This is a genomic window from Pseudomonas sp. P4_B4 (assembly GCF_056402255.1).
The window spans coordinates 1-41553 of record NZ_JBFUHS010000054.1; the positions used below are offsets into that span (position 1 = coordinate 1).

Sequence of the window (41553 nt, forward strand, 5' to 3'; positions counted from 1 at the left end):
GCCACGCGGTGGCGCGGACATCAAGGTCGAAGGGGATTTGACGATCAAGAAGGACTATTACCCTTGGGTCGATGAGGAGTTTTTAGGTCCGTATAAAAAAACGGTTAACTTAACTAGTGAAGGTCATATTTATCTTAAGTATCAGGCCCTGCAAGCCCGGCAGGTGTATTTCGAGCCCGTCTTGCATCCTGACTTTGTAGTTTATTCGGCCGGGCCAAAGGTAAAGAAAGAAGGCAACCACACTGTCATCACTTATCCCGATGGCAGTGTCGAACCAGATGGCCGCTGGGGACCGAATTTCCGCAAATTGCAAGCGATTCGCCTGGCAGCGGAGAGCAAACAGTGAGCTTCATTTTTCCTGCCCTGCACACCCCCTTCGAACTGGCACGCAACCGGGTGTTCCTCGATTTGCAAAGTCGTCTCGGCGACACCTTGCGGGTGACGCAACAGGCCGATGGCGGTGCCGAAGCGTTGCAACGCTTCGACGCCGTGGCCGACCCGGAAGCCTGCTACGAAAGAGCCCACTGTTGAGCCCGTCCAACGCCGTCAAGGATCCGACCATGATCAAGAAAATGACCATCGCCATACTCAATCTGTGCGTCAGCCTCAGTGGTTGCGCCAAGGATCAGAGCTTGGCGCCACCGCCAGGCAGCGCTACGTAATGCGTTACAACAACGTCAGGCTCCATAGCTACGACGGCTATCGTTCACCGGTAGCTATGGAGAAACTGGCTGCATGAAAACCGTAACTGGTGTCCAAAATTAGTTGACCAGTTCAGCTTGCCAGCGAAGGCGTCGCGTCAGTCAACTTAAACGTTGAATGACACACCGTCATCGCGAGCAAGCTCGCTCCCACAGGGGTACGCGTTTCTACATCACTCTCACATGCTTCTCACGGTATTATTGGCTGACCACAATCTTCCCGATCATCTGTGGATGCAGCGCACAAAAATACTCAAACTCCCCCGGAGTGTTGAACACCCAGGAATAACTGTCTCCGGTATCCAGCGCCCCGGAGCGAAACAGCTTGTGGGTTTCCGCCACCGTGTGCGGGATCTCGTCATCGTTTACCCACGTGACTTTGGTGCCCAAGGCCACGGTCAGATCCTTGGGCCCGAACATGAATTCCTTGATATCGATTTTTACCTCATTAGCCCATACAGGCATCGACAACATCAGGCAGACAGCGGCCAATAATCGCGTTTTCATCCCAGTCCCCTCCGTCAAACCAGTGTCGAATCGATCAGCGCCAGTGGATGATCACCCTGGGTCGCTCGCACTTCGGTGACCCCCAAATAATTGCGCAGTTGATCAGCCGCCACGGTCATCGGCCCCGGCGTCGGCGCCGCGCCCGGTGCGGGTTGTGGATAAGCCGTGCCGCGCGCGGTGTGGAAGGTGATATTGCCTTCGACTTTCTGGATGACCTGATGGATGTGCCCGTTCAACACCGTTACCGAACCGTACTTGCGCAGCATGGCAATCGCCTGATCGCCATCTTCGGTACCCCAGCCCCACGGCTGATAAACCGTCCACAACGGAATATGGGTAAACACCACGATGGGCGTGCTGCTGCTCACGGCTCGCAAGTCATCGGCCAGCCACGCCAGTTGATCGGCACCAAGGGTTGCTTCATGGCCGGCCTGGAAGTTGAAGACATTCACCAGCGCAATGAAATGCACACCGTGGTCATCGAAGCTGTACCAGCCATTGCCTTTGGTGCCCTTGCCGTAACGTTCCAGATAGAGCTTGCCGCCGCCTTCGTCGAGGGTGTCGTGCTCGCCCGGCACGTAGTGCACGGGGGACGGCAAGCCTTTGAGCAACTGGTCAGCGGTGTCGAACTCCTCGGCTTTGGACAGGTGGGTAATATCGCCGGTATGCAGGATCAACGACGGCCGTTTCGGCAGGGCAACGACCTTGTCGATAGCCACCTGCAAGGTCTTCAACGGTTCAGGATTGGCCTCCTTGTTGAAACCGATGTGCGAGTCGCTGATCTGCACAAACTGGAACGTGCTGGCGAGTGCCTTGGGGTCGGTGACGTTACCCGCCTGATCCAGAGCGAAGGCCCGGGGAATACCGCCACTCAAGGCCCAGATCACGCCAGCCCCGGCCCATGCAGAGCACTTGAGCAGCGTTCGACGGTCAGGGTTCAACGGGCCGTCGGTACGTCGTTGGTGTTTTGAATGAATGTCCATCGGTAATCCCTCGCTGGAGAACTACAGTGATGTAGCTGACACGAGGTAAAAACCTGGCGGGACAGGTCTTTATTCCCTGTCGAAAATATATTTTTTCCTCGGGAATAAAACGCAACGCTTCACAGTTATAGGGATGGGACAGTGCGGAAACCACTATGACGCGATTTGAGGAACTGTTTGCGCCCCACCTGGACGCCGCCTACAACCTCGCGCGCTGGCTCACCGGCAACGAGAGCGCCGCGCGCGATGTCGTGCAGGAAAGCGCCCTGCGGGCGTTCAGATTTTCGCAGCGCTTCGCCGACGGCAACGCCAAGGCCTGGTTCCTGACCATCGTGCGCAACGAAAGCTACACCTGGCTCAAGGCTTCGGCCGGACGCCATTGGGTCGCCATCGGCGATGAACTCGCCGAAGACGACAAGGCGCTCAGCCACAGCCAGACCCCGGAACTGCTGGCCATCCACAGCGAAAATGCGGCGCTGATCCAGCAAGCCCTGTGCGCCCTGCCGCCGGCGTTTCGCGAGGTGATCGTGCTCAAGGAACTCGAAGACATGCCCTACAAGGACATCGCCCTGGTGGTCGACATCCCCATCGGTACCGTCATGTCGAGGCTGGCCAGGGCTCGCGCCATGCTCACGCTCGAACTACTGAAGTTGTACGATCATGAATGAACTCGACTGCACGGTTTGCCAGACGCTGATACATGGCTATCTGGACAAGGAACTCGATTCGGCGACGGCTGCGAATGTGTCCGGGCATCTGGCCGAGTGCGTCGCGTGCGCGCGATTGCATGATCAGACGAAGCTGCTGATGGCCGGTGTGAAGCAACGAGCGCCGTATTACGCAGCGCCGGCGTCATTGACTTCCCGGGTGTTCGCCCCTGAACCCCCATCGGTTGGCGTCGTCGAGCGTTGGCGCAAATGGTTCGCACCAGTTTTTTCAGCGACGGCGCTGGCCTTGGCGGTGGTGCTGTATGTGGCGACGCCGGGCAGCGAACAGCCATTGATGGACGAGGCGGTCTCCAGCCATGTGCGTTCGCTGATGGGCGAGCATTTGAACGATGTGGTGTCGTCCGACCGCCATACCGTGAAGCCCTGGTTCACCGGCAAACTCGACTTCTCGCCGCCGGTCTTCGATTACTCGGCACAGGGGTTTCCGCTGCTGGGAGGGCGGCTGGACTATCTGCAACATCAGACCACGGCGGCCCTGAGTTACGGGCGGGCCATGCACATCATCAATGTTTTTATCTTGCCCACGCCTGAGACGGACAAGCCACGGCAAAGCCTGACGATCCGAGGTTTCAACGTGGTGTCCTGGCAAGAAAACCACATGCGCTTTGTGCTGGTGTCCGACCTGGAGAAAAGTGAGCTGGAGGCGTTCAGCCAGTTACTCAAGCCATAGCATTTTTTCACCGAAGCAAGAGCAAAAAAACCTCAAGCATGCCGCTTGCGATACTCCCCCGGCGCAATGCCGAAGCGTGATTTGAACGCGGTGGAAAAGTAACTCGAATCGGAAAACCCCCACGAATACCCCAGCACCGACAACTTCTGCTCCTTGCCTGACCGGCGCAGGGATTCGGCGCACAGGTCCAGGCGACGGTTCTTGATGTAGCGCGCCACCACCAATCCCTTCTTGGCAAACATCCGGTACAGGCCCCGGGTGGACATGCCGACTTCCCGCGCCAGCCATTCCGGGCACAGGTCTTCGGAGCGAATGTTGTCGTCGATGCAGGTGAGCGTCTTGCGGAAGCTCCGCTCGTGGGAGTCGCTGCTGTCGTCGGTCTGGCTGATAGCCGGACGCAGCAGGCTGACAATCGCCTCCAGGGTCGCTTCGCTTTCCTGGCGGGTCAGGTGCTGCTGGCGGGTGGCATCGAGGATCAGCCGGTGCGAGAGCATCGCAATGGGCGAGGTCGCGGCAATCCGGTGGCCGCACTTGACCTGATTGAAGCGCAGGGTTTGCTCGACCAGTTGATACGGCAGGATCAGCGACAACTGCCGGGAGTTTTCGCCGTAGGTGAAGTCGCTGGGGCGCGCGGCATCGATCAGCGTGATGTCGCCGGGGGACAGCAAGACCTTGTCGTCGCCCTGGGCCATGCCCGCCGTACCGTCGAGCTGGAACACCGCAAAATACTTGCCGCCCTCGCCCGCCGCGACTTCCTGGGGCGTACGGTACAAACGAGCCTGGCACGCGTCGACGAAACTGAGTTTGAGCGCATCGCTCTGGTACTCGCGGATGCGCCCGGCAAATTCGCTGCCCAGGGGTTGTGCGTTGAAGGCGCCACAGATCTGGTTGATCTGATGGATCCACTGGTCGAACCCATCGTGGCGCTGTGCTGTTGTAGGAATCATGTCAGGCCTCACGCAGGCTTATTTTTATTGTCTACGTCAATCCACACGACATCGGATGCTTCGAGTCTCCTGAACCGCACCACTCCCTGAACAATGACGTGCTATTTCAGTCCGCCAAAACGCCGATAGAAGCTTTCACCCACATCCGGCAACGGGCCGTCGGCCGTTTCCAGTGCGGCGTTCAGCCATTCCTCGGCCTTGGCGTAGATCAAACGGTAAATGTTGCGGCACAACTGGCGGGCGGCGCGGCCTTCCCAATCGCCGGGCAGCAACTCGTCGGGCAGTTGCGGGTCGCGCAGCAGCAGCTTGCGGTACTCGTGAATCAACAACACCCGCGCCAGGAAGCAGTCGGCCGGTTGCAGGTTTTCCTGCTCGCGCAGGGCTTGCCATAGCGGTCGGAACAACTGGATGAACTCGCTGTAGTGCGCCGCCAGCTCCTCGATGTTCCAGCTCTCGCGCACTTGCAGGCGCAGCGCCTTGGAGGCCAGTACGTCCTGGGCGGTGGTTTCGAAGACGATGGTGTCTTCCTGGACGCCGAGGTCGAGCAGGGTCGCGTTGACGTCGGAACGGTCGCTGCGCGGACAGGCCAGCACCACCGGCGAAATCGCGCCGAAGCCTTGCCACTCCAGCTCCTCGCGCACCTGTTTGCGTTTGTCCTGGGTCAGTTGCGAGAGCATCACCAGGCACCAGGAGCCATCCCAGGCCGGCATCGTGGTGCTGTAGACCCGCTTGAAGGCCTTGTCGAAACGGCGGCGACCGGTGCCAGTCAGGCTGTAATAGCTACGACGACCGACCTTCTCGGCGGTCAGCCAGCCTTCCTTGGTCAGGCGAAAAATCGAGGTGCGGATCAGCCGCTCGTTGATGCCGATGGGTTCGAGCAACTGAATCAGGCTGCCCAGCCAGACGGTGCCGCCATGGGGTTCGATGGCATCCCCGTACAACGTGATGATCAAGGAACTGGCGCGGATCGGCGTCTGCTCCTGGAAGCGGGTAATCAGATGGTTCAAGGGAGTCAGGGACGACATGGGCGTTCCGTGCGAAAAAAGAAAAGGAATATACCGAAAGCCAACTGGTTAAGCCCAATCCCTTGTAGGAGCGAGCCTGCTCGCGATGGTGTGTCAGTCGAAACCAAGGTAGCTGACACACCTTCGCCAGCAGGCTGGCTCCTACAGGGGCAAGCGTTCACAAACCGCTGCCTTTGGGTCGTAGACCGCTGTCACTGATCCGCGGGCGATCCGGCTCCGGTTCGCTCAGCGGTTCGCAGACCTGCATCTGCGTCAGGCAACGCTGGGCCAGTTGCTGATACTCCCGGGTGCCGGCCTGTTTCCACGCCACTTCCTGATCGCTGAGGCTGCGCTTGACGCTGGCCGGTGCGCCCATGACCAGCGACTGCTCCGGGCATTCGAAACCGGCCTTGACGAACGCCGCCGCCGAAACGAATGAACGCGGGCCGATCCGGGCGTTGTCCATCACCACCGCATTCATGCCCACCAGCGCATCGGCGCCGATCCGGCAACCGTGCAGCACCGCGCCGTGGCCGATGTGGCCGTTGCGCTCGACCACGGTGTCGCTGTCGGGGAAACCATGCATCACGCAGGTGTCCTGCAGGTTGGCGCCCTCCTCCAGCACGATCCGCCCGAAATCCCCGCGCAGGCTGGCCAGCGGACCGATATAGCAATGGGGGCCGATGATCACGTCACCGATCAATACGGCAGACGGGTGCACATAAGCGCTCGGGTCAACCACCGGAGTCAGGCCATCAAGGCTGTAGCAGGTCATGGAAGCTTCCTTCACAAAGCGATGCAATTAATGACTCATTTTGTATCACATCACTTTTAACAGCACAAAGACTAAAAACCGTATCACTTGAAATGCACCTTTCCGACGAATGCCAGCACGCCTCAAAAATCGCCATAAAACCCAATGTTTTCTGGGCAAAACCTGCTATCACCCCCCCTTCACAAGAAAACCAAAAAATCCAAACCAACACCAATAAGACACATTAAATCTATTTTCGTATTGCATTTACGTATCACGTTATAGCTATACTTGGGCAAAACCGGCCCCTGCGGCCGATCCAATAACGAGCCGGCACCACGCCGAGCGTGCACCGTGAGAGCATCCGCCATGCCTCTGACCCTTGCCGTCGAATTGATCGAGCCTGGCGTCCGCCTTATTACCCTGCAGCGCCCGCAAGCCCTGAACGCCTTGACCACCGAGTTACTGGGCGAACTGGCCGCTGAACTGAACATCGCGCAAGCCGACCCCGACACCCGCGCCGTGGTCCTCACCGGCAGCCGCAAGGCCTTCGCCGCCGGCGCCGACATCAAGGAAATGGCCGAACGCAACCTGGTCGGCATCCTCGACGACCCGCGCCAGGCCTCGTGGCAAACCATCACCCGCTTCAGCAAACCGCTGATCGCCGCGGTCAACGGCTTCGCCCTCGGTGGTGGCTGCGAACTGGCGATGCACGCCGACATCATCATTGCCGGCGAAGACGCCCGCTTCGGCCAGCCGGAAATCAACCTCGGGATCATGCCCGGGGCCGGTGGCACCCAACGCCTGCTACGCGCCATCGGCAAATCCATGGCCATGCAAATGGTGCTGACCGGTGAGCCGATCGACGCCCGTCAGGCCCAGCGCGCCGGCCTGGTCAGTGAAGTCACCCAACCGGAATTCACCGTCGAGCGCGCCCTGCACATCGCCCGCAGCATTGCGGCCAAGGCACCGCTGGCGGTGCGCCTGGCCAAGGAAGCGCTGCTCAAGGCCATGGACACCGACCTGGCCAGCGGCCTGCGCTTCGAGCGTCACGCCTTCACCGTGCTGGCCGGCACCCGCGACCGCGATGAGGGCATTGCAGCCTTCCAGGAAAAGCGCAGCCCGACGTTCACCGGGCAATAAAGCGGCCACTGACATCCGAATTCGAACGACTGCCAAGAGAACGCCAAGACCATGAACTTCGAACACATCCTGTTTTCCATCGACGCCGGCGTCGCCCTGCTCAGCCTCAATCGGCCGGACCAGCTCAACAGCTTCAACACCCAGATGCATGGCGAAGTGAAAGAAGCACTCAAGCTAGTGCGGCAGAACCCGGACGTGCGCGTTTTACTGCTGACCGGTGAAGGCCGCGGCTTCTGCGCAGGGCAAGACCTGAGCGACCGCAATGTCGCGCCGGGCAGCGCCGTGCCGGACCTGGGCGAGTCCATCGAGAAGTTCTACAACCCGCTGATCCGCCAATTACGCGACCTGCCGCTGCCGGTGATCTGCGCGGTCAATGGCGTCGCCGCTGGCGCTGGCGCCAACATTCCGCTGGCCTGCGATCTGGTACTGGCGGCGCGTTCGGCCAGTTTCATCCAGGCGTTCTGCAAGATCGGCCTGATCCCCGATTCCGGCGGCACCTGGACCCTGCCGCGTCTTGTTGGCATGGCTCGGGCCAAGGCTTTGGCACTGCTGGGCAACCGCCTGAGCGCCGAGCAGGCCGAGCAATGGGGCTTGATCTACCAGTGTGTGGACGACGCCGGTTTGCGCGACGAAGCGCTGAAACTGGCCCGCCACCTGGCGTCCCAGCCGACCTACGGCCTGGCGCTGATCAAGCGCAGCCTCAACGCCAGCCTGAGCAACAGCTTCGACGAACAGCTTGAGCTGGAAAAAGACCTGCAGCGCCTGGCCGGGCGCAGCGAGGACTACCGCGAAGGCGTCGGCGCCTTCATGGAAAAACGCACCCCAAGTTTCAAGGGGCGCTGAGTCATGACAGCACTGAACACCAACGCACGCATCGCCGTGATCGGCGCCGGGGCCATGGGTGCCGGTATCGCCCAGGTCGCGGCCCAGGCCGGCCATCCGGTATTGCTGCTGGACAATCGTCCCGGCGCTGCTGCTCAAGCGATTGAAGGCATTGATCGGCAACTGGGCAAGCGAGTCGAGAGCGGCAAGCTGTCCGCCGAATCGCGCAGCGCGACGATTGCCCGCCTGCAAGCGGTGGAAGCCATCGAAGTCCTGGCCGACTGCGACCTGATCATCGAAGCCATCGTCGAGAACCTCGAGGTCAAGCGCGCGCTGTTCCGCCAGCTCGAAGGCATCTGCGGCGAGCATTGCATCCTCGCCAGCAACACCTCGTCGCTGTCGATCACCAGCATCGCCGCGCAGCTTGAACATCCACAACGCCTGCTCGGCCTGCACTTCTTCAACCCGGCGCCGGTGATGGCGCTGGTGGAAGTAGTCTCCGGTCTGGCCAGCGATCCGGCACTCGCCGAGTGCCTGTACGACACCGCCAAGGCCTGGGGCAAAAACCCGGTGCACACCCGCTCCACACCGGGTTTTATCGTCAACCGCGTGGCCCGGCCGTTCTATGCCGAAAGCCTGCGGATGCTTCAGGAAGGCGCTGCCGACTGCCCGACCCTGGATGCGCTGATGCGTGAGGCCGGTGGTTTTGCCATGGGCGCGTTCGAACTGACCGACCTGATCGGCCACGACGTCAACTATGCCGTGACCTGCTCGGTGTTCGACGCCTATTACCAGGACACGCGCTTCCTGCCGTCGCTGATCCAGAAAGAACTGGTGGACGGCGGGCGTCTGGGACGCAAGAGCGGCCAGGGTTTCTACAGCTACGCCCAAGGTGCAGAGCGCCCGCTCGCGGCTGAAATCAGCAGCGATGCGAAAGTCGAGGTTTGTGCTGTGGAAGGCGATCTCGGTATCGCTAAAGGCTTGCTCGCACGCTTGCATGAACAAGGCGTCGAGATCGTCCAGCGCGATGGACAAGGTCTACTTCGCGTCGGTGACGCCGTGCTGGCCTTGAGCGACGGGCGCATGGCCTGCCAGCGAGCACGTGAAGACGGATTGCGTAACCTGATCCTGCTGGACCTTGCGTTCGATTACAGCAAAGCCCAACGCATCGCCATCAGCCACTCGAACGGCATTGATCCGCAGGCACTCGAACAAGGCGTTGCCCTGCTGCAACGGGCCGGCCTCAAGGTCAGTCTGCTCAGCGACAGCCCGGCCCTCGCCGTCCTGCGCACCGTGGCGATGCTCGCCAACGAGGCCGCCGACGCCCTGCTGCAAGGCGTGGCCTCGGCCGCCGACATCGACCTGGCTATGCGCGCCGGGGTCAATTATCCGCAAGGGCCGCTGGCCTGGGCCGATGCCATTGGCCTGTCGCACATTCTTGAAACGCTGGAAAACCTGCAAGCCAGTTATGGCGAAGAACGCTACCGGCCGTCGCTGCTGCTGCGCCGTCGCGTCGCCGAAGGGAGAACATTCCATGACTAACCATGAATCCATGACCCTGGCCAGTGAATGCGCGCAATCGCTGTTCCAGCGCGACGCCGCCAGCCAGGGCATGGGCATGCGCCTGCTCTCGGCCGGGCCCGGTTGCTCGCGAGTGGGCATGACCGTGCGCGCCGACATGGTCCAGGGCCACGGCACCTGCCACGGCGGCTACCTGTTCGCGCTGGCTGATTCGGCGTTCGCCTTTGCCTGCAACAGCTACAACGAAGCCACCGTGGCCATCGGTTGCAGCATCGACTACATCGCCCCGGCACGCCTGGGTGACACGCTGAACGCCGACTGCATCGAGCAGAGCCGTTCCGGTCGCACCGGCAACTATGACGTGCGCATCGAAAACCAGCAGGGCCAGTTGATCGCCCTGTTCCACGGCAAATCCTACAAAGTGCGCGGCCCGGTGCTGACGCAGGAGACCCCCAATGAATGACGCCTTGATCATCGACGCAGTCCGGACCCCGATTGGCCGTTACGCCGGCGTCCTGAGCAGCGTGCGCGCCGACGACCTCGGTGCGGTGCCCCTGCGCGAACTGCTGCGCCGTCACCCGCAAGTGGACTGGAACACGGTCGATGATGTGATCTACGGCTGCGCCAACCAGGCCGGCGAAGACAACCGCAACGTCGCGCGCATGTCGGCGTTGCTGGCCGGGTTGCCGGTCAGCGTGCCGGGCACCACCCTCAATCGCCTGTGCGGCTCCGGACTCGATGCCATCGGCACCGCCGCCCGGGCCATTCGCAGCGGCGAAACCGGGCTGATGCTGGTCGGTGGCGTCGAATCCATGTCCCGCGCACCGCTGGTGATGGGCAAGGCCGAGCAAGCGTTTTCCCGTGCAGCGGAGATCTTCGATACCACCATCGGCTGGCGTTTCGTCAATCCGCTGATGAAAAAGGCCTACGGCATCGACTCCATGCCGGAAACGGCAGAGAACGTCGCCGAACAGTTCAACATCTCCCGGGCCGACCAGGACGCCTTCGCCCTGCGCAGCCAGCAACGCGCCGCAGCCGCCCAAGCCAACGGACGTCTGGCCAAGGAAATCGTTGCTGTGGAAATTCCCCAGCGCAAATGCCCGGCCAAAGTGGTCGAGCACGACGAACACCCGCGCGGCGACACCACCCTTGAACAGCTGGCCAAACTCGGCACGCCGTTCCGCGAAGGCGGCAGCGTCACCGCCGGCAACGCCTCCGGGGTCAACGATGGGGCCTGCGCCTTGCTGCTGGCCAGCCCGGAAGTCGCCAAGCGCCACGGCCTGATCGCCCGTGGCCGGGTCGTGGCCATGGCCACCGCCGGCGTTGAACCACGGATCATGGGCATCGGCCCGGTGCCCGCCACCCGCAAGGTGCTGGAGGTGGCCAACCTGAGCCTCGCCGACATGGACGTGATCGAGCTCAACGAAGCCTTCGCCGCACAGGGTCTGGCGGTGCTGCGTGAACTGGGCCTGAGCGACACCGACCCACGGGTCAACCCCAACGGCGGCGCCATCGCCCTGGGCCATCCACTGGGCATGAGCGGCGCACGCTTGGTCACCACCGCCCTGCACGAGCTGGAAGAACGTAACGGCCGCTACGCCCTGTGCACCATGTGCATCGGTGTCGGCCAAGGGATCGCGCTGATCATCGAGCGTCTATCCCACTAAAGAATCGCGATTCCCAAGGAGCCGAGAGGTATCCTTGGGGCATGCACTCAAAGCCCTTGTGCAAAAGGGCTGGAACACAAAAACAATTCGAGTGAACACATGAACATGCCAATAGCCAAATCCGTTCTGGATCCTGTGCTGGACCCGCTGGAAACCGCCAGCATCGACGAGCTGCGCCAGCATCAGCTGGAGCGCCTGCGCTGGAGCCTGAACCACGCCTACAACAACGTGCCGCTGTACCGTCAGCGTTTCGATGCGCTGGGCGTGCACCCGGACGACATCAAGTCCCTGGACGACCTGGCGAAATTCCCTTTCACCACCAAGTCCGACCTGCGGGACAACTACCCCTACGGCATGTTTGCCGTGCCGATGCACGACATCGTGCGCCTGCACGCGTCCAGCGGCACCACCGGCAAACCGACCGTGGTCGGCTACACCCAGAACGACATCGACACCTGGGCCAACGTGGTGGCGCGCTCGATCCGCGCCGGCGGTGGCCGCCGTGGCGACAAAGTGCACATTTCCTATGGCTACGGCCTGTTCACCGGCGGCCTCGGCGCGCACTACGGCGCCGAACGCCTGGGCTGCACGGTGATCCCGATGTCCGGTGGCCAGACTGAAAAACAAGTGCAACTGATCAAGGATTTCCAGCCGGACATCATCATGGTCACGCCGTCCTACATGCTCAACATCGCCGACGAAATCGAGCGCCAGGGCATCGACCCGCACAAACTGGCCCTGCGCCTGGGCATCTTCGGCGCCGAACCGTGGACCGCCGAACTGCGCAGCGCCATCGAGCAACGCCTGGGCATCACCGCCCTGGACATCTACGGTCTCTCGGAAATCATGGGCCCGGGCGTGGCCATGGAATGCGCGGAAACCAAGGACGGCCCGACTATCTGGGAAGACCACTTCTACCCGGAAATCATCGACCCGGTCACCGGCGAAGTGCTGCCGGACGGGCAGATGGGCGAACTGGTGTTCACCTCCCTGAGCAAAGAAGCCCTGCCGATGATCCGCTACCGCACCCGCGACCTGACGCGTCTGCTGCCGGGCACCGCACGGCCGATGCGGCGCATCGACAAGATCACCGGGCGCAGCGATGACATGCTGATCATCCGCGGGGTCAACGTATTTCCGACGCAGATCGAGGAGCAGGTTCTAAAAGTTAAACAACTTGCCGAGTGTTATGAGATTCATCTGTATCGCAATGGCAACCTGGACAGCGTTGATGTGCATGTCGAGCTCAAGGCTGAGCACCAGCATCTGACCGATGAACAGCAGAAGGCTGTTTGCGGGGAGTTGAGCAAGCACATCAAGACGTATATCGGGATCAGTTCGCGGATCGTTTTGCAGCCGTTTCATTCGATCAAGCGGTCGGAGGGCAAGGCTTGCCACGTGTTGGATAAACGTCCTAAAGCATGACTGCTGCACCCTTTATGGCCCCGCTTTTTGCGGGGTTTTTTTTGGCTTCGGGTTCTGTGTGTTTATCCATTTCTCGGGTTATGGCGACTTATGGTTCCGCTCTTACAGCGGGTTACTTGGAAAAGCCCCAAGTAACCAAGGGCTCTTGCCCCTTACGTTCGGTGCCTCGCCAAGGCTCGGCATGCCCTCGCTCCGGTCCTGCTCCGTGGGCCCGCCGCCATCGGCCATCCATGGCCGGCGGCGGCTAACCCGGCATCCATGCCGGGTTGCCCACTACGCAGAACCTCCACTCGGCCTCTCGAGGGGGCAAGAAGATCAAGAGCTAAAGCCAAAGCAAAAGCAAAAGCAAAAGCAAAAGCGAGGCGGCCTAACGGCCGGCCTGATCGCGGGGTTCGTTCGTCCGGGATGCACCTGGTCGGCTGTCAGGACGCCTTCGCGGGCAAGCCCGCTCCCACAGGAGGGCGGGGATGTACATAGATTTTGCGCCTGACACTGGTCAACTGTGGGAGCGGGCTTGCTCGCGAAAGCGGAGTGTCAGCCAACAGAGATGTTGAATGATCAACCGCATTCGCGAGCAAGTCGGATCGCCGCACCGCCGCTCCCACAGAAGAGCAAAAGCAGGCCGGCGTACACCTTCGCTCCTCACCACTCATCAGGCCGAGCGTTAGCTCGCCTGCAGCTCTTGATCTTGATCCACCCGCCCCCTCGGAAGGCTGAGCGGAGGCGTTCATCCGGGGGTGGGCGCGCAGCGCCGTTCGGCGCAGCCGAACACATCGAGAGGAGGTCGAGCGAAGCCGACCGGAGGCGATGCCCCCGGATGAATGCCGGAGCGAAGGAACTCCGAGCCTTGGCGAGGGGCCGTACGTTCGGGGCGAGCGTTTTTTTGCTTACTTTTTTTAGGCGCTTGTAAAAAAAGTAAGTCGCCGTAAGGGCGAAACCATAAGTGGCCGTTACCAAAAAAACGGATATGTACACCGCCCCAAAAAGCGACCACCCATCCAAAGCGATACAAAAACAAATACGACACGTCATTTTGTGTTTGATATTAAATTCTGTATCGCTTATAAAGTTCCCCATGCCCCAGAACAGATTCAAGGCGGGAACTCAAAAATGTACGCACAGCTAGTAGAAACAGGCGTAAAGCGCATCAAAGACCTCTCGGAGATGTCCGAACAGGAACGCGCATTCCAGGAAAAAATCGATTCAGAAATCAAGATCGAAGCCAAGAACTGGATGCCAGATGCCTACCGCCAGACCCTGATCCGGCAGATCTCCCAACACGCCCACTCCGAAATCGTCGGCATGCTGCCCGAAGGCAACTGGGTCACCCGCGCGCCGTCGCTCAAACGCAAACTGCAACTGATGGCCAAGATCCAGGACGAAGCCGGCCACGGCCTGTACCTGTACAGCGCCATGGAAACCCTCGGTGCCGACCGCGATGAAGAAATCGCCAAGCTGCACAGCGGCAAGGCCAAGTACTCGAGCATCTTCAATTACCCGACGCTGAACTGGGCCGACATGGGCGCGGTGGGCTGGCTGGTCGATGGTGCGGCGATCGTCAACCAGGTGGTGCTGCAGCGCACCTCCTACGGCCCGTATTCCCGGGCGATGATCCGCATCTGCAAGGAAGAGAGCTTCCACCAGCGCCAGGGCTACGAAATCCTCCTGACCATGATGCGCCACGGCAATCAGGCGCAAAAAGACATGGTCCAGGACGCGATCAACCGCCTGTGGTGGCCGTCGCTGATGATGTTTGGCCCGAGCGACGAACACTCGCCGAACAGCGCCCAGTCCATGGCCTGGAAAATCAAGCGCCAGAGCAACGACGAACTGCGCCAGCGCTTCATAGACCAGACCATCCCGCAGCTTGAGCTGTTGGGCTGCACCTGCCCCGATCCGGACCTGAAGTGGAACGCCGAACGCGGTCACTACGACTTCGGCGACATCCAGTGGAACGAATTCTACGAAGTCCTCAAGGGCAACGGCCCGTGCAACCAGGAACGCGTCGCCACCCGCCGCAAGGCGATTGAAGACGGTGCCTGGGTCCGTGAAGCCGCCGTCGCCCACGCCCGCAAAAAACAAAACAAGAACGCCGCCTGATCCGGCCACCTGATGTGGAGTAACTGAAATGTCCGAGTGGACCCTCTTCGAAGTCTTCGTGCGCAGCAAGCACGGCCTCAACCACAAGCACGTCGGCAGCGTGCATGCCGCCGATACCACCATGGCCATCGAGAACGCGCGCGAGCTTTACACCCGTCGCAGCGAAGGCGTGAGCCTGTGGGTGGTGCCTTCGGCATTGATCACTGCTTCGTCGCCGGATGAAAAAGACCCGCTGTTCGATCCGTCGGACGACAAGGTTTACCGCCACGCCAGCTTCTACGAGCTGCCGGCCGAAGTCGGGCACATGTGAGGTCGACCATGGACAACAAGACTGATCTGATCGAATACCTGCTGCGCCTCGGCGACAGCGCCCTGATCCAGGGCCAGCGCCTGTGCCAGTGGTGCGGCAAGGCCCCGGCGCTGGAAGAAGAGCTGGCGCTGATGAACGTCGGCCTCGATCTGGTGGGCCAGGCACGCAACTGGCTGGAGTACGCCGCCGAACTGCTGGACGACGGCCGCGATGCCGATCACCTGGCGTTCCGTCGCGACGAGCGCGCCTATCGCAACCTGCTGCTGGTGGAACAACCCAACGGCGACTTCGCGGTGACCATGCTCAAGCAGTTCCTGTATGACGCCTGGCACTTGCCGGTGCTGCAGGGCCTGAGCCAGTCCAGCGACGAACGCATCGCCGGGATCGCCGCCAAGGCGGTGAAGGAAGTGACCTATCACCTGCGCCGCTCCGGCGAATGGATCGAGCGTATGGGTGACGGCACCGAGGAAAGCCACAAGCGCATGCTCGCGGCAATCCCCGAAGTCTGGCGCTTCACCGTGGAACTGATCGCCGCCGATGACAGCGAGCAGCGCCTGTGCGAAGCCGGCATCACCCCGGACATCGCCAGCGTCGCCGTTCAATGGCGGGCCAAGGTCGAGCAGATTTTCACCAGCGCCACCCTGCCCGTTCCCGCGGCGCCGAGCTACTTCTACCTGAATGCACGCAAGGGCCTGCACACCGAACACCTGGGCATCCTGCTGGCCGAAATGCAGTTCCTGCCACGAGCGTACCCCGATGCAACCTGGTGAGCTGATCGCCAGCGACCTCGGCGCCCGGCCGGCTCAACCGACCGACCTGGCTGCCGCCTGGGCGATTCTGGCAGAGGTCATGGACCCGGAAGTGCCGGTGGTCAGCGTGGTTGACCTGGGCATCGTCCGCGATCTGGACTGGCAGGCTGGTCACCTTCACGTGGTGGTCACGCCGACCTACTCCGGCTGCCCGGCCACCGAAGTGATCGAGAGCGATATCCGCGAGGCCCTGGAACTCGCCGGATTCAAGGCGCCGCAACTTGAGCGCAAATTGACCCCGGCCTGGACCACCGACTGGATCAGCGACAGCGGCCGCGAACGCCTGCGCGCCTATGGCATCGCGCCGCCGGAGGGCAGCACCAGCAAGCGCAGCCTGCTCGGTGAAAGCCCGCAGGTTGTGTGCCCGCAATGCGGCAGCGCCCACACCGAGGTCCTCAGCCAGTTCGGCTCCACCGCCTGCAAGGCGCTGTACCGCTGCGTCGATTGCCGGGAACCGTTCGACTATTTCAAGTGCATCTGAGCGGCGAATCGGCCGTCCCAGCTGGAGAACAACAATGAGCAAATTTCACAGCCTGACCATCAAGGACGTGCGCGCCGAGACCCGTGACGCGGTGTCCATCGCCTTCGAGATTCCGCAGCACTTGCAGGACAGCTTCCATTTCACCCAGGGCCAGCACCTGGTGATGCGCACCCAGCTGGACGGCGAAGAAGTACGCCGCTCCTATTCGATCTGCACTGGGGTCAACGACGGTGAGCTACGCATCGCCGTCAAGCGTGTCACCGGCGGACGCTTCTCGGCGTTTGCCAACGAACAGCTGAAAGCCGGGCACACACTGGAAGTGATGCCGCCGGCCGGGCACTTCTGCGTCGAGCTCGACCCGGCACGCCATGGCAATTACCTGGCTGTGGCGGCGGGTAGCGGCATCACGCCGATCCTGTCGATCATCAAGACCACCCTGCAAACCGAGCCCCACAGCCGCGTCACCCTGCTGTACGGCAACCGCTCCAGCTCCGGCGCATTGTTTCGCGAGCAGCTGGAAGACCTGAAAAACCGCTACCTGCAACGCCTGAACCTGATCTTCGTGTTCAGCCGCGAGCAGCAGGATGTCGACCTGTACAACGGCCGGATCAACGCTGAGAAATGCGAGCAACTGTTCAGCCGCTGGCTCGACGTCAAGGCCCTCGACGCCGCCTTCATCTGCGGCCCGCAGGAAATGACCGAGACCGTGCGCGACAGCCTCAAGGCCAAGGGCATGCAACCTGAGCGCATCCATTTCGAACTGTTCGCCGCTGCCGGCAGCGAGCAGAAGCGCGCCGCCCGCGAAGCCGCCCGTCAGGTGGATGCGGCGGTCAGCCAGATCACCGTGATCAGCGACGGCCGCGCCCTGGCGTTCGACCTGCCGCGCAACAGCCAGAGCATCCTCGAAGCGGGTAACGAGCAAGGTGCGGAACTGCCCTACTCGTGCAAGGCCGGGGTGTGCTCGACCTGCAAGTGCAAGGTCATCGAAGGCGAAGTGGAAATGGACAGCAACCACGCCCTGGAAGACTACGAAGTGGCCGCCGGCTATGTGCTGTCGTGCCAGGCCTTCCCGATCAGCGACAAGGTGGTGCTGGATTTCGATCAACTCTGATGTATCGGGCAATGCGCCCCCCTGTGGGAGCGGGTTTGCTCCGGGCGGCGTTCCGACGAAGACGGAGTATCAGGCGCCATCCATGTTGAATGTGATGGCCTCTTCGCGAGCAAGCCCGCTCCCACATTGATCCGGTTCCAACCCGAAACTGTTTCACCCAAAACAAAAACAACAAAGGAGCGCGCGTCATGACACCCCAGGAAGTAGAACTTATTCGCCAGCACCCGGATTTCATCCAGCTGGTTCGCCGTAAACAGAAGCTGTACTGGTCACTGAGCCTGGCCATGCTGGTGATTTACTACGGCTTCGTGCTGCTGGTGGCTTTCTCCCCTTCTACCCTCGGCCAATCCCTGAGCGGCGGCGTGACCACCGTGGGCATGCTGGTGGGTGTCGTCATCGTCGGGCTGGCCTTTGCGCTGACCGGGTTCTATGTCTATCGCGCCAACAACGTGATCGACCCGCTGAATGAAAAACTCAAGCAGGAGTGCGCCCGATGAGCCGCCTTCTTGCGCTGTTCCTGCTGCCGCTGGCGGCTGTCACTGATTTTGCGATGGCCGCTGACGGCGCAGCCCGCCCACTGAACTGGAATGCCATCGGCATGTTCCTGGTGTTCGTGCTGTTCACCCTAGGCGTGACTCGCTGGGCGGCACTTCGCACCCGCTCAACCAGCGACTTTTATACCGCTGGCGGCGGCATGACCGGCTTCCAGAACGGTCTGGCGATTGCTGGCGACATGATCTCGGCAGCCTCGTTCCTCGGCATTTCCGCGATGATGTTCCTCAATGGCTACGACGGCTTGCTCTACGCCCTGGGCGTGTTGGCCGGCTGGCCGATCATCCTGTTCCTGATTGCCGAACGCCTGCGTAACCTCGGCAAGTACACCTTTGCCGACGTGGTTTCCTATCGCCTGGAACAGACCCCGGTGCGCCTGACCTCGGCCTTCGGCACCCTGACCGTGGCCCTGATGTACCTGGTGGCGCAGATGGTCGGCGCCGGCAAGCTGATCGAGTTGCTGTTCGGCATCGACTACCTCTATGCGGTGATGCTGGTCGGCGTGTTGATGGTGTTCTACGTGACCTTCGGCGGCATGCTCGCCACCACCTGGGTGCAGATCATCAAGGCGGTGATGCTGTTGTTCGGCACCAGCTTCATGGCGTTCATGGTGCTCAAGCACTTCGGCTTCAGCACTGAGGCGATGTTTGCCGGTGCCACCGCCGTGCATGCCAAGGGCAACGCGATCATGGCCCCCGGCGGCTTGCTGTCCAACCCGATCGACGCGATTTCTTTGGGGCTGGGCATGATGTTCGGCACCGCCGGCCTGCCGCACATCCTGATGCGTTTCTTCACCGTCAGCGATGCCAGGGAAGCGCGTAAAAGCGTGTTCTACGCCACCGGTTTCATCGGCTACTTCTACTTGCTGCTGATCATCGTCGGCTTCGGCGCCATCGTCATGGTCGGCACCGATCCGGCGTTCCGTGACGCCAGCGGCGCGATCATCGGCGGCGGCAACATGGTCGCCGTGCACCTGGCCCACGCGGTAGGCGGCAATCTGTTCCTCGGCTTCATCTCGGCGGTCGCCTTCGCCACCATCCTGGCGGTGGTTGCCGGGCTGGCGCTGTCCGGCGCCTCGGCGGTGTCCCACGACCTGTATGCCTGCGTGATGCGCAAGGGTCAGGCCAGCGAGCAGCAAGAGATGCGCGTGTCGCGAATCGCCACCCTGTGCATTGGTGTGCTGGCGATCATCCTCGGCCTGCTGTTCGAATCGCAGAACATCGCCTTCCTCTCGGGCCTGGTGCTGGCCATCGCCGCGTCGGTGAATTTCCCGGTGCTGTTCCTCTCGATGTACTGGAAAGGCCTGACCACCCGCGGCGCTGTCCTCGGCAGTCTGTCCGGACTGGTCTCGGCGATTGTCTTGCTGGTGCTGAGCCCGGCGGTGTGGGTCAACGTGATGCATCACGACAAGGCACTGTTCCCGTACTCCAACCCGGCGCTGTTTTCCATGAGCCTGGCGTTCTTTAGTGCATGGCTGTTTTCCGTCACCGACACCTCGCCCCGTGCAGCCCTTGAGCGTGGCCGTTATCTGGCGCAGTTCATCCGCTCGATGACCGGCATCGGTGCCACCGGCGCCAGCAAACACTAAACGACGACCGAACAGTTGGCAGGGAATAAAAATAATGACACCCGCACGTAGCACGTCTTACCCATCACTGTTTTCGCTGGCCGCCGCATTGAGCCTGCCCATGATCGCCCCCAGCGCCATGGCCGACTTCATCGGCGACAGCAAGGCCCGTATTGATATGCGCAACCACTACATCAATCGCGATTTCCGTCAGGACAACGCGCCGCAATCCAAGGCCGAAGAATGGGCCCAGGGATTCACTGCGCGCATCGAGTCCGGGTTCACCGACGGCACCTTCGGTTTCGGTCTCGACGCACTGGGCGAGCTAGGGCTCAAGCTCGACTCCAGTCCCGACCGCCGTGGCACCGGCCTGCTGCCGTTCGGCCCGCAGAGTCATGAGCCCGACGACGAGTACAGCGAACTGGGCCTGACCGGCAAACTGCGGGTATCCAAAAGCGTGTTGAAACTCGGCACGTTGCAACCCTTGTTGCCAGTGGTCACTTACAACGACACGCGCCTGCTGGGATCGACCTTTGAAGGTGGCTTGCTGACCAGTCAGGAGATCGACGGCCTGACGGTGAATGCCGGACGCCTGACCAAGGCCAACCTGCGGGACTCCTCCAGCAACGATGACATCGGCTTCGGCGCCGCCACCAGCGATAGCTTCGACTTCGGTGGTGGCAGCTACGCGTTCAGTCCGCAACTGAACCTGAGCTACTACTACGGCAAGCTCGACCAGATCTACCGCCAGCAATTCGCCGGACTGGTGCATACGCAACCACTGGGCAACGGTTTCAACCTGCGCAGCGACCTGCGTTATTTCGATAGCCGGGGCGACGGCGCCGAACGGGCCGGGCGCATCGACAACCGCAACTTCAACGGCATGCTCACGGTGTCCCACGGTGCCCACAAGGTCAGTGCCGCCTACCAGCAATTGTCCGGCGACAGCGCCTTTCCGTTCCTCAACGGCGGCGATCCGTACGTGGTCAACCTGGTGACCTTCAACACCTTTACCCGCGCCGACGAGGATTCCTGGCAGCTGCGTTACGACTATGACTTCGCGGCGCAAGGCATTCCCGGCCTGACCTTCATGACTCGCTACACCGACGGCAGCCATGTCAAGGCCGGCAGCGTCGACAACGGCAGCGAATGGGAGCGCGACACCGATATCAGCTACGTCATCCAGAGCGGTGTGTTGAAGAACGTCAGCCTGCGCTGGCGCAACGTGACCTTCCGTTCCGGCAATGGCTTGACTACCGCCGTCGATGAGAACCGGCTGATCGTCGGTTACACCTTGGCGCTTTGGTAATTCCGAAAGGGCGCGGTCGCGACCGCGCCACAACCCTTCATAACCAGGAGCAATCGTGATGTCCTCTTCACCTACACTGCATGCCCCTACCCTGCAGAGTTTCATCGCCGGTCGCTGGATCGGCCAACAGGGCGCGCAAGTGCTGCGCAGTGCCATCGACGGCCATGAAATCGCCCGCACCCACGAGGAGCGCCCGGACTTCGCCGAGGCCATCGAACACGGCCGTCGCCAGGGCATCAGCGGTTTGATGGCGCTGGACTTCCAGCAGCGCGCCCAGCGTCTCAAGGCGTTGGCCCTGTACCTGAGCGAGCGCAAGGAACAGCTCTACGCGATTTCCCATCACAGCGGCGCAACCCGTGCCGACAGCTGGATCGACATCGAAGGCGGCAACAGCACGCTGTTCACCTACGCCAGCCTCGGCTCCCGCGAACTGCCGTCGGGCAACATCGTCCACGAAGGCCCGGCGATGCAGCTGAGCAAAATGGGCACCTTCGCCGGTACGCACATTCTGGTGCCCCGTGGCGGCCTGGCGGTGCACATCAACGCGTTCAACTTCCCGATCTGGGGCATGCTGGAAAAGTTCGCCCCGAGCTTCCTCGCCGGCATGCCGTGCATCGTCAAGCCGGCTAGCGCCACCAGCTACCTGACCGAAGCCGTGGTGCGCCTGATGGACGAATCCGGACTGTTGCCAGCGGGCAGCCTGCAACTGATCATCGGTAGCACCGGCGACCTGCTCGACCGCCTGCAAGGCCAGGACGTGGTGACCTTCACCGGTTCCGCCGACACCGCCGCCAAGCTGCGGGTCAACCCGAACCTGATCCGCAATTCGGTGCCGTTCAACGCCGAAGCCGACTCGCTGAACTGCGCCATTCTCGCCCCGGACGTGACCCCGGACGACGAAGAATTCGAGCTGTTCATCAAGGAAGTCGCCCGGGAAATGACCACCAAGGCCGGGCAGAAATGCACCGCCATCCGCCGCGCCATCGTCCCGGCCAAACACATCGATGCAGTCGCCACGCGCCTGCGTGATCGCCTGGCCAAAGTGGTGGTCGGCGACCCGTCGGTGGAAGGCGTGCGCATGGGTGCACTGGCTTCCCACGATCAGCAGAAAGACGTGGCCGAGCGCCTGGAAGCGCTGTTGCAGAGCAGCGACATGCTGTTCGGTGCCCGCGACGGTTTCGAACCCCGTGGTGTAAATGTCGACAAAGGCGCGTTCTTCGCCCCGACCCTGCTGCAGGCCCGCGACCCGCATGCCGAGGGCGGCGCCCACGACATCGAAGCGTTCGGCCCGGTCAGCACCCTGATGGCCTACGACGATCTCGACGAAGCACTGGCCCTGGCCGCGCGCGGCAAAGGCAGCCTGGTGGCCAGTCTGGTGACCAAGGATCCGCAAATCGCCGCCAAGGCCATTCCGGTCGCAGCGGCCTGGCACGGCCGCTTGCTGGTACTGGATCGCCATTGCGCCGGCGAATCCACCGGCCACGGCTCGCCGCTGCCACAACTCAAGCACGGCGGCCCGGGGCGTGCCGGCGGTGGTGAAGAGCTCGGCGGCCTGCGCGCGGTGAAACACTACCTGCAACGCGCGGCGGTGCAAGGTTCGCCGACCATGCTGGCGGCGGTCACCGGCGAGTATGTGCGCGGCGCCAAAGTCATCGAGACCGACGTGCATCCGTTCCGTCGCCACTTCCAGGACCTGCAGATCGGCGAATCGCTGCTGACTCACCGCCGCACCGTCACCGAAGCGGACCTGGTGAACTTCGGCTGCCTGTCGGGCGACCACTTCTACATGCACTTCGACGAGATCGCGGCCAAGGAATCGCAGTTCGGCAAGCGCATCGCCCACGGTTACTTCGTGCTGTCGGCGGCGGCCGGCCTGTTCGTCTCGCCGGCACCCGGCCCGGTACTGGCCAACTATGGCCTGGACACCTTGCGCTTCATCAACCCGGTGGGCATCGGCGACACCATCCAGGCCCGCCTGACCTGCAAACGCAAAATCGACCAGGGCAAGAAGAGCCCGCAAGGCATCCCGCAAGGGGTGGTGGCGTGGGATGTGGAAGTGACCAACCAGTTGGGTGAGTTGGTGGCGAGCTATGACATTTTGACTTTGGTGGTCAAGCGCGAGGACTGATCACAAACCTGTGGTCAACCTTTAGCTACTGTGGGAGCGGGCTTGCTCGCGAAAGCGGACTGACATCACCTCTCAATGCCTGCGCAACCACTCGATAAACAGCGCAAACAACTCCGACTGCGAACCCACCTCCAGTTTCAGGTACAGGTTCTTGCGGTGCATGCGCACAGTTTCCGGCGAGATGTTCATCTGGCTGGCCGTGGATTTCACCGAATGCCCGCGCAGGATCATGTGTGCCACTTCCCGCTCGCGCTCGGTGAGCAAGTCGCTGCCAAAATGCTCGAACGCCGACTGCACCCGGTGCTTGAGATCATCGCGCAGGCCCTGGTCTTTTTCGCACTGGATCTCGTGACTGCGCAGCATCCCGCGCCGACTGAATTCGCTGATGAATTCGTGCACCAGCGGTTCGACCGCACGCAGCAGGTTCAACTGTTCGACGCTGAGGCATTCACCACCGAAACCTTGATAAAGACTGACGGAAATCTTCGTGTCATTGCCGGTATCGACGATGTAGTAGCTGTCTTCCGAGCAGCCCGCCTTCAGGTAATAGGACTTGTAGTAGTCACTGTCGAAGAAGTTGTCCGGGGCAATTTCCTCCAGGTGATAGAAGCCTTGCGCCAACCCCTGCTCCACCGCCAGGCAGAACGGGTCGAGCAAATAACCGCCGGCAAAATAGCGTTCCAGGATCGAGACCTGATACTCCTGGGCGATCCCGCGCTGATGCAGCAGCTGGGGCGCGCGGTCCTTACGCTCCAGGCTGATCATCATCGACTCGACGGACACCAGCTGCGCCAACGCCGACGCCAGATGTTGCAGGGCGTCAGGCTCATCGATATGGGCGAATGCCTCGCGCATTCCCCCATGCCATTTGTGCAATGCCCCGAAGGGCACCGCGATCAGCGTATCGTCGTGTGGTTTGCTCATGCCCCGCAGTCTAGCGGCTGGACACGCCCTTGGTAACAGCCTGACTGACGAAATCATTGGCCCGCGTACTGTCCGCTCGCTTCAAGCTCGGCGGCCACTTCCAGAATGCATTCGCGCAGGGTCTCGACGATTTCATCGACCTGGGCAAACGTCAGGATCAACGGTGGCGACATCACATTGAGATGCATGATCGGCCGCACCAGCAAGCCCCGGGCCTGGGCCCGCACGTGGATTTTCTCGCCGATGTTGATCTCGTCGGGGAACAGCGCCTTGGTGCGTTTATCGGCGACGAACTCCACGCAGGCCATGAGTTTCTGGCAGCGCACATCGCCCACCAGCGGCAAGTCGCGCAGGGTTGCCAGGCGCTCCTCCAGATAAGCGCCCACCGTGTCGACATGGGTCAGCAGGTTCTCCCGCTCGATGATTTCGATGTTCTTCAGCGCCGCCGTGCAGCACACCGGATGGCCGCTGTAGGTGAAACCGTGGGTGAAGCAGCGGCCCTTGCCCGGTTCGGCGATGACTTTCCAGATGCGCTCGGAAAAGATGCACGCGCCCAGCGGCAGGTAAGCCGAGGTCAGACCTTTGGCGGTGGTGATGATGTCGGGCTGCACGTCGAACACATCATAGGAGGCAAAGAACTTGCCCAGTCTCCCGAACGAGGTCACCACTTCGTCGGCGACGAACAGGATGTCGTAGCGCTGGCAGACGTCCCACATGCGCTTGAGATAACCCCGGGGCGGAATGATCACCCCGCCCGAGCCCATGATCGGCTCGGCGAAGAACCCGGCGACCTTGTCCGCGCCAATCGAGAGGATCTTGTCTTCGAATTCCTTGACCAGGAACTCGAGGAACTGCGCTTCATCCATGCCGTCCGGGGCGCGGTACGGGTTGGGGTTGGAGACGTGGTGGATCAGCGGGTTGGCGTAATCGAACTCCGGCACACGGTCGGCGGCCTTGTTGCCGATCGACATGGTCAGGGTGGTGGAGCCGTGATAGGCGTTGAACCGCGCAATGACGTGCTTCTTCTCGGGTTTGCCACGGCAGTTCTGGTAGTACTGGATCAGCCGATACGCGGTGTCCACGGCGGTGGAGCCGCCGGTGGTGAGGAACACATGGTCGAGGTCACCGGGAGCGAGGCTGGCGAGTTTTTCGCACAATTGGATGGCGACGTTGTTCGACATGTCGGAAAACGGATTGGAATAGGCCAGTTGCCGCACCTGATCGGCGATGGCCTCGGCCATTTCCTCGCGGCCCAAACCAATGTTGGTGCACCACATGCCGCCCACCGCATCGAGAAAGCGGTTGCCCTGGGTGTCGTAGATGTAGGCGCCTACGCCTGCGACGATGTTCAGCGAGCCTTGTTCGGCGTGTTCGTCGAACACGTGATAGCCGTGCATATGGTGAGCCTTGTCGGCCTTGACCAGCCGGGACTCGTCCGCTGGGGAAAAAACGCTGCGTGTTGGCGTCGCCATAAATAAACCTCTAACCGAATTGACTAACGTTCGAACCCATCAGATGCCGCTTTTCACGGTGCTCCAGACCCGGGTAATCGCCCGCATGTCCTTGGCGTCCTGGGTCTTCTGCGGGAACAGGCGCTCGCGGGTCTGCGGATCGGGGTAAATCGCCGGGTTGTTGCGCACATCGGCGTTCAACAACGGCGTGGCCGCCGCGTTACTGTTGGCGTAGTTGATGAAATCACTCACATCCGCCATCACCTGCGGCTGCATCAGGTATTCCAGGAATTTGTGAGCATTGGCGACGTGCGTCGCATCGGCCGGGATGTACATGTTGTCGAACCAGATCAGCGAGCCTTCCTTGGGGATGAAGTACGCCAGGTCGATCTTCTTCTTGGCTTCTGCGGCGCGGGCCATGGCGGTGGCGTAGTCGCCGGACCAGGTCATGGCCATGCACACGTCGCCGTTGGGCAGGCTGGTCAGGTAATTGACCGAATCGAACTTGCGGATGTACGGCCGCACCGACAGCAGCAAATCCTGTGCGGCTTTCAGATCTTCCGGTGCGGCGCTGCGCGGATCACGCCCCAGGTACTTCAGGGCCATGGGAATGACTTCAGTCGGGGCATCGAGCAGGGTCACGCCGCAGTCGGCGAAGCGCGAGACGATCTTGGGGTCGAAGATCATCGCCAGCGAGCCGATCGGCGCGTCCGGCATGCGCTCCTTGATCTTGTCGACGTTGTAGGTCACGCCGTTGCTGCCCCAGGTATAGGGCGCAGAGTACTGGGTGCCAGGGTCATAGCCTTGCAGGTCTTCGAGGATCTGCGGATCCAGGTTGGTCCACCCCGGCAACTGCTTTTTATCCAGCGGCTGGAACACCTTGGCCTTGATCAGCGGTGGCGCGAGGGAGGCATTCAACACGATCAGGTCATAACCGGAATGGCCGGTGAGCAGCTTGGCCTGTACCGTTTCATAAGAATCGAATGTGTCGTAGACCACCTTGATACCGGTGGCCTTTTCGAAATCGGCGATGGTTTTTTCACCGATGTAATCCGCCCAGTTGTACAGCCGCAGCGTATTGCTGTCGTCCACTTGAGCGGCGTAGGCATGAAAGGTCAGCGGTACAACAAACAGACTGGAAATCACCTTAAGCAGCGTCTTGCCCATAGCAAATGCACCTTATAGCGAGTTCGGCTCTGGATGAGCGGATGCCCCCACTATTGGTCGATTCGCCGGGCGCGGCCATACCCCGAAAGGGTGTGTGTCGCTTTTTGGCACACCGGCATGGCAAAAAGCGGCAGTGCAGTTGACCCGTTTTGCCATAGATCCGGAGTTTGTCCGGCGCTTAAAGTGGCAGCCCTGAACCGACCCTGCAGAGCCTGCGATGACCGACCTGATCAAACACGAGCAACGCGACGGCGTGTTGACGCTGACCATCGACCGCCCGGACAAGCTCAACGCACTGAATAACGCCATGTACACGCAGTTGGCCGACCTGCTGCAGGCCGCCGACGAAGATGCACAGACCGGCGTGATCATCATCACTGGCGGCCCGACCTGCTTCACCAGCGGCAATGACCTGGTGGATTTCCTCCAGCACCCGCCCACTCATCTGGACGCCCCGGCATTCCACCTGATGAAGGTCGTGACGCGCCTGCAAAAACCGCTGATCGCGGCAGTCTGCGGGGCGGCCATCGGCATCGGCACCACCTTGCTGCTGCATTGCGACCAGGTACTGGTGACCCGCAGCGCCAAGTTACGCATGCCGTTCGTCAACATCGGCCTGTGCCCCGAATTCGGCGCCAGCCTGTTGCTGCCACGCCGCCTCGGCCATGCCCGCGCCGCGAGCCTGCTGCTGTTGGGCAACGGCCTGGACGGTAACGAAGCGGTGGCCTGGGGCATTGCCAACGAAGCCTTCGATGACGGCGCACAATGCCTGGCGGCGGCGACAAAAATCGCCCAGCGCTTTTTGGCCATGCCCCAGCAAGCCTTGCGCCAGTCCCGGCAACTGATGAAACAGGCTTCCCTGGCCGAACTGGAAGCCACCCTGCGCGAAGAAAACACGCTGTTCATTCAGCGCCTGAATACCGACGAGGCGAAAACCGCCTTGAACGCCCTGCTCAATCGCAGTACAGATAAGAATCCACCGAAAGGAAACCAGTCATGAACACTCCAGAAATCTACGTCGTCAGCGCCGCCCGTACCGCCATCGGTACATTCGGCGGTTCGCTCAAGGACGTGCCACTGGCCGACCTCGCGACCACGGCCGTGAAAGCCGCCCTGGAGCGAGCCGCCGTGGACCCGGCGCTCGTTGGCCATCTGGTGATGGGCAACGTGATCCCGACCGAAACCCGCGACGCCTACATCTCCCGCGTCGCGGCGATGAACGCCGGCATCCCGAAGGAAACCCCGGCCTACAACGTCAACCGCCTGTGCGGTTCGGGCCTGCAAGCCATCATCAACGCCGCCCAGACCCTGATGCTCGGCGATGCCGACATCGTCGTCGGTGCCGGTGTCGAGTCCATGAGCCGTGGCCCGTACCTGATGCCGTCCGCCCGTTGGGGTTCGCGCATGGGCAACGCCCAGGTCATCGACTACATGCTCGGCATCCTGCATGACCCCTTCCATGGCATCCACATGGGCATCACCGCCGAGAACGTCGCCGCGCGCAACGGCATCACCCGCGAAATGCAGGACGCCCTGGCTTTCGAAGACCAGCAACGCGCGGCCCACGCGATTGCCAACGGCTACTTCAACGAGCAGATCGCGACCGTGGAAATCCAGGACCGCAAGGGCGTCAAACTGTTCAGCGTCGACGAACATCCGCGCGCCACGTCCCTGGAACAACTGGCAGCGATGAAGCCTGCGTTCAAGAAGGACGGCTCGGTCACCGCCGGTAACGCCTCGGGCCTCAACGACGGTGCCGCGGCACTGGTCATGGCCAGCGGCAACGCGGTCCAGGCCAACAACCTGAAACCCCTCGCCCGCCTGGTCAGCTACGCCCATGCTGGCGTCGAGCCGGAATTCATGGGCCTGGGCCCGATCCCGGCCACCCGCCTGGCACTCAAGCGCGCCGGCCTGACCGTCGCCGACCTGGACGTGATCGAAGCCAACATCGCCTTCGCCGCCCAAGCCTGCGCCGTCAGCCAGGAACTGGACCTCGACCCGGCCAAGGTCAACCCGAACGGTTCGGGCATCGCCCTGGGCCACCCGGTGGGCGCAACCGGCGCGATCATCGCCACCAAGGCCATCCACGAACTGCACCGCACCGGCGGCCGCTACGCGCTGGTGACCATGTGCATCGGTGGTGGCCAGGGGATTGCGGCGATTTTTGAACGCGTGTAATCACCCTGCCTTACGCAAAACTGTAGGAGCTGGCTTGCCAGCGATGACGACCTCAAGGACAACCCGACCCTGAGGCCCCCATCGCCAGCAAGCCGGCTCCTACGGACCGTAACCCCCGCATTTCTCCTTGATGTATTTACCCGCCAACAAGTCGCATTTCGTCAATCCGCGCCCTGGATTAGCCCCCAGAACACGCAGCCGTTCCGCGCGGCCAGTGACTGATGAGATCGCTACCCACCACATCACCGACTTCGCCGTAAACCGGCTGCCACCAATCGAAATCAAAGCGGCGGCTTTTCCCCCTTGTCCAGAAAGATCTGCGCCGGCAGCTTGAAGTCGCGCAGTTTGAGCAACGCCAGCGGCCCTGCGCCCAGTTCAGTGCGCAGGTGCCAGGTCAGGTCGAGGCCGTCTGGGGCCTGAAGCTGCACGCGGTACTGGCTGTCGGTGTCGTTCAGGGCGGTGATTTTTGCCTGTTCGAGCAGGCGGATCAGGCCCCAGGTGCCTTCGTAGTCGCCGAACAGCCGTTCATTGGCCAGCACACTGATCCACAACAAACGCGTGCCCGGGTGCTGGCTGAAGCCCGGCCAGCTAAAGCGCTGCCAGCGTTCCTTCTGGTTGAAATACTCGTGTTTTTCGCCGTTGAGGATGAAGGTGGTCTGCACCACGTCGCGCACCGGCTTGCCGCGCAACTCGAAGCTCAGGCCCATGCCGCCGTCGGTGTAGAGCACGTCGGCGAGGTGGCTGAGCTGGTTGATCGCCGYSAGGAACTTSGGGTTGAAGTGCAGRCCCTGGCTGTGCCGCGMRTCGGCCACCCAGCGGCTGCCTTCCTTGCGCAGCACRCCGCCCAATTGCTGCTGGAGGAACTGGTCGATGCGCCCGGCGTCGGCGCGGATCATCTGCCCGARCATCGGYAGCGAGGCGTCRCTGCCGGTGGCRGCAAAGGGRTAGCGMCCGGCAAASGCGCCCTGCCAGTCGCGYACGATCGCCCGYTGCCACTGGCTGTTGAGGCCGGCCACCGAGGGTTGCAGGACTCGCTGCCAGGCCTGCTCCAGCGGCTGCACGAACAGGGTCTGGCCGACGCCGTCCCACTCGGCGCCGAGGCTGGCGGCGAGCAGGCTGCCGTAGGCCTGGGTGTCGGTGAGGTCGACGCTGTGGCCCTGGAACACGCTTTGCGCCAGGGCCTGGGTCATTGCCTGGGGATTAGGTGCGTTGCTCACTTGCTGCAACTTCAGGCGCACCCGGATGACGCGGTTGAGGAAGGCTTGCAGGCTCAGGCGCTCGCTGTCGTTGGCGTTGTCGGCGTCTTTTCCGAGCAAGGTCAACAATGGCCCAAAGGTGGCGTCCAGCGGGCTGCCTCCGCCGGGCTTGGCCTGCTCGATCACCGGCACTGGCTCCTTGCCGAGCAGTTGCTGCGCCGACTGCACCAATGACTCGGCCAGCGCCTGACGACGGGTGCCAGCCTGGCCCTGATAGGCCAAGGTGTTCATCAGCGCGATCAGCGGCGACTGACGCACATCGCTCATCAGCGCCAACTGGTCGATCACCTCGCCGAGGCTGTCCACTGGTTGCCAGCGCAGTTGGTTGAGGAAGTCCAGCCAGGCGTGGGCGTAGTCCTGAAAATAGCGTTCGGTCAGGCGTTGCTTGAGCTGCTCAGGGCTCAAGTCGGCGGCGAGACGGCCCGGGTTATCGCTGAGCACCCAGTCGATTTCTTCGCGGCGCGCTTCGGCGATGGCATCGATGGCCGGCCGCACCTGGCCTTCCCAGGCTTGGCGGGTGAACACCCCCGGCACCTCGGCCGAAGTGGCAAACAGCGTCGATGCCTCGGTGTCGCCGACCATCTGCGCCAGGCTCAGCGCCGGCGCGTGATTGGCGGCGTTGTCGAGCACAGTCTGGTACAGGCTGGCTTCGCCGTTGCGCTGGCCCAGCTGGCTGATCAGCACCTGGCGGACTTGGGCCACCAGCTTGGGATCGGCGTCGATGCGCCAGTCTGGGTGGGCGGCCAGTTGTTCGGCGTAAAAGGCCCACAGGGTCGGTGCCAGGGCGTGCCAGAGTCCAGGGGAAAAGTCGGCGCTTTGCGGCTCGGTGTCCACCAGGGCTTGAGCAAGAAAGGCAGGATCTGTTTTTTCCGGGCGGGCCAGCATCAGGTAGGCCTTGAGTTGCGTGTAGGCAGATTGCGCGCGCTTGGCACGCTCGGGGCTGTCCGGTGGCAGCTTGACCAGGGCGTTGAGCTGGGCCTTGAGCGTGGCCGCTGCCGGGTCACGCAACAGGCGCTGGTTGGCCTCGACGTAACGCGGCCACAGCGTGGCCAACAGCGCGTCGTTCTGGTTCAGGCCGAAACGCTGGTACCACGGGGTGCCGTGGCTGGCGCGGTAATCCAGGCGGCCCAGTTCGCGAGTCAGTTCGTTGAGAGCGCTCAGTTGCGCGTCGCCGGGGGTGGCTTGCTGCAGTGTGGTCAGCGAGGTTTGCAAATGGTGAATCTGCACGCGGTTGCTGATGAACGACAGCAGCAGGCCGGCGCCCCACGCAAGGGCCACGGCCAACAGCAAGACATTAGCGACGCGCGGGGCGCTCCAGCCCAGACGACGGCTTGATTGTTTTGGCTCGCCGAGCACGCCTTGCCAGGCAGGGTCCATGGGCCAGAAGTGCTCTTCCTTGTTCTGCGTTGTATTGGACAACGGCAGGCTGAACCACAGGCCGCGCAACGGAACATCCTGCCTGCCGCTGCCGAACCACGGCGTCAGTACCTTACGCCAGCGGGCCACGCCTTCAACTTGCAGGTCCCGCGCCAGGCGCACCAGAAAGTCATGCGCCATCGTCAGGTTCATCTGCGCCCAGCCTTCCTGACGCATGGGGCCCAGTAGACTGTGCAGCGACGTTTCCAGGTCTGTGGCGGTAAGGCGAGATGACAGTGCGCAGCCCACCGCCTGACTCGGGCGTTTCTCCTGCACCCAGTGACTGGCGCAGACCTGCCACAGGTGCAGCGGCACCGACCACCCTAATGCCCGCGCCAGCGCCTGCAAATGACGCCGGCCGCTGCCCATCCGGTTGCCGTCGGCGCTCTGCTCGGCATTCACCGCCCAGACCACGCCGTCGAAAGCACGCCAGCGGGTCAGGCGACGGAACTGGGCGATCACCTTATCGTCCAGTGCTTGCTGCACGCTGCCACCCCACAGCAGCACGGTGCCCTCGTCTTCCAGCCAATGGTCCGGACCCAGGCCGGGGGCAACGGCCGTGATCTGCTCGGGTTCGCCGACGATGAGCAGGAAGCGGATTTTGCGACGCCAGAAAAGGCCGCGGTTGGCACTCAGGGACTCGAGCAATGGCGTAATGTCAAATTCTGGGTGCTTAGGCAGCACCAAACCCGCGTCCTTCCGGGGCAACACCTTGTCTGCCTGCCCCTGATCGCGGTGACTTCGCCGCTTCAATTGCATCAACAAACGGGGAGCAAGATGCCCGATCGCTGCAATAAGAATGATCAACAAGAAAGCGAGCATCCGGTGATGGTTTTCCACCAGCCCCATCCGCTCACCATATGCCTGTATCACCCAGGCCAGGGCTGCCATCAATACACTGATCCACACCGCCGCACCCGCGCGACGCCATGGGTTGCTCCATCCTTTCATGCCACGTCTCCCTCGATAACAGTACTGATCCAATACCGTGACTCATCTTTGGCGAGCAGCAGCACTGGCTGCCGCTGGTGTTGAACCATCTCCACCCCGAAGGCCGCTGCCAACCAATGCCCAAAGGGTCCGGGCAGCCCGCACAGGTGCTCCTGAACCCACAGCTGCTGCGCACTCAACGAGGCCGCCTGAGAACCGATAGTGGCGAAGACATTGCCAGTCAGCGGCTGCCAGTCAGCGCTGTCCGCCAACACAGCCGTCGCCTGAAGCGCCATCGTCTGGGTTTGCTGGAACAGCGCCAGCTCGCTGTTCAACGTATCGAGATCCAAGGGCATCGGGCGCAACAAGCCACCCTTCACTGGAAGGTCCCGGGCAACGGCTAACTGGTCCGGGCATAGCAACAAGGCCGCCAGCCCATCGGAGTACGCCTCCCCGCCGTTTACCTGCACGACCAGGATCAGGTCGAGGGCTGCGCGGGCGGTCTTCAGCGTGTCGTCGATCCATTGGCACGACAATTTATTGGTCAGGGTGACCGTTGCAGGTTGCTTGAGATGGGCGGTTTTCCACTGCTGCCAGACGTCGCGCAGTGCAGCGTATTGATCAGGCTCAACATCACTCAACAGCGTGACTCGCAACGCCTGTTCGGCAGGCAAGGCCTGCAAGGCCGGCGCGAGCACTGGCAATAACAACTGCAACCCCGCCTGCGCGCGATCGCCCTGCTCGGGCAGAGCGGCAATGCGCCTGGCTTGCCCTGTACGCAGCGGCATATCCCGGCGGCCTTGCAGCCCACTGGCAGACACCTGATCCGGCAGCAGCAAACAGCTGGTATGCACGGCCAGATAGCGTTGCGCCCAGCCTTGCCAGGCCAGCTGCGCATTGGCTGCCTCCTCCTTGAGAAATTGATGCTGGCCGAGCGCTCCACCGTAGAAATAGGCACGGGTAGCGAACAGCAACACCCAGACCAGCAGTGGCGAGCCAGTCAATAACCAGACATTGATCGCCTGCAGTTGCGCTAACTGAATTGAGGCGTGCAACAGAAACAACAGCACACCCACCACCACCGCGACGACGGCCGCGAGTACCCAACGACCCAGCATCGGCGGCGTCGGAGCTTGCACCACAGAAGGTGCCTTTCTATCCCAGCCCATGGCTCAACCCACCCCACAGTCAGGCGCACTTGAAATCACCTGGCATCCGCATTCACTGCGACAGCCATCGACCACCATTGCCCGGCCATCTTCCCAGCAGTCGGAACAGCCATCAACGATGGGATTGGTGCCATGGGCTGGACAACTGACCTCATCCCCCACCAAAGCCACGGGCTTGCCATGAACAAATGTGGTGGACGAAGCCGATATCACTTCTCCATCGTGTGTGGTCCTGTCACCCAGCAAAACAAATCCCTGAGACATAAAATCAAACTCCATTAGTCGAGTGTTGTGAACGAGAGGTGAGCTCAGTTTTTTTAAGGCATGGGCTCTTTCGTAGCAGGCGCACGGGTTGACCATCGGCCTGTTGTGTCACCCGCAAGGTTTCGCCAAGTCGTCCCTGCAAATAGAGGAATTCCCGATTGCGTATCAGTTCGAAGGAGGTGTACTTGGCAGGAAAAAAGTAGCTCACTGTTTACTTTCCGCTGCCTGGCGGATGGCTTGCAATTTGCGGAAATCCGGTCTTGAGCGTCCATCTGTCACAACGCTCCCATCGGGATAGGTGAAGCTTGTGTGATTGCCCTTCTTTTTCACCTTCGGCTGCACAGAGGTGACTAGGAAGCCTGAATGCAGTACGGGTTCGAAATACACTTCTCGGGCTTGCAAGGCCTGATACATCAAGTAAATATTTCCCACGCTCTCCAAGCTAATCTGTTTTCTGTAGCCTCCAAGAAAGGCTTCACTCAACCATGGGTAATAGTCCTCCTTGATCGTCAAATCTCCCTCTACTTTGATTGGTAATCCGGAACTTCTGGAAGGCCGGTTGTGGTCAAACATCACCACTACTCCCCCACCTGCGCCATAAGTCACGTTCTCGCCAAAGCGGGCGGGATTGCTATAGGCGACACCAAACATCACATTGCTCAGATGCCACTGACACGCACCGCCACCATCGATCGGTAACTTGGCCTGGAAGAGATCACTCGCCCCCTGGCGCTGCAATTGCACATCAATGCCGTGATAACCCTCCAACTCAATGCGCACACCGCTCGCCCCGTGGGTGATGTTCTTGCAGACTGCCGAGCGGTACATCACCTCCAAGGTTTCCGTTTCGAGTTCCTGGGGTACTTTCACGGTGATGGTCATCTGTTCGCTATCTGGTGGTGGCGACAGGCTTCGATCCTTGGCGCAACCACTGAGGCTGACGAACAGGCTGAGCAACGCGAAGGGCACTTTCATGATCATGGCCGGTACTTTGAGCGCGCGGGCCGAGTTCAACGCGGGACGTTTGCGCAGCAGCCATTTGGTACCCCCATAGGTCTGTTGCGTTATCTGCAAGGTTTTGCCGAGACGACTTTGCAAATGGAGGAACACCTGGTTGCGTGCCAGTTCTAAGGAGTTGATCTGGGCTGGAGAGACAACGCTCATTGTTGGTTCTCCGCTGCCTGGCGGATCGCTTGCAACTTACGGAAATTCGGTCCCCAACGGCCATCCGGTTCGACACTGCCATCTGGATAAGTGATTACAGTGTGGTTGCCTTCTTTCTTTACCTTTGGCCCGGCCGAATAAACGACAAAATCAGGATGCAAGACGGGCTCGAAATATACCTGCCGGGCTTGCAGGGCCTGATACATCACATAAATATCGCCCTCGCTTGTTAAGCTGACAGTTTTTTTGTAGGGACCTATAAATTCTTCATCAACCCAAGGGTAATAGTCCTTCTTGATCGTCAAATCTCCCTCTACTTTTATCGGTAAACCAGAACTTCTGGATGGCCGATTATGGTCAAACATGACCACCACTCCCCCGCCTGCGCCACAAGTAACGTTCTCGCCAAAGCGCGCGGGATTGCGATAGGCGACACCAAACATCACGTTGCTCAGATGCCACTGACAAGCACCGCCGCCATCGATTGGCAACTTGGCCTGGAAGAGATCACTCCCCCCCAGACGCTGCAATTGCACATCAATACCGTGATAACCCTCCAACTCGATGCGCACACCGCTCGCTCCGTGGGTGATGTTCTTGCACACTGCCGAGCGGTACATCACCTCCAGGGTTTCCGTTTCGAGTTCCAGAGGCACTTTCACTGTGATGGTCATCTGTTCGCTATCTAGCGGTGGCGACAAGCTTCGATCCTTGGCGCAACCACTGAGGCTCACGAACAGGCTGAGTAACGCTACGGGCATTTTCTTGATCATGGTCGGATCCTTGACGGCGCTGGCCGTACTCAACAGTGGGCTCTTTCATAGCAGGCGCTCGAGTCGGCCACGGCGTCGAAGCGTTGCAACGCTTCGGCACCGCCATCAGCCTGTTGCGTCACCCGCAAGCTTTCGCCAAGACGACTCTGCAACTCGAGGAAGACCTGGTTGCGTGCCAGTTCGTCTTCGACAAGGTCTGCGTAGTTATCCCTGATCTGCTGCTCGAAACTCTGTCGATCCAGTTGGCGCTTCAACAACGGCGAGCGCTCAGGATTGATTGACTCCAGCAACTGGCCGTAGATGTACGGCTGGTAATTGCCCATCAAATGGTTGCCCAAGCCCACGATCCGGCCTGCTTTGGGATTGCTGAAGGGCGGGAAAAACCTCGTCCGGCTCTCAGCGGTCAACGAAGTGGTAAGGCGCTGCTGCGCCTGCTCGGCCTGCTGATCGTTGTCAGGGCTCAGACTTGGGACCAGATAAAACTTGACCTTTTCCGACAGGCGATAGGCGATGGTGGTGTGGTAAGGCGCGCCAAGCCCGTCCTTGTTTCGATAGGCGGGGTACGACGAGCCTCGCTGGCGGGTGTGCTGTTCGGCCCTGAAAAACATGGCGATTTCGCCGTGGTGACAGAAGGGGTCGCCATGCCGAAACAGCTGGCTGGCGGTCAACTGCAGCATCGACCAGGTAAATCCCAGAGTAGTGCCCAGCGGGCCATAGAGGTCGTACAGATAGTTATCCAACGCTGCTTCGGGTGGCACGCTGGGGACTGGGTCGATGTCGTTGACGTGACGGAAATGCACGATCTCGTCAAGGCACTTTACGGCCTTCAGGGTGAAGGTGCGCGGCATGCCGTAGGTGTACAGCAGAGGATTTTGTGCTTTCAATGATGCGGCATGCACTAACCCAAGGGCGCCGCCCAAGCTGTGACCGCAAATGAACAGATTCCTGTCTCGAACCCTATCAGGGATTGTCTTCCCTAGATCCTTGGCATAAATCCTACTAGCCAACTCGAACGACTCACGAAACCCAAGGTGCACACTGCCCTCCGGCGTCAGATCGGCACAGGGCACCTTGGGCTCGCACAGACCCTGCACTTCCGGTTTTACCGGGCGGAAAGTCGCGTCAGTAATTAGATCGGCGCGACGGTCCATCTCCGTGCCCCGCCAGGCCACCAGCACCTGGGTGGCATTGACGGCATAAAACAGTTGGGTGTCTCCTACCGGCGGCTCGGCCTTTTTCGTGTCCAGCATCAGCGCCTGGCTATAGCGTTGATCGAACGGAACATCGGTCACCACGCAGAGCAGGTTTTGGCGGTCGTCCCACACTCTGGGGGTACGCGACAGGTCCAGGCACTGCTGCAGAAAAAACTCTTCAGCCGAGCCGCGGCTCCCCGGTTCGGCACGGCTGTAGGCCATAATGCTCATCAGCGACAAGTTGTAAGCATTGACCAGGCTGTACTCCGAATGGTGATGCAAGGTCAGTGACCAAGCGCGCAACGGGCACACTTCCAGCACATGCCGGCGATCGAGCTGATCGTCGCCAATGGTAAACCCGCCGAACTTCGGGTCTGGAAAATGGTAGGCCGGAGGTTGCCTGGCATCCGCCAAGGGCGGGTCGAATGTCGGCAGTCGATCGCACAATTGGCCGATACGCAGGTAGTGATAGCCATGCCCGGCTGCGACCGCCTGCTGTTCGATGGGCGAGAAGCCCGAACGCTGCGGACCATACAGCGGCGTGCGATCAGCGAAGCCGGGGCGTGCAGGTTCGGCTCGCTGGGCACGCAGGCGGCGATTTTGCAGTATCTCCGCCAAGAGCTCGGCGTCTATCAGCAAGGTGATGGCCAACGGGTGCAGGCCGTCCAGGCGGATCACTCCCTCGGCATCGGTGCGGCCGCTGTACTCCGGAATGAAGTCGCTGCGGGTCGCCTCGTTGCACGCGCGATAGGGCAGGTTCGCCAGGGGCTCGCCCTGTTCATCGAGCATCTGGAACTCGATCCAGTGCATTTTCTGTTTGCCGCAAATCACTGTCTTGCAGGAGCCCAATGTGTCCGTACGGTGGAGGGTGTCGTTCATATTGTCCATTTCATGAATAGTTATATAGTTTCAGCCACTGATTGCGGTCCCATTTCAAAGAACGAACCTGTCCTGTTAGCTGGACGCTAGAAAATCAGTCAGGTGTGCGCATATTTTTTTTGGCATCGCAGAATGGAATAACCATCGCCCCGTCTGGCAAATAGGTGTACTCAAAGTACTCGAAGCCACCATCATTTTTTCTCCCAATACAAAACGACACTCTATAAACATCGTTCGATCCAGAAGCATCTGGTTATTCGAAATACATAAGTTCTATTTTCCTCAAATTTTAATTGGCGCTCGCTTAAGCCAAAACGCTCCAGTTCATATCCAACCGGCGCAGAACCATATATAAAGCACTCACCCGATCTTAATATCAATGGACTCGCATTTGACTTAAGTGCCACCGCCCAAAAACCTCCTTGCGACACGTAGCTTTCGAAAATAACAGCCCACCCAACCGAAAACGAACGCTTCGCATCAGATGGCAAGCATATAGCCGGATTCCCATTAACCGATTCCAATACACCATATTCCGTGCGACCCAAGGGGGTCGCAAACGCTGAAAAACCAACCGCACCGAACAGCAGAGCAACTATCAATCTATAAAAATTCATATATACAAACCTATCCCGGAAGATTTTATTTATCTAATGGATTTGCAAAAAAATTCTCAAGAGTGGTCACAAGCAATCCCTCTCTCACCCCAGCATTGCTTCTATTCCAGACACTACCCGGCTTACCCTCAATACTTATCATGTAGTAATCTGAAATAATCTCACCTTGCTGCTCCATATTGTAATCGGACAACTTTTCAGTTTTTATTTTCATCTTCCTTCACCCGACACCGAACAAAGTGAAGGTCTGACTTCCTTTCCGGCTTGATCATATATGTATTGAAGATACACAGGCCCGTCGTTATTTTTCTTGGCCATACAAAAAACCGCGTCGAAAAACAAGATACTTTGTCGTGTAGGGTTCGTAACGCTTATGTTGATTCTCGTGTAATAGACGCCTCCAATACTCAAGGGTTTTGCATCTACCACAGGTTGATACCCGGAAGGAATGGCCCCATAAAAAATGCAGCCACCTGATTCGAGTAACATGGCCTCCCATGATTTTTTAAGTTCCAACTGCCACATGGTCGACCCTTTACCGAGCAAGGGTTTAATTTCAGATACCGATATAGAGTTCACCACCACAGTTTCTGATATTTCTTGCGGAATACAAATTGCTAACCGCCCATTTTCAGAAGCAATAACAGCGTCCCCCGGCAACCCCCAGGGGGTGGATTGAGCTAAACTTGAAAAAAACATTAACCCAAGACTAAATCGCACCGTTATCATGACTAACCTCGACCCGGAAGATTTTTTCTGTCAGATGGATCAGCCAAGAAATGTCGCAATACAGACACTAACAGGTCAGGGTCGTTATATTTATTATTTGAGTTCCAGACCCCTTCGGAATCTTGTACCAGACAAATCATATAATAGTCAGAGATTATTTCTCCTTGCTGCTCCATATTGTAATTCGAGAGTAGCTCACTCGAAGATAGGGAGTATTGATACGCCTTTGCACCTTGACTCGTTACTGTCATGCCGGCTTTCTTGACCGGATAACCCATCTGGTATTGCCATACATGGGTCATCTCGTGCATAAACAACGCTTTATCGCGACCTCTCGATGTTTCCGAGAAGTCATCTCGATAAAGCTTGGTACTTTCCGGAAAATACATCTCCCCATTCGGCGTCACCGCAGTATTTTGAAACCCGACAAACAACCACCATCCGCCGTGATGTACTTTGACCTTGCTGTAATTGACTGCATCTTTAAAGACGGTTTGCGCCATGGCGATTTCGCCGGACGTCAGGGAACGCTTCTTGCCTTTGGGTAGGCGAACATCTTTAGTCGAGTGGCCCACGTCCGTATCGTTGGTTGAAACATCATTGGAGGTCAGGTCAACTTGCATTGGCGCCTGGGCGTTTTGCGCCGCGCAACAAAGCGGTTGCGCCCCCTCGGGTGGAAACAGCAGCAATTGGGTGATCTGCGTCGGCTTCTCGGTCACCAACCGTTGGGTGTAACCTTGCTCATCAGTCACCCCATCCAGAAGTCGGCCATCAGCCAGTGTGGCCGAGTACTTGATGTTGCTTGCCAATTCGCCATTCGGGCCAAGCAGTCGAAGTTGTTCGTCATAAGAGGTGGTGTTCGGAAACTCAATCTTCAGCCCACCCGGCAACAAGGTATGAGCGCTCATGGTTCGCCCTTCCTTGTCGGTTACGCCGTTAAACACTTCGCCCTGTTCAGTGGTGATCCGGTAGCGGGTAAACGCCAGCGGTACCTGGGCCTCATTTTTCAGAACGTATTCCGCGGAGTAACCTCCGGGTAACGGTGTTGCCGGCGTATCCAGCCTGGCGCTGCCAARCTTTTGCACATGCTTGGCCCGTTGATAGATATTGCCGGGGGCGCCCTGATCGAGGTCGCCGTCTTTCAAGCGGACAAAGACCCCTCCGCATTCCAATATCAGCTCTTTCTCAGCGCGGATGTGCACCCGGCCATCCACGCTCTCAATCTTGATATCGCCCTTGGCCAGTGCGTGCAGAAGGCCTTCCAGAGCATGCAAATCGATGTTGCCCTTGGCCGCCTTGAGCTGCATGTCCGCGCTGTGTGCGAGCAGGCTGATTCCGTCCTCGGCGGTGGCGGTGATGTTCTGCCCGGCGCTGAGATCGACGTTGTGCGCGGCGACGATGCCCACGCTTTCGCTTCCCGAGGACAGGCACACCGCCTCCGGGCTGACCACGCCTATACCTGCCGGGGCATGCAGCAACAACCCCGGTTGTTTCAAGCCATCGAGGACTTGGTTGAGCTGTTGTTGACTGGCGGTATCGCCGGGGGTGGCTTTGGCTGCGCGGGCTGCGTCGGCCAGGGAGCGCGCCAGCGACAAGGCGTTTTCCAGCTGCGTAATGGCGTCGGCCATGTCGAGCTGGCTACCCTGCGCTTTGGGCTGTGCATCGGCACTGATGAACACGCCCTTGCCACCTCTTATGGCGCCCCACTCATCGGTCCGCAGCTCAAACCCTTCCCCGCGCTTCTTCCGCTGGCCATCCACCAGATGCCCCAGATTCAGCTGACTCTTGCCGCCATACTCGGTACTGAGCTTGATGTGCTCCTGCCCCCGCGTGTCATCCAGGCGCAGCTTGTTGTTGGCCGGCGTGCGCAGCACGTTGCGGTGGTCGTTGCGCTGGGTCACCAGGTCCGGGTGCTGATCGTCGTGCAGGGCGTGGGCGATGTAGGGGCGGTCCGGGTCGCCCTGCTCGAAGGCGATGGCCACTTCGGTGCCGGCGATCAGCGGCAGGTGCAGGCCGTAGGTGTCGCCGGCGTAGGCGCGGGCCTGGCGCAGCCATTTGCTTTCGCGGCCGGCGGGCCAGGTGTCGCGGTCGAAGAGGAACTTGACCCGGTAGCGCCCTTGCATATCGATTTCGGTGTACAGGGGGTTGCTCTGGGGGTGGGTGATGCGTGCCGGCAGGGTGCCGGCGATTTGTGGTTTGGGCGG

Annotated in this window: 38 protein-coding genes and 1 pseudogene; 22 read left to right on the forward strand and 17 right to left on the reverse strand. The window is 60.6% G+C overall.

Going from position 1 to position 41553, the window contains the following annotated elements; all coding sequences use genetic code 11:
• The 3 genes and pseudogenes from AC1DVE_RS29805 to AC1DVE_RS29815 form a co-directional block, all read left to right on the forward strand.
• A pseudogene (locus AC1DVE_RS29805) lies at nt 1–346 on the forward strand (hypothetical protein); the annotation flags it as partial.
• Nucleotides 343–531, forward strand: coding sequence for a hypothetical protein (locus AC1DVE_RS29810; protein ID WP_223460124.1), 189 nt, complete (start codon nt 343–345; stop codon nt 529–531). The pseudogene AC1DVE_RS29805 and the gene AC1DVE_RS29810, both read left to right, overlap by 4 nt.
• On the forward strand, nt 528–662 hold the full coding sequence (locus tag AC1DVE_RS29815; RefSeq protein ID WP_263287589.1) for a hypothetical protein: 135 nt from the start codon (nt 528–530) through the stop codon (nt 660–662). Before AC1DVE_RS29810 ends, AC1DVE_RS29815 begins: the two co-directional genes overlap by 4 nt.
• 237 nt (nt 663–899) lie before the next feature.
• On the opposite strand, the gene AC1DVE_RS29820 is transcribed toward AC1DVE_RS29815, so the two are convergent.
• Both AC1DVE_RS29820 and AC1DVE_RS29825 read right to left on the reverse strand, forming a co-directional pair.
• Nucleotides 900–1208 (reverse strand): cupredoxin domain-containing protein, encoded by a 309-nt coding sequence (locus AC1DVE_RS29820; protein ID WP_223533858.1) that lies wholly within the window; start codon nt 1206–1208, stop codon nt 900–902.
• 14 nt (nt 1209–1222) lie between these two features.
• Nucleotides 1223–2191: a metallophosphoesterase family protein gene (locus AC1DVE_RS29825; RefSeq protein WP_223533857.1), complete on the reverse strand. Its 969-nt coding sequence runs from the start codon at nt 2189–2191 to the stop codon at nt 1223–1225.
• Nucleotides 2192–2346: 155 nt separating this feature from the next.
• Here AC1DVE_RS29825 and AC1DVE_RS29830 point away from each other — a divergent pair, with 155 nt between their 5' ends.
• The gene (locus AC1DVE_RS29830; RefSeq protein ID WP_223460119.1) at nt 2347–2859 is read left to right on the forward strand and encodes a sigma-70 family RNA polymerase sigma factor; all 513 of its coding nucleotides are present in this window, start codon (nt 2347–2349) and stop codon (nt 2857–2859) included.
• Nucleotides 2852–3589: an anti-sigma factor family protein gene (locus tag AC1DVE_RS29835; protein ID WP_223533856.1), complete on the forward strand. Its 738-nt coding sequence runs from the start codon at nt 2852–2854 to the stop codon at nt 3587–3589. The genes AC1DVE_RS29830 and AC1DVE_RS29835 overlap by 8 nt, the downstream gene beginning before the upstream one ends.
• 32 nt (nt 3590–3621) lie before the next feature.
• Here the strand turns inward: AC1DVE_RS29835 and feaR are convergent, their stop codons facing one another.
• From feaR to paaY, 3 genes are all read right to left on the reverse strand, one after another.
• Nucleotides 3622–4536, reverse strand: a complete 915-nt coding sequence (gene feaR / locus AC1DVE_RS29840; RefSeq protein WP_223460116.1) for a transcriptional regulator FeaR — start codon at nt 4534–4536, stop codon at nt 3622–3624.
• A gap of 101 nt (nt 4537–4637) precedes the next feature.
• Complete coding sequence (gene paaX / locus AC1DVE_RS29845) at nt 4638–5561, reverse strand: phenylacetic acid degradation operon negative regulatory protein PaaX (RefSeq protein WP_008003007.1); 924 nt, start codon at nt 5559–5561, stop codon at nt 4638–4640.
• 157 nt (nt 5562–5718) lie between these two features.
• Entirely contained in the window at nt 5719–6315 is a 597-nt protein-coding gene (paaY, locus tag AC1DVE_RS29850; protein WP_223460112.1) for a phenylacetic acid degradation protein PaaY, read from the reverse strand.
• A 348-nt stretch (nt 6316–6663) separates the two neighbouring features.
• Here paaY and paaF point away from each other — a divergent pair, with 348 nt between their 5' ends.
• The 15 genes from paaF (at nt 6664) to paaZ (ending at nt 23239) form a co-directional block, all read left to right on the forward strand.
• Entirely contained in the window at nt 6664–7437 is a 774-nt protein-coding gene (gene paaF, locus AC1DVE_RS29855) for a 2,3-dehydroadipyl-CoA hydratase PaaF (protein ID WP_223533855.1), read from the forward strand.
• Nucleotides 7438–7488: 51 nt separating this feature from the next.
• On the forward strand, nt 7489–8280 hold the full coding sequence (gene paaG / locus AC1DVE_RS29860; protein WP_223533854.1) for a 2-(1,2-epoxy-1,2-dihydrophenyl)acetyl-CoA isomerase PaaG: 792 nt from the start codon (nt 7489–7491) through the stop codon (nt 8278–8280).
• A 3-nt stretch (nt 8281–8283) separates the two neighbouring features.
• Nucleotides 8284–9801 carry a 3-hydroxyacyl-CoA dehydrogenase PaaH gene (paaH, locus tag AC1DVE_RS29865; RefSeq protein ID WP_477784398.1) on the forward strand — a complete coding sequence of 506 codons (1518 nt, stop codon included), beginning with the start codon at nt 8284–8286 and terminating at the stop codon, nt 9799–9801.
• A complete protein-coding gene (gene paaI / locus AC1DVE_RS29870) occupies nt 9794–10243 on the forward strand; it encodes a hydroxyphenylacetyl-CoA thioesterase PaaI (protein ID WP_046042837.1) in 450 nt (149 codons plus the stop codon). The genes paaH and paaI overlap by 8 nt, the downstream gene beginning before the upstream one ends.
• Nucleotides 10236–11447 carry a 3-oxoadipyl-CoA thiolase gene (pcaF, locus tag AC1DVE_RS29875; protein WP_477784399.1) on the forward strand — a complete coding sequence of 404 codons (1212 nt, stop codon included), beginning with the start codon at nt 10236–10238 and terminating at the stop codon, nt 11445–11447. Before paaI ends, pcaF begins: the two co-directional genes overlap by 8 nt.
• Before the next feature lie 99 nt (nt 11448–11546).
• Complete coding sequence (gene paaK, locus AC1DVE_RS29880; RefSeq protein WP_223460102.1) at nt 11547–12872, forward strand: phenylacetate--CoA ligase PaaK; 1326 nt, start codon at nt 11547–11549, stop codon at nt 12870–12872.
• 1110 nt (nt 12873–13982) lie between these two features.
• Entirely contained in the window at nt 13983–14972 is a 990-nt protein-coding gene (gene paaA / locus AC1DVE_RS29885; protein ID WP_223460100.1) for a 1,2-phenylacetyl-CoA epoxidase subunit PaaA, read from the forward strand.
• A 28-nt stretch (nt 14973–15000) separates the two neighbouring features.
• Nucleotides 15001–15282, forward strand: a complete 282-nt coding sequence (gene paaB, locus AC1DVE_RS29890; protein ID WP_007943393.1) for a 1,2-phenylacetyl-CoA epoxidase subunit PaaB — start codon at nt 15001–15003, stop codon at nt 15280–15282.
• 8 nt (nt 15283–15290) lie between these two features.
• On the forward strand, nt 15291–16052 hold the full coding sequence (gene paaC, locus AC1DVE_RS29895; protein ID WP_223460098.1) for a 1,2-phenylacetyl-CoA epoxidase subunit PaaC: 762 nt from the start codon (nt 15291–15293) through the stop codon (nt 16050–16052).
• On the forward strand, nt 16039–16572 hold the full coding sequence (paaD, locus tag AC1DVE_RS29900; RefSeq protein WP_223460096.1) for a 1,2-phenylacetyl-CoA epoxidase subunit PaaD: 534 nt from the start codon (nt 16039–16041) through the stop codon (nt 16570–16572). Before paaC ends, paaD begins: the two co-directional genes overlap by 14 nt.
• Nucleotides 16573–16606: 34 nt before the next feature.
• A complete protein-coding gene (gene paaE / locus AC1DVE_RS29905) occupies nt 16607–17683 on the forward strand; it encodes a 1,2-phenylacetyl-CoA epoxidase subunit PaaE (protein ID WP_223460094.1) in 1077 nt (358 codons plus the stop codon).
• Nucleotides 17684–17871: 188 nt separating this feature from the next.
• Nucleotides 17872–18180 (forward strand): DUF485 domain-containing protein, encoded by a 309-nt coding sequence (locus tag AC1DVE_RS29910; RefSeq protein WP_046042846.1) that lies wholly within the window; start codon nt 17872–17874, stop codon nt 18178–18180.
• Nucleotides 18177–19823, forward strand: a complete 1647-nt coding sequence (locus AC1DVE_RS29915; RefSeq protein ID WP_223460092.1) for a cation acetate symporter — start codon at nt 18177–18179, stop codon at nt 19821–19823. Before AC1DVE_RS29910 ends, AC1DVE_RS29915 begins: the two co-directional genes overlap by 4 nt.
• Nucleotides 19824–19857: 34 nt before the next feature.
• Nucleotides 19858–21111: an OprD family porin gene (locus AC1DVE_RS29920; RefSeq protein ID WP_223460090.1), complete on the forward strand. Its 1254-nt coding sequence runs from the start codon at nt 19858–19860 to the stop codon at nt 21109–21111.
• A 58-nt stretch (nt 21112–21169) separates the two neighbouring features.
• Nucleotides 21170–23239, forward strand: a complete 2070-nt coding sequence (gene paaZ, locus AC1DVE_RS29925; RefSeq protein WP_223460088.1) for a phenylacetic acid degradation bifunctional protein PaaZ — start codon at nt 21170–21172, stop codon at nt 23237–23239.
• 72 nt (nt 23240–23311) lie between these two features.
• On the opposite strand, the gene AC1DVE_RS29930 is transcribed toward paaZ, so the two are convergent.
• From AC1DVE_RS29930 to AC1DVE_RS29940, 3 genes are read right to left on the reverse strand one after another with little or no spacing between them, the layout of a single operon-like run.
• Nucleotides 23312–24220, reverse strand: coding sequence for a helix-turn-helix domain-containing protein (locus AC1DVE_RS29930; protein WP_223533903.1), 909 nt, complete (start codon nt 24218–24220; stop codon nt 23312–23314).
• Nucleotides 24217–25635, reverse strand: coding sequence for an aminotransferase (locus tag AC1DVE_RS29935; RefSeq protein WP_223461833.1), 1419 nt, complete (start codon nt 25633–25635; stop codon nt 24217–24219). The genes AC1DVE_RS29930 and AC1DVE_RS29935 overlap by 4 nt, the downstream gene beginning before the upstream one ends.
• Nucleotides 25636–25674: 39 nt before the next feature.
• Nucleotides 25675–26781: a polyamine ABC transporter substrate-binding protein gene (locus AC1DVE_RS29940; RefSeq protein WP_046042852.1), complete on the reverse strand. Its 1107-nt coding sequence runs from the start codon at nt 26779–26781 to the stop codon at nt 25675–25677.
• Nucleotides 26782–26998: 217 nt separating this feature from the next.
• Between AC1DVE_RS29940 and AC1DVE_RS29945 the strand changes: the two genes are divergently transcribed.
• Together AC1DVE_RS29945 and AC1DVE_RS29950 are read left to right on the forward strand one after the other, a co-directional pair.
• On the forward strand, nt 26999–27781 hold the full coding sequence (locus AC1DVE_RS29945; RefSeq protein ID WP_477784400.1) for an enoyl-CoA hydratase-related protein: 783 nt from the start codon (nt 26999–27001) through the stop codon (nt 27779–27781).
• The gene (locus AC1DVE_RS29950; protein WP_477784401.1) at nt 27778–28959 is read left to right on the forward strand and encodes an acetyl-CoA C-acyltransferase family protein; all 1182 of its coding nucleotides are present in this window, start codon (nt 27778–27780) and stop codon (nt 28957–28959) included. The genes AC1DVE_RS29945 and AC1DVE_RS29950 overlap by 4 nt, the downstream gene beginning before the upstream one ends.
• A 281-nt stretch (nt 28960–29240) precedes the next feature.
• Here the strand turns inward: AC1DVE_RS29950 and AC1DVE_RS29955 are convergent, their stop codons facing one another.
• The 9 genes from AC1DVE_RS29955 to AC1DVE_RS29995 form a co-directional block, all read right to left on the reverse strand.
• Nucleotides 29241–32582 carry an ImcF-related family protein gene (locus AC1DVE_RS29955; protein WP_477784402.1) on the reverse strand — a complete coding sequence of 1114 codons (3342 nt, stop codon included), beginning with the start codon at nt 32580–32582 and terminating at the stop codon, nt 29241–29243.
• A complete protein-coding gene (locus AC1DVE_RS29960) occupies nt 32579–33730 on the reverse strand; it encodes a hypothetical protein (protein ID WP_477784403.1) in 1152 nt (383 codons plus the stop codon). Before AC1DVE_RS29960 ends, AC1DVE_RS29955 begins: the two co-directional genes overlap by 4 nt.
• A gap of 3 nt (nt 33731–33733) precedes the next feature.
• Nucleotides 33734–34090, reverse strand: a complete 357-nt coding sequence (locus AC1DVE_RS29965; protein WP_317850433.1) for a PAAR domain-containing protein — start codon at nt 34088–34090, stop codon at nt 33734–33736.
• Nucleotides 34091–34198: 108 nt separating this feature from the next.
• Nucleotides 34199–35158: a hypothetical protein gene (locus AC1DVE_RS29970; RefSeq protein ID WP_223461769.1), complete on the reverse strand. Its 960-nt coding sequence runs from the start codon at nt 35156–35158 to the stop codon at nt 34199–34201.
• Complete coding sequence (locus tag AC1DVE_RS29975; RefSeq protein WP_223461767.1) at nt 35155–35931, reverse strand: hypothetical protein; 777 nt, start codon at nt 35929–35931, stop codon at nt 35155–35157. The genes AC1DVE_RS29970 and AC1DVE_RS29975 overlap by 4 nt, the downstream gene beginning before the upstream one ends.
• 29 nt (nt 35932–35960) lie before the next feature.
• Complete coding sequence (locus AC1DVE_RS29980) at nt 35961–38003, reverse strand: lipase family protein (RefSeq protein WP_223543510.1); 2043 nt, start codon at nt 38001–38003, stop codon at nt 35961–35963.
• A 642-nt stretch (nt 38004–38645) separates the two neighbouring features.
• Complete coding sequence (locus AC1DVE_RS29985) at nt 38646–38834, reverse strand: hypothetical protein (RefSeq protein WP_223543509.1); 189 nt, start codon at nt 38832–38834, stop codon at nt 38646–38648.
• Nucleotides 38831–39349 carry a hypothetical protein gene (locus tag AC1DVE_RS29990; protein WP_223543508.1) on the reverse strand — a complete coding sequence of 173 codons (519 nt, stop codon included), beginning with the start codon at nt 39347–39349 and terminating at the stop codon, nt 38831–38833. The genes AC1DVE_RS29985 and AC1DVE_RS29990 overlap by 4 nt, the downstream gene beginning before the upstream one ends.
• 2 nt (nt 39350–39351) lie before the next feature.
• The coding region (locus AC1DVE_RS29995; protein ID WP_477784404.1) for a DUF2345 domain-containing protein at nt 39352–41553 on the reverse strand (2202 nt) is incomplete at its 5' end.

What these genes read in the sequence shown, in the direction of transcription:
- paaH (WP_477784398.1), top strand. Translation starts at nt 8,284, where the DNA reads ATGACAGCACTGAACACCAACGCACGCATCGCCGTGATCGGCGCCGGG.
- paaC (WP_223460098.1), top strand. Translation starts at nt 15,291, where the DNA reads ATGGACAACAAGACTGATCTGATCGAATACCTGCTGCGCCTCGGCGAC.
- AC1DVE_RS29950 (WP_477784401.1), top strand. Translation starts at nt 27,778, where the DNA reads ATGAACACTCCAGAAATCTACGTCGTCAGCGCCGCCCGTACCGCCATC.
- paaZ (WP_223460088.1), top strand. Translation starts at nt 21,170, where the DNA reads ATGTCCTCTTCACCTACACTGCATGCCCCTACCCTGCAGAGTTTCATC.
- paaB (WP_007943393.1), top strand. Translation starts at nt 15,001, where the DNA reads ATGTCCGAGTGGACCCTCTTCGAAGTCTTCGTGCGCAGCAAGCACGGC.
- AC1DVE_RS29835 (WP_223533856.1), top strand. Translation starts at nt 2,852, where the DNA reads ATGAATGAACTCGACTGCACGGTTTGCCAGACGCTGATACATGGCTAT.
- AC1DVE_RS29960 (WP_477784403.1), bottom strand. Translation starts at nt 33,730, where the DNA reads ATGGGCTGGGATAGAAAGGCACCTTCTGTGGTGCAAGCTCCGACGCCG.
- AC1DVE_RS29965 (WP_317850433.1), bottom strand. Translation starts at nt 34,090, where the DNA reads ATGGTCAACCCGTGCGCCTGCTACGAAAGAGCCCATGCCTTAAAAAAA.
- AC1DVE_RS29830 (WP_223460119.1), top strand. Translation starts at nt 2,347, where the DNA reads ATGACGCGATTTGAGGAACTGTTTGCGCCCCACCTGGACGCCGCCTAC.
- feaR (WP_223460116.1), bottom strand. Translation starts at nt 4,536, where the DNA reads ATGATTCCTACAACAGCACAGCGCCACGATGGGTTCGACCAGTGGATC.
- AC1DVE_RS29915 (WP_223460092.1), top strand. Translation starts at nt 18,177, where the DNA reads ATGAGCCGCCTTCTTGCGCTGTTCCTGCTGCCGCTGGCGGCTGTCACT.
- paaI (WP_046042837.1), top strand. Translation starts at nt 9,794, where the DNA reads ATGACTAACCATGAATCCATGACCCTGGCCAGTGAATGCGCGCAATCG.
- AC1DVE_RS29930 (WP_223533903.1), bottom strand. Translation starts at nt 24,220, where the DNA reads ATGATTTCGTCAGTCAGGCTGTTACCAAGGGCGTGTCCAGCCGCTAGA.
- AC1DVE_RS29825 (WP_223533857.1), bottom strand. Translation starts at nt 2,191, where the DNA reads ATGGACATTCATTCAAAACACCAACGACGTACCGACGGCCCGTTGAAC.
- paaG (WP_223533854.1), top strand. Translation starts at nt 7,489, where the DNA reads ATGAACTTCGAACACATCCTGTTTTCCATCGACGCCGGCGTCGCCCTG.
- AC1DVE_RS29985 (WP_223543509.1), bottom strand. Translation starts at nt 38,834, where the DNA reads ATGAAAATAAAAACTGAAAAGTTGTCCGATTACAATATGGAGCAGCAA.
- paaK (WP_223460102.1), top strand. Translation starts at nt 11,547, where the DNA reads ATGAACATGCCAATAGCCAAATCCGTTCTGGATCCTGTGCTGGACCCG.
- paaA (WP_223460100.1), top strand. Translation starts at nt 13,983, where the DNA reads ATGTACGCACAGCTAGTAGAAACAGGCGTAAAGCGCATCAAAGACCTC.
- paaD (WP_223460096.1), top strand. Translation starts at nt 16,039, where the DNA reads ATGCAACCTGGTGAGCTGATCGCCAGCGACCTCGGCGCCCGGCCGGCT.
- AC1DVE_RS29945 (WP_477784400.1), top strand. Translation starts at nt 26,999, where the DNA reads ATGACCGACCTGATCAAACACGAGCAACGCGACGGCGTGTTGACGCTG.
- AC1DVE_RS29980 (WP_223543510.1), bottom strand. Translation starts at nt 38,003, where the DNA reads ATGAACGACACCCTCCACCGTACGGACACATTGGGCTCCTGCAAGACA.
- paaE (WP_223460094.1), top strand. Translation starts at nt 16,607, where the DNA reads ATGAGCAAATTTCACAGCCTGACCATCAAGGACGTGCGCGCCGAGACC.
- AC1DVE_RS29910 (WP_046042846.1), top strand. Translation starts at nt 17,872, where the DNA reads ATGACACCCCAGGAAGTAGAACTTATTCGCCAGCACCCGGATTTCATC.
- paaY (WP_223460112.1), bottom strand. Translation starts at nt 6,315, where the DNA reads ATGACCTGCTACAGCCTTGATGGCCTGACTCCGGTGGTTGACCCGAGC.
- AC1DVE_RS29990 (WP_223543508.1), bottom strand. Translation starts at nt 39,349, where the DNA reads ATGATAACGGTGCGATTTAGTCTTGGGTTAATGTTTTTTTCAAGTTTA.
- AC1DVE_RS29975 (WP_223461767.1), bottom strand. Translation starts at nt 35,931, where the DNA reads ATGATCAAGAAAATGCCCGTAGCGTTACTCAGCCTGTTCGTGAGCCTC.
- paaX (WP_008003007.1), bottom strand. Translation starts at nt 5,561, where the DNA reads ATGTCGTCCCTGACTCCCTTGAACCATCTGATTACCCGCTTCCAGGAG.
- AC1DVE_RS29920 (WP_223460090.1), top strand. Translation starts at nt 19,858, where the DNA reads ATGACACCCGCACGTAGCACGTCTTACCCATCACTGTTTTCGCTGGCC.
- AC1DVE_RS29970 (WP_223461769.1), bottom strand. Translation starts at nt 35,158, where the DNA reads ATGAGCGTTGTCTCTCCAGCCCAGATCAACTCCTTAGAACTGGCACGC.
- AC1DVE_RS29935 (WP_223461833.1), bottom strand. Translation starts at nt 25,635, where the DNA reads ATGGCGACGCCAACACGCAGCGTTTTTTCCCCAGCGGACGAGTCCCGG.
- AC1DVE_RS29940 (WP_046042852.1), bottom strand. Translation starts at nt 26,781, where the DNA reads ATGGGCAAGACGCTGCTTAAGGTGATTTCCAGTCTGTTTGTTGTACCG.
- pcaF (WP_477784399.1), top strand. Translation starts at nt 10,236, where the DNA reads ATGAATGACGCCTTGATCATCGACGCAGTCCGGACCCCGATTGGCCGT.
- AC1DVE_RS29820 (WP_223533858.1), bottom strand. Translation starts at nt 1,208, where the DNA reads ATGAAAACGCGATTATTGGCCGCTGTCTGCCTGATGTTGTCGATGCCT.
- paaF (WP_223533855.1), top strand. Translation starts at nt 6,664, where the DNA reads ATGCCTCTGACCCTTGCCGTCGAATTGATCGAGCCTGGCGTCCGCCTT.